Annotated in this window: 44 protein-coding genes and 12 pseudogenes (2 of these 56 cut by a window edge); 33 read left to right on the top strand and 23 right to left on the bottom strand. The window is 58.4% G+C overall.

The window, feature by feature from the left end; all coding sequences use genetic code 11:
* From AC07W0_RS10645 to AC07W0_RS10630, 4 genes are all read right to left on the bottom strand, one after another.
* Positions 1-134, bottom strand: the beginning of a protein-coding gene (locus AC07W0_RS10645) for a polyamine ABC transporter substrate-binding protein (protein WP_102617404.1). The gene continues 970 nt to the left of window position 1, outside the view; only the first 134 of its 1,104 coding nucleotides appear in the window; the start codon lies at positions 132-134; its stop codon lies beyond the left edge, outside the window.
* A gap of 40 nt (positions 135-174) precedes the next feature.
* Entirely contained in the window at positions 175-1,512 is a 1,338-nt protein-coding gene (locus tag AC07W0_RS10640) for an alginate export family protein (RefSeq protein WP_046383971.1), read from the bottom strand.
* A 116-nt stretch (positions 1,513-1,628) separates the two neighbouring features.
* Positions 1,629-2,891 carry a serine hydrolase domain-containing protein gene (locus tag AC07W0_RS10635; RefSeq protein ID WP_102617405.1) on the bottom strand — a complete coding sequence of 421 codons (1,263 nt, stop codon included), beginning with the start codon at positions 2,889-2,891 and terminating at the stop codon, positions 1,629-1,631.
* A 183-nt stretch (positions 2,892-3,074) separates the two neighbouring features.
* A complete protein-coding gene (locus AC07W0_RS10630; RefSeq protein WP_102617406.1) occupies positions 3,075-5,285 on the bottom strand; it encodes a TonB-dependent receptor in 2,211 nt (736 codons plus the stop codon).
* Between the two features lie 116 nt (positions 5,286-5,401).
* Here AC07W0_RS10630 and AC07W0_RS10625 point away from each other — a divergent pair, with 116 nt between their 5' ends.
* From AC07W0_RS10625 to AC07W0_RS10595, 7 genes are all read left to right on the top strand, one after another.
* Positions 5,402-6,646, top strand: a complete 1,245-nt coding sequence (locus tag AC07W0_RS10625) for an MFS transporter (protein ID WP_102617407.1) — start codon at positions 5,402-5,404, stop codon at positions 6,644-6,646.
* A 135-nt stretch (positions 6,647-6,781) separates the two neighbouring features.
* The gene (locus AC07W0_RS10620) at positions 6,782-7,297 is read left to right on the top strand and encodes a sigma-70 family RNA polymerase sigma factor (RefSeq protein WP_079445008.1); all 516 of its coding nucleotides are present in this window, start codon (positions 6,782-6,784) and stop codon (positions 7,295-7,297) included.
* Positions 7,298-8,275, top strand: coding sequence for a FecR domain-containing protein (locus AC07W0_RS10615; protein WP_102617408.1), 978 nt, complete (start codon positions 7,298-7,300; stop codon positions 8,273-8,275). It begins immediately after the preceding gene.
* 114 nt (positions 8,276-8,389) lie between these two features.
* Positions 8,390-10,765 carry a TonB-dependent receptor gene (locus AC07W0_RS10610; RefSeq protein WP_102617409.1) on the top strand — a complete coding sequence of 792 codons (2,376 nt, stop codon included), beginning with the start codon at positions 8,390-8,392 and terminating at the stop codon, positions 10,763-10,765.
* A gap of 20 nt (positions 10,766-10,785) precedes the next feature.
* Positions 10,786-11,955 (top strand): ABC transporter substrate-binding protein, encoded by a 1,170-nt coding sequence (locus AC07W0_RS10605; protein WP_102617410.1) that lies wholly within the window; start codon positions 10,786-10,788, stop codon positions 11,953-11,955.
* Entirely contained in the window at positions 11,952-13,013 is a 1,062-nt protein-coding gene (locus AC07W0_RS10600) for a FecCD family ABC transporter permease (RefSeq protein ID WP_046383977.1), read from the top strand. Before AC07W0_RS10605 ends, AC07W0_RS10600 begins: the two co-directional genes overlap by 4 nt.
* A complete protein-coding gene (locus AC07W0_RS10595) occupies positions 13,007-13,762 on the top strand; it encodes an ABC transporter ATP-binding protein (protein WP_017847952.1) in 756 nt (251 codons plus the stop codon). The genes AC07W0_RS10600 and AC07W0_RS10595 overlap by 7 nt, the downstream gene beginning before the upstream one ends.
* A 123-nt stretch (positions 13,763-13,885) precedes the next feature.
* Here the strand turns inward: AC07W0_RS10595 and AC07W0_RS10590 are convergent, their stop codons facing one another.
* Positions 13,886-14,587 carry an MlaA family lipoprotein gene (locus AC07W0_RS10590; RefSeq protein WP_104904560.1) on the bottom strand — a complete coding sequence of 234 codons (702 nt, stop codon included), beginning with the start codon at positions 14,585-14,587 and terminating at the stop codon, positions 13,886-13,888.
* Between the two features lie 84 nt (positions 14,588-14,671).
* Positions 14,672-14,836 (bottom strand): annotated as a pseudogene (locus AC07W0_RS10585) (TolC family protein); the annotation flags it as partial.
* Between AC07W0_RS10585 and AC07W0_RS10580 the strand changes: the two are divergent.
* Positions 14,829-15,167, top strand: a pseudogene (locus AC07W0_RS10580) (winged helix-turn-helix domain-containing protein); the annotation flags it as partial. The pseudogenes AC07W0_RS10585 and AC07W0_RS10580 sit on opposite strands and share 8 nt — an antisense overlap.
* A gap of 86 nt (positions 15,168-15,253) precedes the next feature.
* Here the strand turns inward: AC07W0_RS10580 and AC07W0_RS10575 are convergent.
* From AC07W0_RS10575 to adhP, 4 genes and pseudogenes are all read right to left on the bottom strand, one after another.
* A pseudogene (locus AC07W0_RS10575) lies at positions 15,254-15,492 on the bottom strand (short-chain dehydrogenase); the annotation flags it as partial.
* A 145-nt stretch (positions 15,493-15,637) separates the two neighbouring features.
* Positions 15,638-15,817: pseudogene (locus AC07W0_RS10570) on the bottom strand (transposase); the annotation flags it as partial.
* Positions 15,818-15,865: 48 nt separating this feature from the next.
* Positions 15,866-16,483, bottom strand: a complete 618-nt coding sequence (locus tag AC07W0_RS10565) for a LysE family transporter (RefSeq protein ID WP_046383985.1) — start codon at positions 16,481-16,483, stop codon at positions 15,866-15,868.
* 178 nt (positions 16,484-16,661) lie between these two features.
* On the bottom strand, positions 16,662-17,672 hold the full coding sequence (gene adhP / locus AC07W0_RS10560; RefSeq protein ID WP_017847956.1) for an alcohol dehydrogenase AdhP: 1,011 nt from the start codon (positions 17,670-17,672) through the stop codon (positions 16,662-16,664).
* A 489-nt stretch (positions 17,673-18,161) separates the two neighbouring features.
* Between adhP and AC07W0_RS10555 the strand changes: the two genes are divergently transcribed.
* The 3 genes and pseudogenes from AC07W0_RS10555 to AC07W0_RS10545 form a co-directional block, all read left to right on the top strand.
* Entirely contained in the window at positions 18,162-19,553 is a 1,392-nt protein-coding gene (locus AC07W0_RS10555; protein WP_102617412.1) for an NAD-dependent succinate-semialdehyde dehydrogenase, read from the top strand.
* Between the two features lie 52 nt (positions 19,554-19,605).
* Positions 19,606-20,058, top strand: a complete 453-nt coding sequence (locus AC07W0_RS10550) for a VOC family protein (RefSeq protein WP_017847958.1) — start codon at positions 19,606-19,608, stop codon at positions 20,056-20,058.
* Positions 20,059-20,271: 213 nt separating this feature from the next.
* Positions 20,272-20,424 (top strand): annotated as a pseudogene (locus tag AC07W0_RS10545) (erythromycin esterase family protein); the annotation flags it as partial.
* A gap of 17 nt (positions 20,425-20,441) precedes the next feature.
* On the opposite strand, the gene AC07W0_RS10540 reads toward AC07W0_RS10545, so the two are convergent.
* From AC07W0_RS10540 to AC07W0_RS10530, 3 genes and pseudogenes are all read right to left on the bottom strand, one after another.
* Positions 20,442-21,101 (bottom strand): dienelactone hydrolase family protein, encoded by a 660-nt coding sequence (locus AC07W0_RS10540; RefSeq protein ID WP_102617413.1) that lies wholly within the window; start codon positions 21,099-21,101, stop codon positions 20,442-20,444.
* Positions 21,102-21,147: 46 nt separating this feature from the next.
* Positions 21,148-21,444, bottom strand: a pseudogene (locus tag AC07W0_RS10535) (phosphoribosyltransferase); the annotation flags it as partial.
* Positions 21,445-21,500: 56 nt separating this feature from the next.
* Positions 21,501-22,397, bottom strand: coding sequence for a universal stress protein (locus tag AC07W0_RS10530; protein ID WP_046483798.1), 897 nt, complete (start codon positions 22,395-22,397; stop codon positions 21,501-21,503).
* Positions 22,398-22,813: 416 nt separating this feature from the next.
* Here AC07W0_RS10530 and AC07W0_RS10525 point away from each other — a divergent pair, with 416 nt between their 5' ends.
* The 10 genes and pseudogenes from AC07W0_RS10525 (at position 22,814) to AC07W0_RS10480 (ending at position 36,267) form a co-directional block, all read left to right on the top strand.
* Complete coding sequence (locus tag AC07W0_RS10525) at positions 22,814-23,380, top strand: phosphoribosyltransferase family protein (protein WP_102617414.1); 567 nt, start codon at positions 22,814-22,816, stop codon at positions 23,378-23,380.
* Between the two features lie 583 nt (positions 23,381-23,963).
* Positions 23,964-24,782 (top strand): type IVB secretion system protein IcmH/DotU, encoded by an 819-nt coding sequence (gene icmH / locus AC07W0_RS10520; protein WP_046483801.1) that lies wholly within the window; start codon positions 23,964-23,966, stop codon positions 24,780-24,782.
* A 29-nt stretch (positions 24,783-24,811) separates the two neighbouring features.
* Complete coding sequence (locus AC07W0_RS10515) at positions 24,812-25,069, top strand: PAAR domain-containing protein (protein ID WP_026140151.1); 258 nt, start codon at positions 24,812-24,814, stop codon at positions 25,067-25,069.
* 25 nt (positions 25,070-25,094) lie between these two features.
* Positions 25,095-27,461 carry a type VI secretion system Vgr family protein gene (locus AC07W0_RS10510; protein ID WP_102617415.1) on the top strand — a complete coding sequence of 789 codons (2,367 nt, stop codon included), beginning with the start codon at positions 25,095-25,097 and terminating at the stop codon, positions 27,459-27,461.
* Positions 27,461-28,342: a VRR-NUC domain-containing protein gene (locus tag AC07W0_RS10505; protein ID WP_046483807.1), complete on the top strand. Its 882-nt coding sequence runs from the start codon at positions 27,461-27,463 to the stop codon at positions 28,340-28,342. Before AC07W0_RS10510 ends, AC07W0_RS10505 begins: the two co-directional genes overlap by 1 nt.
* Before the next feature lie 2 nt (positions 28,343-28,344).
* Entirely contained in the window at positions 28,345-29,910 is a 1,566-nt protein-coding gene (locus AC07W0_RS10500) for a type VI immunity family protein (protein WP_046483809.1), read from the top strand.
* Between the two features lie 820 nt (positions 29,911-30,730).
* A pseudogene (locus tag AC07W0_RS10495) lies at positions 30,731-31,469 on the top strand (phage integrase N-terminal domain-containing protein); the annotation flags it as partial.
* Between the two features lie 666 nt (positions 31,470-32,135).
* A complete protein-coding gene (locus AC07W0_RS10490; protein WP_102617416.1) occupies positions 32,136-33,410 on the top strand; it encodes a glycoside hydrolase family 68 protein in 1,275 nt (424 codons plus the stop codon).
* Between the two features lie 934 nt (positions 33,411-34,344).
* Positions 34,345-35,412, top strand: a pseudogene (locus AC07W0_RS10485) (methyl-accepting chemotaxis protein); the annotation flags it as partial.
* Complete coding sequence (locus AC07W0_RS10480) at positions 35,404-36,267, top strand: methyl-accepting chemotaxis protein (RefSeq protein WP_371918415.1); 864 nt, start codon at positions 35,404-35,406, stop codon at positions 36,265-36,267. The pseudogene AC07W0_RS10485 and the gene AC07W0_RS10480, both read left to right, overlap by 9 nt.
* 549 nt (positions 36,268-36,816) lie before the next feature.
* On the opposite strand, the gene AC07W0_RS10475 is transcribed toward AC07W0_RS10480, so the two are convergent.
* On the bottom strand, positions 36,817-38,121 hold the full coding sequence (locus AC07W0_RS10475) for a hypothetical protein (RefSeq protein ID WP_256580801.1): 1,305 nt from the start codon (positions 38,119-38,121) through the stop codon (positions 36,817-36,819).
* Positions 38,122-38,202: 81 nt separating this feature from the next.
* On the bottom strand, positions 38,203-38,583 hold the full coding sequence (locus AC07W0_RS10470) for a type VI secretion IcmF C-terminal domain-containing protein (RefSeq protein WP_102617418.1): 381 nt from the start codon (positions 38,581-38,583) through the stop codon (positions 38,203-38,205).
* Between AC07W0_RS10470 and AC07W0_RS10465 the strand changes: the two genes are divergently transcribed.
* Positions 38,582-39,946, top strand: a complete 1,365-nt coding sequence (locus AC07W0_RS10465) for a type VI secretion protein IcmF/TssM N-terminal domain-containing protein (protein WP_102617419.1) — start codon at positions 38,582-38,584, stop codon at positions 39,944-39,946. The genes AC07W0_RS10470 and AC07W0_RS10465 overlap by 2 nt on opposite strands.
* Before the next feature lie 270 nt (positions 39,947-40,216).
* Here AC07W0_RS10465 and AC07W0_RS10460 read toward each other — a convergent pair.
* A pseudogene (locus AC07W0_RS10460) lies at positions 40,217-40,555 on the bottom strand (KH domain-containing protein); the annotation flags it as partial.
* Here AC07W0_RS10460 and AC07W0_RS10455 point away from each other — a divergent pair.
* The 10 genes from AC07W0_RS10455 to AC07W0_RS10410 all read left to right on the top strand — a co-directional run bounded on the left by AC07W0_RS10455 (position 40,469) and on the right by AC07W0_RS10410 (position 49,615).
* A complete protein-coding gene (locus AC07W0_RS10455; RefSeq protein WP_368665943.1) occupies positions 40,469-41,074 on the top strand; it encodes a hypothetical protein in 606 nt (201 codons plus the stop codon). The pseudogene AC07W0_RS10460 and the gene AC07W0_RS10455 sit on opposite strands and share 87 nt — an antisense overlap.
* A 13-nt stretch (positions 41,075-41,087) precedes the next feature.
* The gene (gene tssJ, locus AC07W0_RS10450) at positions 41,088-41,555 is read left to right on the top strand and encodes a type VI secretion system lipoprotein TssJ (RefSeq protein ID WP_256580802.1); all 468 of its coding nucleotides are present in this window, start codon (positions 41,088-41,090) and stop codon (positions 41,553-41,555) included.
* Between the two features lie 37 nt (positions 41,556-41,592).
* Positions 41,593-42,939 (top strand): type VI secretion system baseplate subunit TssK, encoded by a 1,347-nt coding sequence (gene tssK, locus AC07W0_RS10445; RefSeq protein WP_102617420.1) that lies wholly within the window; start codon positions 41,593-41,595, stop codon positions 42,937-42,939.
* Positions 42,932-43,738, top strand: a complete 807-nt coding sequence (gene icmH, locus AC07W0_RS10440) for a type IVB secretion system protein IcmH/DotU (protein WP_046483834.1) — start codon at positions 42,932-42,934, stop codon at positions 43,736-43,738. The genes tssK and icmH (AC07W0_RS10440) overlap by 8 nt, the downstream gene beginning before the upstream one ends.
* Positions 43,739-43,843: 105 nt before the next feature.
* Positions 43,844-44,365, top strand: a complete 522-nt coding sequence (locus tag AC07W0_RS10435; protein WP_017847989.1) for an Hcp family type VI secretion system effector — start codon at positions 43,844-43,846, stop codon at positions 44,363-44,365.
* Positions 44,366-44,438: 73 nt separating this feature from the next.
* Entirely contained in the window at positions 44,439-44,696 is a 258-nt protein-coding gene (locus AC07W0_RS10430; RefSeq protein ID WP_046483836.1) for a PAAR domain-containing protein, read from the top strand.
* Between the two features lie 27 nt (positions 44,697-44,723).
* Complete coding sequence (locus AC07W0_RS10425; RefSeq protein WP_102617421.1) at positions 44,724-46,754, top strand: type VI secretion system Vgr family protein; 2,031 nt, start codon at positions 44,724-44,726, stop codon at positions 46,752-46,754.
* Entirely contained in the window at positions 46,751-47,689 is a 939-nt protein-coding gene (locus AC07W0_RS10420) for a hypothetical protein (RefSeq protein ID WP_126587299.1), read from the top strand. Before AC07W0_RS10425 ends, AC07W0_RS10420 begins: the two co-directional genes overlap by 4 nt.
* Complete coding sequence (locus tag AC07W0_RS10415) at positions 47,686-48,750, top strand: T6SS effector BTH_I2691 family protein (protein ID WP_102617422.1); 1,065 nt, start codon at positions 47,686-47,688, stop codon at positions 48,748-48,750. Before AC07W0_RS10420 ends, AC07W0_RS10415 begins: the two co-directional genes overlap by 4 nt.
* On the top strand, positions 48,722-49,615 hold the full coding sequence (locus tag AC07W0_RS10410; RefSeq protein ID WP_102617423.1) for a hypothetical protein: 894 nt from the start codon (positions 48,722-48,724) through the stop codon (positions 49,613-49,615). Before AC07W0_RS10415 ends, AC07W0_RS10410 begins: the two co-directional genes overlap by 29 nt.
* A gap of 36 nt (positions 49,616-49,651) precedes the next feature.
* On the opposite strand, the gene AC07W0_RS10405 is transcribed toward AC07W0_RS10410, so the two are convergent.
* From AC07W0_RS10405 to norV, 7 genes and pseudogenes are all read right to left on the bottom strand, one after another.
* Positions 49,652-50,275, bottom strand: a complete 624-nt coding sequence (locus AC07W0_RS10405; protein ID WP_102617424.1) for an AMP-binding protein — start codon at positions 50,273-50,275, stop codon at positions 49,652-49,654.
* Between the two features lie 5 nt (positions 50,276-50,280).
* Positions 50,281-51,064, bottom strand: a pseudogene (locus tag AC07W0_RS10400) (IS3 family transposase); the annotation flags it as partial.
* Positions 51,065-51,304: 240 nt separating this feature from the next.
* Positions 51,305-52,060, bottom strand: coding sequence for an IS21-like element ISPsy14 family helper ATPase IstB (gene istB / locus AC07W0_RS10395; protein WP_102617425.1), 756 nt, complete (start codon positions 52,058-52,060; stop codon positions 51,305-51,307).
* 20 nt (positions 52,061-52,080) lie between these two features.
* Positions 52,081-52,479, bottom strand: a pseudogene (locus AC07W0_RS10390) (IS21 family transposase); the annotation flags it as partial.
* A gap of 434 nt (positions 52,480-52,913) precedes the next feature.
* Positions 52,914-53,438 (bottom strand): annotated as a pseudogene (locus AC07W0_RS10385) (tyrosine-type recombinase/integrase); the annotation flags it as partial.
* A 972-nt stretch (positions 53,439-54,410) separates the two neighbouring features.
* Positions 54,411-55,544 carry an NADH:flavorubredoxin reductase NorW gene (gene norW, locus AC07W0_RS10380; protein ID WP_025214355.1) on the bottom strand — a complete coding sequence of 378 codons (1,134 nt, stop codon included), beginning with the start codon at positions 55,542-55,544 and terminating at the stop codon, positions 54,411-54,413.
* On the bottom strand, positions 55,541-56,983 hold the full coding sequence (norV, locus tag AC07W0_RS10375) for an anaerobic nitric oxide reductase flavorubredoxin (RefSeq protein WP_095021390.1): 1,443 nt from the start codon (positions 56,981-56,983) through the stop codon (positions 55,541-55,543). Before norV ends, norW begins: the two co-directional genes overlap by 4 nt.
* A gap of 156 nt (positions 56,984-57,139) precedes the next feature.
* On the opposite strand from norV, the gene norR reads away from it, so the two are divergent.
* Positions 57,140-57,671, top strand: partial view of a nitric oxide reductase transcriptional regulator NorR gene (norR, locus tag AC07W0_RS10370; RefSeq protein WP_102617426.1) — the 5' portion only. It continues 992 nt past the right edge of the window; only the first 532 of its 1,524 coding nucleotides appear in the window; its start codon is at positions 57,140-57,142; its stop codon lies beyond the right edge, outside the window.

Genomic DNA, 57,671 nt, shown 5'->3' with positions numbered 1-57,671 from the left:
CTCTTGAGCACTTCCGGCGGCAGGTATTCGATCCAGTTGTAGATCCTTACGGTTCGTTCTTCGGCCAGGCAAAAACCGCTGATCAACAACGAAGCAACAGTGCCCAACACGGTATTACGCAAAAAACTGTTCATGATAAAAACACTCCAGCGCGGCCGCAAAGGCTCGCGGCACTTAATAGCGATAGGTGAAATACAGTTCCAACGCACTGAAGGTCTGGTCGTCACCGAACACCTGCTTGGCGGCGGCCAGTGGCTTGACCCAGTTATAGGACAGCGACGTATAGAACGACGGCGTGGGCGTCCAGTCGAGGAATATCACGCTCTCATCGGCAAAGCGCCGATCGCGGACCGCCGCGCCCATGTAGTTTTTCTCATCGAGCCAGAACTGGTAGTGAATGGCGCCGAGGGTCAGGGTCTCGTTGAGGTGGGTCTTGAGCGAGAACTGTTGGACATTTTCGTTGCTGTTGAACAGCAGGTAGTTGCCGACCACGTCGCCGACGAGCCACGTACTCCAGTCGACGAAGCCCTTGCTCAACGGGTCCCAGGCTTTCTGGCGGTTATCGCTGAGGTTGTCATCACCGGAAAAGCTCGCGTAGCGATAACCGATGACGGGCGTCAACGGCAACGTGCTGAAGGCATAGTCGGCCTGGCCGTACCAGGCGTTGGCATCGTAATCGACCCCCTCGCCGCTACCGCGCTCCAACGCGTACTCCGCATTCAGGGTCAGCGCCGGTACGCCGGGCACCTTGGCATTGAGCGCCCGCAGGTTGTACACCTGCATGCCGTCGCGACGACGAGGCAGCGTGCTGCCTTTGGGCCCCAGGGCGTTGACCCGCATGGCCATGGCACCCAGGGTCACTTGGTCGTCGAGGTTGTAATCGAGGTTGACGCCGGTCATGCGGAAATCACCCAGGTCATCGTCGGTGCGCAGGGTGAATGCCTGAGACTTCAAGGCGCCATGTTCCCAGGCCAGGATCGCCGAATCCTTGAAGGCGGTTCGAGGGCCCAGCCAGTAGGCGCCGTCCTTGAGCTGGTCCAGGTTGCCGTCCATGACGATGAACCCCGTACCGACCATGTAGTTCTGGCGGCCAGCCGTGAACTTCCACTCACCGGCGCGGAACCCGCCGTACAGTTCTTCAGCGGCAACCTTGCCGTCGGAACTGCGGGTAAAACCGCCCGCGTCGCCGTCGCCGAACGTGCTTGCCGCGACCAGGGAACCGCCGGCCAGCAAGCTGAAATCGGGTTGCAACGCATACTCGAGTTTGACCCCGGGTTTTACGTAGAACTCTTGCCAGTCGATCTTGGTGCCGCCATTTTTACCGTTGCGCGCATCGACCCGGCCGCTGCCGAAGTTGACGCCGCGGGTTGATAGCGTCGCGCCCCCCGCGGTGAGGTTGACTTCGCCCTTGAGATCGCCGTCCTCAAAGGTGTAGCCCGCCAACGCGACGTGGGTGGTCAAGGGTAAGCCGACCGCTATGAGCGCTCGAGAGAAACGCTTGATGAAAACCATAAGAAGCTCCTGTGTGATTATTGTTGTTACAGGGCAGTCAATGGCGACGCAAAGCGCCGCCAACACATGGCAAAGCCAGGTGAATAGAACGCAAGACTCTTATTTTTCGGGGTGTGTCAGTGACTCAGGTGAGCGCTGATAGCGCGCAGCATTCGCACGCTATCGGCATCGAACGGGCCGACCGCATCGGTCAGCGACGATTGCTTGACGATCACGACGCCGGAGGGCTTGTCGATGAACAGGTACTGGCCGTGGATGCCACCGGCCATCAGGGCCTGGCTGTGATCGTTGAACACGTACCACTGGCTTCGATAGGACGCACCCGGTGTCCAGCCGGAGAACTCGGCATTTTGCGCGTAGATCGCCGGATCCCCGCCGCCGGCGATACGTGCCACGGTCTCGGGCGACAGCAGCTCAACCCCCTCGTGACAGCCATCGTTGGCCAGCAGACGACCGAAGCGCGCCATGTCTCTTAACGTCGCACTGAAACCCGCCCCGGCGACGTTACGTCCCCAGGGATCAGCCATGAAATAGCCGTCGCGATCACAGCCCAGCCGGCTCCAGATTTCTGCCAACAACTGACTGCAGGCCTTGCCCGAGGCGCGCTCCATGACCCAAGCCAAAGCTTCGGTGGTCGCGGTCACGTAATGGAAAAAGCCACCGTGGCTGGCGCGCTTTTTGAGGGATGGCAGGTACTGGTACAACGACTCGAATTGGGCGTATTGCGCCGGTGCCGGTTGAAACCCGCAGGCGTAACCGTACTGCGAACTCTCCGAGTTGGGATCGTCGTACACCTCGCTGTAGTCGATGCCCACCGCCATATCGAACAACTGGCGCACCGTCGCATCGCCAAACGCGCTGCCCACCAGTTCGGGCACGTAGTACGCGACGGGTAACTCGGGCTCGAGCACGCCACTGGAAACCAGCTGTTCGCCAAGGGTGCCGATCAGCGACTTGGTCACCGAAAACATGATGTGCCGGTCGCAGGCCTGCTGACCGTTGAAGTAGCGCTCGAACAATACCGTGTCGCCCTGCATCACCAAAAAGGCGTCGGTCTGGCTGGCCTCGAGGTGGTCGATAACGCTGATGCTCAGCCCACACTCACTGTCGAAACACAGCTGGTCCAGCGCATTGGGAGCCTGCTTGAGCGTACCGACCGGCCCTGGGCCCGCCGGTACGTCAATAGTGGGGCGCAAGCGCGCCAGGTTGCGGAACCCCCACTGGCTGAAGGGCGGACGCATCCAGTTGTGCCACGTGACTCGGTGTTCCGGCTCGGCGGGAAAGCCATGCATCAGCAAAGGGGCCGCGCAAGTGGCCGACGACGATTCAGTGGCCTCGACGTAAAGCGTCGCAAGAAAAGACGGGTTTTTATGACTCATCGGGAGATGACCCTGGAGATGACTCTGCATGAGAGCAGATGCGCAGAAATCATTACCCGATATTTATTTTTAGTCAATAAAACTTTTTACTCGATAACACTCGTTCTGCTATCGCTGCATCGAGCCGGTCGCCGGCGGTGAGCCGCACATTGGCCGTCATGAAAAGCACACTCCACACCGACCTCAGAAATCAACCGTGGCCGACAACTGCAAGGTGCGCGGAGATCCCGGGGAAAATGCGCCGTAGGAGGCGACGCCCGACCAGTACTCACGGTCGAATACGTTCTGCACGGTGGCGCGGAACGTCGTAGGTCGCCCTTCTATCTTCGTGGCATAACGCGCGCCCGCATCGATGCGAGTCCAGGCGTCCAGTTCCTGGGTGTTGGCCTGGTTGACGTATTGGCTGTCGGTGTAGATCGCGCCGCCGGTCAAGGTAAAGCCTTCCAGCCATGGGGTATCCCATTCGGCCCAGAGGTTGGCCTGGATGTCGGGTACGCCGACCGGTTTGTTGCCCCGGTTGGCTGCGGTGGCGGACTTCGTCAACTCGCCGTCGAGGAACGTCACGCCCCCCATCAAGCGCGTGCCCGGCGCGACTTCCCCGTACAGGCTCACCTCCACGCCACGGTTGCGTTGCTCCGATTGCACGGAATACACATTGTTGGCACCCAGCTCGCCGCTGGGTTTTTCGATCTGGAACAACGCCACGGTCGTGATGAACGTGTGGTGTTCATACTTCACGCCGAGCTCGTGCTGTTTGGACACATAAGGGGCGAATGTCTGGCCGCCGTTGTTCGCGGTGCCTGGGGCGGTATCGCCCTTGCTCAAGCCCTCGACATAGTTGTAATACAAGGACACGTCATCCCAGGGCTTGACCACGACGCCCAGCAACGGCGTCGTGGCAGTGTCTTTGTTGCGGGAGCTGACAGCCCCGGCGGCATTGTAGTTACGCGACTCGATCGCTTGCCGGCGCAGGCCGAGGGTCAGTTGGAGGCGGTCGTCCAGCATGCCCAGGGTGTCCGTCAGTGCGACGCCGGACAGTTCCGTTTCCGAAATGCGCAGCACCTTGGGGGCGTCGAGGTATTGCTTGGGCGTATCCACCGGGTGATAGATGTTGGAGCGGATCTCCTTACCATTGGTGATGCCTCGGGACAGTTCGTCCCGGTAACGGGTCGCCATCAGCGTGGTCATGTGCGTCACCGGCCCGGTGGCGAACAGCCCGCGAAGGCCCACATCGGCGGTCGAACGGTCGACGTTGAACTTGTAGTAACCCGGGATATTGCTGGTATCGCCGGCGTCGTTGAGGATCCTGGGCACCTGGTCGGACAGGCGCTTCACATCCGACTTGCCCCCGCCGGCATGGGCGAACACGGTCAGCGCATCGCTCAAGTCATACTCGCCGCCGAGCAGTGTCGACTGTTCCTTGGTGTCCGACCACCCCCATTTTTGCGGCAGGCTGGTGCGGCCATTGGCGGCAGATGGCACGTCGATGCCCGTTGCGACGGTGAAGGGGCGCGAGGCGCCGTCAAAGTTTTCTTTCTGGCTGATGTAGTCAAGGTTCAGGCGCAACCGCTCGCCGCGATAATCCAAGGCAATGGCCCCGATATCCACCTCGCGCTTCTGATTATCGACGGCGGTGTCGCCGCCCTGGAGGCTGCCGTTGAAGCGCAGGCCAAACTGGTTTTCTTCACCAAAGCGCCGGCTGATGTCCAAGTGGCCGCCCACTTGAGAGTCCGATGCGTAACTGCCGGTAAAGCGCGTCAGGTCTTCATCCAGCGCCCGCTTCGGCACGATGTTGATGACGCCGCCAACGCCGCTGTTCGGCGAGACACCGTACATCAGCGCACCGGGCCCTTTGAGCACCTCGATGCGTTCGGCGTAGTCGGTGAACGTCCGGTAGTTCGGCGCCACACCGTACACGCCGTCATAGGCCAACTCGCCAAGGTTGCCTTCGCCGATGGCAAACCCACGGATGAAAAACGAATCGACGATACCGCCCGTCTGCCCCGTGGACCGCACCGAAGGATCGCGTTCCAGGGCGTCGGCCGCCGTCACTGTTTGCAGGTCGGCCAGGGTTTTGGCGGTGTAGCTGGTCACACTGAACGGGGCGTCCATCACATCCTTGTTGCCCATCATCCCCAGGCGCGCGCCACGGGCGACCTGCCCGCCGGCCAGTACCGGCGGCAATGCCGTGGGGCCAGCCTCGCGGGCGTCGATGGTGGTGGTGTCGAGGATCAGGCTCTGCGCGCTGTCAGGCGTTGACGCGTCGCCCGCTGCGGGCTGTGGCGTAGCCGCCGAGGCATTGGCGCTGCATGCGACCAAGACGACATTCAGCATGGCGCTCCGAATCGCGAGGGTTAACACACGTTCACCATAGGGACGACAGATAACGGGCATGACGAGAGGATCCTTTCAACGTAGGAAAATGGGAATCACTCCTAATGCCAGCCGACTTGCGAAAAAGTATCATCCCTCCCTGTTTTTTTACCGGGTTCATCCGCCGAGGCCGTCCCATGTCCCATGCAGGTGTCATTCAGGGTTCAAGTGTCAGAACCCTTGTTTATCTTTTGTTCGCGATCCAACTGGTCTCCATGGGCGCGATGGAAATGAGCGGGCCGTTCTGGCCCGTACACCTGCGCGGGCTGGCCTCTTCGGAGGCGCTTTTCAGTTTCGCCAGCATCGCTGTGTACGTGGGACCGATGCTGGGCATCATGCTGACCAGTGCGTTCTGGGGCCGTATCGGCGATCGATACGGGCACAAGTTGATGATGATCCGCGCGCTCGCCGGGTTGTCCTTGACCCAGCTCGGCCTGGCGTTTTTCAGCGACATCTGGGCGATCCTGGCCCTGCGTTTCCTGCAGGGTGCCTTCGCGGGCTACATTGCCCCGGCGCAGGCCTACGGCGTGAGTATCGAAAGCCCGTCGCGCCGGGCCCGGCTGTTCGCGATTCTGCAGATCTCGACCAACGTCGGCTCGTTGCTGGGCGCCGTGCTCGGCGGCCTGATTCTCGATTACGCGACGTTTTTCTGGATCAATATCGTGGCCTCGGTGTTATGTGCCGCCTGCACGGTGATCGCCGCCATGACACTGCCGGACGTCCCCCCCGTGAAAAAAACCGCGCCGGTAAACACCTGCGCCCCCGCCCAGGCCAGCGCTGCCGGCTGGCGCGGCTCGCCCCTGCTGTCGCTGTTGGGCATCATGGGGATTCTGCTGTTGGCGCGAATGCTGCCCCAGACTTCGTTCTCGCTTTACGTCAGCTCCACATTCGATGTCAGCCACTCAGTGGTCGGCCTGTGCTACGGGCTATTGGCCCTGGGCTTCATTCTTTCGGCGACGGCATGGTCGCGCTACTTCGAGCAGCGCTCTCTACGCCAGACGCTGCAGCGCATCACTTACGTGGTGATCGGTTGCATCGCGCTGACCGCCGTGGCGGGCATTACCCGCAACCCCGTGGTGTTTATCCTGGCCTACTTCGTCTGGGGAGTACTGCTGGGTGCCACGACGCCAGTGCTGATGGCCCTGATCTCGACCACCGCCGACAGCGCCCGACAGGGCTATGTACTGGGTATCGCGCAAAGCACCGCGCAGTTTGCCTCGATTGCCGGTATCTGCATCGGCGGCTTGCTCAGCCAAGCGTATGGCCTGCCCTACACGTATCTGTTCGTTTGCCTGGCGTATGCGCTGGCGCTGGTGCTGATCGTCGCCCTGCGTTATTGGCCCGCGGGCAAGCAACCCCACCGAGTCGCGGGTCGGGATTGAACCAGGTGCCTGGCGATGAAGGACACGCCAGCACAGGGGATCGCACCGATCGCGGGGCACTGATCCCCCCTTGCTTTTCAAGCATCTTGTCAACTAGCATTGGGAATACTTCTCAATTAGATGCACGCCCGCGCCATGAGCCAAACCCACTCCGCGAACAACCCGAGCCACCTGCGCGCGATTGAGGCCCTGTACAGCGGGCATCACAGCTGGCTGTACGCGACGCTGAAAAGAAAACTGGGCAACGCCATGGATGCGGCGGATCTGGCGCAGGACACCTTCACCCGCATCCTGGCTTCACAGGTCACGGTAATCGAGCAGCCTCGCGCCTACTTGAGCTGCGTGGCCAAGGGCATCCTGATCAACTGGTACCAGCGCAAGGCGCTGGAGCGCGCCTACCTGGAGGCACTCGCCAATGCGCCCGCGCAGGATGTGCCGTCGCCTGAATCGCACTTCATGGTGCTGGAAACCCTGCACGAAATCGACGCCATGCTCGATGCCCTGCCGCCGCTGGTGAAGCGGGCGTTCCTGCTGTCGCAGATCAACGGGCTGAAATACGACGACATCGCCAAGCAACTGGACGTCTCGCTGATCACCGTCAAACGCTACATGAAACAAGCGTTCCTGCACTGCATGATGATGGTCGAATAGATGCGCTCGCTGCGCAGAGAGCCACCGCTGAATCCCGACGTGCTTGAAGAAGCCGCCGAATGGCTGATGCGTTTGAGCGACAACGGGCTGAGCGACAACGAACGTGCCGAGTGGGAGCGCTGGAAGGTCAGCAGCCCCGAGCGCGATCGCGCGTGGTCGCGGGCGCAATTGCTGCAAAGCAAGCTGGGCGGCTTGCCATCTTCCCTGGCGATGTCGGCGCTGGATCGGCCAAGCAATCCGGAGCGGCGTGCGGCCCTGGGTAAATTGGCCCTGCTGCTGGCGGTGATACCGGCGGGTTGGGGCAGCTGGAAGCTGGTGGAGTCAGGCCGATGGTCGTCCGACTACCGCACTGCCGTGGGCCAACGACGCGAATTGACCCTGGCCGATGGCTCACGCATCACGTTGAATACCGACACCGCCATGGATGTGCTGTTTGATGGCCAACAGCGGCTCATCCATCTGCGCGAAGGCGAAATACTGGTGCAGACCGCACCGGATACCGCTTCCGTCCCCCGCCCCTTCCTCGTCATCACCCGACAGGGCCGCATGCAGGCCCTGGGCACGCGCTTTACCGTGCGTGAACTGGGCCCGCGTACCCAGCTCGCCGTACTGGAAGGCGCAGTGAAAGTGGAACTGGCCGAAAACCGCCAAACGGAGCCGCTGATCGTCAACGCCGGGCAGCGCACCGACTTTTCCTCACAGACCTTTGGAGCGCTGACTGCCGCCGGTCGCTACGTCGGTGCCTGGGCCCAGGGCATGCTGATGGCGGACAAGATGCGCCTGGCGGATTTCGTTGCCGAGCTGGCGCGTTATCGTCGTGGTTTTGTGCGCTGTGATCCGGCCATTGCCGACCTGCGCGTCTCCGGTGCCTTCCCGATCAGCGATACCCAACGCACCTTGAACATGCTGGTGCAAACCTACCCGGTGCTCGCCACCGGCCATTTGAACGGGTATTGGGTCACGCTGTCGCCCGCCTGACGCCGCGAAGGCAAACCTCGCAAAAAAATAAAGCGTTGCCAGGCTGATACTTTTTTTGATCTCAACTGGCAATGAAGGAACAGCCACTTCCTCTCGCCACAGGGCCCCCCATTGATGCCGGTCATTCGCAGCGCGTTGCTCAGCCTGACCCTGATCGGTGCGGCCTGCCCTTTGGCCCGGGCGGACGCGCCGGTGCAGCTGGATTCAGTGACCGTGCGCGCGTACAACCTTGCCCCCGGACCGCTCGGCGCAACCTTGTCGAGCTTTGCCGTGGAGGCCGGCATTGCCTTGTCCTTCGAGCCGTCGATCACTGAAGGGTTGATCAGCCCAAGGCTTTCTGGAAATTACTCGACCCAGGCGGCAGTCGCGCATTTGCTGGCCGGCAGTGGCCTGGACATGCTGCTGCGCAACGACGGCAGCTACACCTTGGCGCTCCGCAGGGTCACCCTGGCGCAGACCACGATCAGTGGCCACGACCAGCCGGCCGAGACCTTGCCCCCGGTGTATCCGGGGGGCCAGGTGGCCGCGGGAGGACGCCTGGGCATGCTGGGTAATACCGATGTAATGGACGCCCCCTTCAGCGTCAGCACTTACACCTCGTCGCTGATCAAGGACCAACAGGCAACGACCGTGGGCGACGTGCTGGAGCGCGATTCGTCGGTCCGCGCCACCGGGCAGACCGGCGGGATTGTCGATTCTTTTTTTATCCGTGGGTTTCCGGTCGGCGAAGGCAACCTCGGTGAGCTGGCCTTCGACGGTGTCTATGGCGTGGCCTCCAACTATCGGGTGTTCACCGAATACGCCGAACGCATCGAGGTCGTCAAAGGCCCGAGCGCACTGCTCTACGGCATGTCGCCCAACAGTGCCGTCGGCGGGGTGATCAATGTGGTGCCCAAGCGCTCCCTGGATGAAGACTTGACGCGGTTCACCGCCAGTTACGCCCAGGATGCGCAACTGGGGAACCATATCGACATCAGCCGGCGCTTTGGCGAGGAACGCCGATGGGGGGTGCGGGTCAACGCCAGTGTCCAGCAAGGCAACACCGTGATCGACGACCAATCGCGCGCCGTCGGGCTCGGTGCCGTGTCCCTGGACTACCGGTCCGATCGCCTGCGAGGCAGCCTGGACCTGATCTCCCAGCAAGAAAAGTTCGACGCGGCATCTCGACCGTTCCTGATCGACACGGGCGTGGAGATGCCTTCCGCCGCCAATGGGCGGACCAATGTGAGCCAAGACTGGGGCTGGTCCGAAACCCGTGATAAATCCGCGTTGCTCAGCGGTGAATACGACCTCACCGACGCCTTGACCGTCTTCGCCCATGCCGGTGGCGGCAGGTCGGCTGTCGCGCGCATGTCCGACCAGACCCCAACCCTCCTCAACGCCGCCGGCGACACCGCCTCGACACCCGGCTATTACAAGTTCAACGTGCAGCGCTACACCGTCGATGCGGGCACGCGCCTACGCTTCGACACCGGGCCGGTCGGCCACGTCACGGCCCTGCAAGTCTCGCGTTATCGCGACGAGTTGTCCCGTGGCATCACATCCGGCGCGGTCATCCTGTCGAACATCTACCACCCGATCGATCAGCCCAAGCCTTCGATTGCCGAGCCGGATACGCCAAAGGTCTCCGCGACGCAATTATCCGGCATCGCCATCGCCGACACCCTGTCGGTGCTCGAGCAACGCCTGCAGGTCACCTTCGGCCTGCGCAGACAGCATATTGAGTCGAGCAACTACAACGCCTCCGGTACGCTGAGCACGTCGTATGACGGAGGCAAGACCACGCCGCTGTTCGGGGTGGTGGTCAAACCCTGGGACCATGTGTCGCTCTACTACAACTACCTTGAGGGCCTGAGCAAGGGCGACGTCGCCCCGGCCAACGCCGCCAATGCAGGCCAGATCTTCGCCCCTTACGTTTCCCGGCAGCAGGAGATCGGGGTCAAGCTCGACTACGGCACGTTCATGTCGACCCTGGCGCTGTTCCAGATCAAGAAGCCCAGCGGCGAGTTGTCGGGCGGGACGTTTTCGGTGCAAGGCGAACAGCGCAATCGGGGCATCGAGCTGAACCTGTTTGGCGAGGTCGCCCCAGGCGCGCGCCTGCTCGGGGGGGTGACGTTGCTGGATGCGCAGTTGACCAAAACCGGCATTGCCGCCAACCGAGGCAACACCCCGGTCGGCGTGCCGGATGTACAAGCCAACCTCTGGGCCGAATGGGACATCCCCTGGGTCGAGGGGCTGACGTTCACCAGTGGCGCGATCTATACCGCCCGCCAGTACGTCAACCAGGCCAACAGCCAACAACTGGATCCCTGGACTCGCATCGACCTCGGCGCACGTTACACCACGCGTATCGCACAGCGGCCGACAACGTTCCGCGCCACGGTGCAAAACCTGTTCGATCGCGAGTACTGGTCGGGTGTCGCCTCTTATGGAGCGTTTTCCCAGGGCTCGCCACGCACGCTTTTACTCTCGGCCACGGTCGACTTCTGACACCTGCAAAGGCTTTAACCATGGTTACCATCGTTCGACGCAGCCACGCCTTCGCGGCGCTGTTAGTGGCTGGCTTGCTCGGGGCTTCACTGCCCGCCCCCGCCGCCGAGGCGGATACCGCGCGCCGTACCGTCACCGACCTGCTTGGCCGCGAGGTCAAGGTCCATCTGCCGGTCAGGCGGATGATTCTCGGGGAGGGTCGCCAGTTGTACCTGGTCGCCGCCCTGGATACGCAAAACCCCATCGAACGCATCGTCGGCTGGCGCAAGGATCTGATCCAGTCGGACCCGGACACCTACGGAGCCTACCTGCGCAAATTTCCCGCCATTGCCAGGATTCCCACCTTTGGCGGTTTTGAAGACGGGACCTTCGACATCGAACAAGCGATCGCCCAGCACCCCGACGTGATCATCCTCAACATCGAGGCACAGCATGCCACCGAGGATGCGCGCTATATCGAGAAGCTCGATGCCCTGGGCATACCGGTGGTGTACGTCGACTTTCGCAATCAACCGATGCAGAACACCGAGCCGACCATGCGCCTGTTCGGCCGACTGTTGGGCAAAGAAGCGCGTGCCGAGGCTTTCATTGATTTTCGCAACCGGCAGATCCACCGGGTGACCGACGTGATCGCGGCGCAGCAGCCTGTGCGCCCCGCGGTGTTTATCGAACGCATCGGCGGTTACACGGACGATTGCTGCCTGAGCTTCGGCAACGAAAACTTCGGGCTTTTTGTCGACATGGCCGGTGGCAACAATATCGCCAGAGGCATTATCCCCAGCACCTTCGGCCAGTTGAATCCCGAACAGGTCATCGTCGCCAACCCGGCGCAGGTGGTAGTCACCAGCGCCAACTGGGAGGCGTTCGCCCCTGGCGGCCATTGGGTCGGCGTCGGCCCCGGCGCCGACATGACGCAAGCCCGGCACAAACTGGCCTGGTACACCCAACGGCCAGCCTACGCAGGGATCAAGGCGCAGGACAACCAGGCCTTTCATGCAATCTGGCATCAGTTCTACAACAGCCCTTACCAGTTCGTGGCCATCCAGCAATTGGCCAAATGGTTTCATCCCACGCTGTTTGCCGACCTGGACCCCGAGGCCTCCTTTCGCGAGCTGCACGAGCGGTTTCTGCCGGTACCTTACGAGCCGGGCTATTTCGTCAGTTTGCGCACCCCCGAGGTCAAGCCATGAGCGCACCGAGCGACACCCTGGTGGTGCAGCGCGAGACCTACCGCCGCCTGGTGCTGCGCAAGCGGCTGATCCTCGCCGGGCTGATGACGCTGCTGCTCTGCAGTGTCCTGCTTGACCTGGCCCTGGGCCCGGCGAGTTACAGCCTGCGCGAAGTACTCGGCGCACTGTTTTCACCGGACGACGCTTCGGCGCAGGTGCGCGTGGTGATGTGGGATATCCGCCTGCCTGTCGCCCTGATGGCGGTTGCCGTGGGCGCGGCATTATCACTGGCGGGTGCGCAGATGCAGACCATCCTCAACAACCCTCTGGCCAGCCCCTTCACCCTGGGCATTTCTGCCGCCGCCAGCTTCGGCGCGGCCATGGGCCTGGCGTTTGGCGTGGCCCTGTTCCCATTGGCGGCACAGTACATGGTGCCGGTGAACGCGTTCGTCATGGCCATGCTCTCTGCCTTGCTGATCCACTTCCTGAGCATGCGCCGCGGCGTCACCGCTGAAACCATCGTGCTGCTCGGCATTGCCCTGGTGTTCACGTTCAACGCGTTGTTGGCCCTGGTGCAGTTTTTTGCCACCGAACAAGCCGTGGCGGCCGTGGTGTTCTGGACCATGGGCAGCCTGACCAAAGCCACCTGGCCCAAACTCGGTGTGATCTGCCTGGTGATCGTGGTCACCCTGCCGATTTTCGCCAGGCGCGCCTGGGCCCTCACAGCCCTGAGGCTGGGCGATGACAAGGCCGCCAGTTTCGGTATCAACGTGCGCAGCCTGCGCTTTCAGACGTTGATCATGGTCAGCCTGCTCGCCGCGTTTCCCGTGGCCTTCGTCGGCACCATCGGCTTTATCGGGCTGGTCGGCCCGCACATTGCGCGGATGTTGATTGGTGAAGACCAGCGGTTCTTCCTGCCGGCGTCGCTGCTGACCGGCGCACTGATTCTGTCCGTCAGTTCGGTGGTCAGTAAGACCCTGATTCCGGGCGCGATCTTTCCGATCGGCGTGGTCACATCATTGATCGGCGTGCCGTTCTTCATATCTCTGATTCTCAGCGGGAAGAAAAACTCATGGTGACGATCCAACTGGAGAACCTTGGTGCCCGCTACGGTCAGCGCACGATCATCAGCGGTGTCACGACCGGCGCATTTATGGGTGGCCAAGTGGTCGCGGTGGTCGGCCCCAATGCCGCCGGCAAGTCCACCCTGTTCAAGCGCATGGCAGGCTTGATCGACGGCCCCGGCCGGGTGATTCTGCAGGGCTCGAAAAAGGGCGTGCGGGGCATCAGCTACATGCCGCAGGGCTTGAACGGCAGCGCTCGATTGACGGTGTACGAATCGGTGCTTCTGGCACGTAAACAACTGTCGCCCGGCTGGGTCGTCCACGATGATGAGCTGACGCTGGTCGACGAGATATTGCAGGCGCTGGGGATCACCGGCCTGTCCTTTCGCAACCTCGGCGAACTCAGCGGCGGGCAGCAACAGCTCGTGTCCATCGCGCAGACCTTGGTGCGCGAGCCGGAGATCCTGTTGATGGACGAACCCACCAGCGCCCTCGACATGCACCGCCAGGTCCAGGTGTTGGACTTCATGCAGGCATTGGCCCGCCGGCGTCGGGTCATTGTGTTCATCGCCATCCATGACCTGAACCAGGCGTTACGTTTTGCCGATCAGGTGCTGGTGATTGCGGACGGTACCGCACAAGGCAGTGGCGCGAGCCGTGAGGTCATTACAGAACAGATGCTGCGCACTGTGTACAAGGTCCAGGCGCGCATTGAACAGTGCAGTCGCGGGCAGCCTCATATCCTGATCGACGATATTGTTTGAGGGCGGCGAGCACTCCAGCCTGCTATTCCACGGCCGCGCCGGCCATCAGTGCCTGGGCTTCGATGGGCGGCGCATCCGGACAGTGTCAACGGGTAACTTGATCCCGAGGTCGAACCGCGCTGATCAAAAGTCGTCCTTTACGTTTCCATCATTGATCTTGAACTCCCGGTGTTGCAGATAAACGCTTCGAATGAAGTTGTATTTATCCCCGGTGATGAGCTTTTCAGATTTCATGTATTGAGCGCGTCCGTCGATCATGCCCAGGCCGTACAGGCTATTACGCGTCGGAACGTCGCCGATGTAACGAACCGGGTTGGCGTAGATATCGGGAAAGATGGCCGGCGCATCGCGAAGTGTGCTGGGCCCCAAGAGCGGCAGCACAAGATAAGGACCACTACCTACCCCCCAGTAACCGAGGGTTTGACCGAAATCTTCGTCATTGCGCTGCAGCCCCATGGGCGTCGCGACATCGACCAATCCTGCCAGGCCAATGGTGCTGTTGAGTAAGAAGCGGCTCGTATCAACCCCGGCGTTATAGAACTTGGCTTGAAGTAAGTTGTTCGCCAGGTTCTTGACCTCCCCCAGATTGTTGAAAAAATTATGCACGCCGTCTTGCGCAATGCGCGGGGTAACAAATTGATAACCCTGGGCAAGGGGTTTCAGTGCGTAGGTATCCAGCGTGTCATTGAATGAGAAAATGGGTCGGTTGATACGCTCCCACGGGTCCTTGTCGGAATCCGCCTGGCAAAGGGCTGAAAGCGTTATGAAACTGGCGCAGGTCAGTACCTGAGCGCAACGGCTTAAAGTGGAACGAGATGCACGCATGTTGATTTCCCATTGAATGAAGTCAGCCGATTTGACGCGCGCCAGCGCGTCGGCCACTTCGCGGAACGCGGTCTGCAGGGTCTGCTGATAAGTCTGTATCTGGATGTCACGCTCGACCTTGGCCGAATCCAGGGTCGCGCGGTTACTCCCGGCGTCGAAAATCGGCACGCTGATGCTCGGGGCAAAGGTCCAGGCACCGCTGCCGGATTTGAACAGGCCGGCCAATGCCGAGCTGGACGAGAAGGCCATCCTGCGTCGCGGGCCCCAACTGCTGGTCAGCTCGGCGCCGCGCCTGCTGATCGACGAAGCGCAGTATCGCGCCTCGATAGACGGCATCGCCCTGGACCTCACCCCCCTGGAACTGCGACTGCTCAGCACCTTTGCACGTTCCGCCGGGCGGGTATTTTCCCGTGACCAACTGCTCGACAAGATCTACTCCGACCACCGCGTGGTCACCGACCGCACGGTGGACAGCCATATCCGCAACCTGCGGCGCAAGCTGGAGCAGGCGTGCCCAGGGGAAACGCCCATCGAATCGTTGTATGGGGTCGGTTATCGGTTTCAGCTTTCCGAGGCCTGATACCTCGGAATAATACACATCGGCACCGTCAACGAGGCGCAAGCGGAACGCCTGCATCCATCTCCAGATACCGGAGCACGCTAAACCTAGGTCAGATTCAACCCGCCGTCTGAGAGGAGTATCTCGCCGGTCAAGTCGTCCGACTCGACCAGCATTACAACTACCGCATAGGGAATAGATGCGCCCTTAGGACGGATACCGGCATGCGAACTGATGTTTACGACGCAACCTGCTCGACGGTAACGGGCGGCATCGCGCAATGCCGACTCGGCAACGCGACTAGGTGGAACGGCGCCACGACATTAACCTCGTTAAGTTCGTGCCACCACTAACGGGTCCGCAGCTTCCCCTCGGTCAAGTTTTTTGACGGGGACTAAGCCTCCAAAAAGCCAGCGACCACTGTCCAGTAAGATCAGTGTAGAACGCAGTATTTCTAATCCAATGAGCCGCGGAGCGCCGGGGAGGCAGTTTTTTAGTATGGATTTTTCTCGCTCAAGCCAGGCGATCCGAGCTTCCAGCTCCTGAATGTTCTGCTGCTCTGGGGTCAGCGTCTTGCTCTGCGGCGTGACGCCTTGGCGCCCTTTCTGAACCTGGTCAACCCAGCGGCGCAGCGCTGACTCACCAATGCCGAGTGAGCGGCTGGCTTCGATAAGACAATGGTTTTCAGGTTGCTGACAGGGTAAACCAACGGCTCGTATTCAGCGCATGGCGACCAGCTTGACGCCGAACCCCAGCAGGCAAACGCCGGCCAAGCGCTCCAGCAGATTGGCGATGCGCGGGTTGGCCCGCATGCGCTGAGCGAGCTTGTGGGTCAATAGGACGGCTATCAAACCATAGAGGAACGTCACCACCGCTACGGTCGCGGCCATGAACGCGAATGTCACTATGCCCTGATGCTTCACCGGATCGACAAACAACGGGAAAAAGGCCATGTAGAAGATGATCGCCTTGGGGTTGAGCAACGTGATCATCATGGTCTGACGCAGGAAGTGGCCGTTATCCATCCGGCTCTTGCGCGGCGCGGCCCCAGCCTGACTAAACAACATTCGCAGGCCCAGCCACGCCAAGTACGACGCACCCAACCATTGAATGAGATGGAACGCTGCCGGATACGCGGCCAGCAGGGTTGCGACGCCAGCGACCGCCAGCCATAAGAGCACCTGGTCACCGAGTATCACTCCGCATGTCGCAGCCAAACCCGCTTTTATCCCGCCTTTGCCGGTCGCCGTGATGAGGGCAAAATTGCCGGGGCCAGGAATGGCCAGGACGATGATGAAGGCGATGATGAAAGCGCCATAGTCGGTCACGCCAAACATCGGTTATCTCCCGCGCAGGATGGTTTGGGACGCAAAACCTATCATCAACCTCGCCTCAATATCTAGCGATGCAGGTGAGAAAACCATCCAGAAACTATCGGCAAAAGCGATCAACTGCGCTTCTCGTCGTGAGGAGCCAACGGTATTGGCAGCCGCCCGAGCGACTGCCAATGGCCCGTCAATGACTCAAATCAATCACCATGCGGCCTTTGATTTTCCCTTGCTGCATTTCATCGAAGATCTCATTGATATCTTCGATCGGACGCAGTGTCACCTTCGGCACCACCTTGCCTTGCGCGGCAAACTCGAAGGCTTCTACGAGGTCTTGTCGAGTACCGACCAGCGAGCCGACCACCTCGATCCCGTCAAGCACCAACCGAGGAATATCGAGGCTCATGGCTTCAGGCGGAAGCCCAACTGCGACCAGGCGTCCACCGGCACGCAGGGCATCCACCGCAGAGTTGAACGCGACCTTGGCGACGGCCGTCACGACAGCCGCGTGAGCTCCGCCGACCTTCTCCTGGATAACTTTTGCGGCATCCTCGTTGCGGGAGTTGATGACCAGGTCAGCGCCCATTTCCCTGGCGAATTGCAGTTGATCATCGTTGATGTCCACGGCGATCACTCGGGCGTTGAATACATTTTTTGCGTACTGCAACGCCAGATTCCCCAGGCCGCCCAGCCCGTAGATCGCAATCCATTGCCCAGGGCGGATATTGGAAACCTTCACGGCTTTATAGGTCGTTACGCCAGCACAGGTCACGCTGCTCGCCGCCGCAGAATCAAGCCCATCAGGCACTTTCACCGAGTAGTCGGCGACGACAATGCACTCTTCGGCCATTGCACCATCCACGGTGTAGCCGGAGTTTTTTACGTTGCGGCAGAGTGTCTCGTTGCCGCTGTTGCAGTATTCACAGTGCCCACAGCCCTGGAAGAACCAGGCTACGCTGGCCCGGTCACCGGGCTTCAGAGAGGTGACGCCTGGTCCTACCTGCTGCACGATACCGATGCCTTCATGGCCTAGGATCACTCCGGTTTTATCACCGAAATCGCCGTTCTTGACGTGCAGGTCGGTATGGCAGACCCCGCAGCACTGCATTTTAAGGAGAGCCTCACCATGTTTCAGAGGCCGTAATGTTTTTTCGATCACATTCACGCGTTGCCCTTGGGCAACAACAGCAGCTTTCATGCTTATCTCCTTGTATCCGTGAGTGAGCTTGCGTTACAGCGGGCCCAACAAATGCCAAAGCAGTACAGCACCACCCTTCCAGCGCTCCGAAGTCTGGCGCAATGCCCGCCACCCGGCCCCAGGGTCGGGGAGTCAATGGATGCTATTGCTGCGCCATCGGGTCGCCAACGCTACCGGTCTTATGGCACAAGTCGCGCAAAAGGGGGATGCCTATTAGTCAGGCAACCCGCGCAAGGACGCCTCTTCTTTGCCTTTCTATGACAAAGATCAACAGGAGACGCTGATCGGCAGATCATCGTGACCGCTTTCAGTGACCGTCGCCGCCGCCCTGAACGTCAAGTGAGCTCCCCGATCTCTCGGGTCTGGGTGGGCCTGCGACCTTTGGCTCCATGTTTGAAACCTGTTCCTCGTGTACCTTCGGCAGGCCCGGCATATGCACTCAGCGGCGGGTTGGCCATTTAGTCGAAACGGTTCTGGAGTAGCTTTTACATGGCATACGCAACAATCAATCCCTATACGGGCGAGACACTGCAAACCTTTCCCGATGCGACCGATGCAGAAGTCACCGCGGCCATCGGCAAGGCCCATGAGGCTTTCCTGGCGTGGAAGGACACCTCTTTCGCCGAACGTGCGCGCATCCTGCAGAATGCGGCCGATATCCTGCGCAAGGACAGCGACGCCTTTGCCAGGGTACTGACGCTGGAGATGGGCAAGCTGTTTGCCGAGGCGAAAGCCGAGGTCGAGCTGTCGGCAAAAATCTTCGAATACTATGTGCGCAATGCCGAAACCTTGCTCAAGCCGGAGAAACTCCCGGTCCTCGACCCTGCCGAGGGCGAGGCGGTTCTCGTCTGCGAACCGCTCGGCGTGCTGCTGGCGATCGAGCCGTGGAACTTCCCTTATTACCAGATCGCCCGCATTCTGGCGCCGCAGCTTTCTGCCGGTAATACCGTGCTTCTCAAACACGCAGCGAATGTGCCGCAAAGCGCCGCTGGCTTTCAAAAGTTGATGAAGGATGCCGGCCTGCCTGACGGCGCCTTCCGTAATCTGTACGCCACGCGTTCGCAGATCGAGTTGATCATCAACGATGCCCGCGTGCAGGGCGTTGCCTTGACCGGCTCGGAAGGCGCCGGTGCGGTGGTTGCGTCGCAAGCGGGCAAAGCGCTGAAAAAATCCACCCTGGAACTCGGCGGCGCCGACGCCTTCGTCGTGCTGGTCGACGCGGACCTGGCGAAAACGAGCAAATGGGCGGTGTTCGGCCGGCATTGGAATGCCGGGCAGGTCTGCGTGTCCTCCAAGCGCATGATCGTGGTCGATGCGGTCTATGACGACTTCCTCGCGCTCTATCGCAAGGGCGTCGCGGAGTTGGTGGCCGGCGATCCCTTCGATGCGAAGACGACCCTGGCACCGCTCTCCTCGCAAAGCGCGGCCAATGAGGTCAAGCAAAAGATCCTCGAAGCCGTGAAGCTTGGCGCCAAGGCCGAAGAAGTCGGGCCGCCCGTGCCTGTCGATGGGGCATTCGTGCAGCCGACGATCCTGACCGATGTCGCCGAAGACAACCCCGCTCGCTACTGGGAGTTCTTTGGCCCGGTGTCCATGCTGTTCCGCGCCAAGGATGAAGACGATGCAGTACGTATCGCCAACGACTCGCCGTTCGGCCTCGGCGGTTCGGTATTCACCTCGGACACGGCGCATGGCGCAGAAGTCGCGAAGAAAATCTCCACCGGCATGGTGTTCGTCAACCATCCGACCAAGGTCGAAGCCGACCTGCCTTTCGGTGGCGTGCGCCGCTCGGGGTACGGCCGCGAGTTGATCGGTCTCGGGCTCAAGGAGTTCGTCAACCACAAACTCATTGTCGTGGTCGATATCGACGCCCCGTTCTGAGTTCAACAGCGCTCTTTGTCCCAAGAAACCGAAATCGAGGAGACCTGACAGGATGAACGTCATCGGGATAGACCACTTGGCTATTCGTGTCAGCGATCTGGACCGCTCCAGGGCGTTCTACGATCAGGTACTCGGTTTCTTGGGATTCACCATAGAGTGGGAGTTCGACCGGGTTATTGGTTGGACCAATGGCGAAACCCTGTTCTGGATCACCGAAGCCGATGCCCAGGGGCGCAAACACAAGCACCGGACCGGCGATGTGGGCTATCACCACTATGCATTCGAGGTTGCCGCGCGCGAGGACGTCGATGCGCTCTACGCGTTCCTGCTGGATCAGGCGGTTACGATTGTCGACGCGCCCGCTGACTATCCGGATTATGGCGAGGGCTACTATGCGGTTTATTTCCTCGACCCCGATAATCTGAAGCTCGAAGTGATGTTCTTCCTGGAAAAACAAAAGCGGCGCTTGCTTGGAAAATCGCGAGGAAGTGATCGCCGGGAATAAAATTTCTTCATCGGCATACACGCTTGAAGATATTGATAAAACGAGCGTGCCAGGCCAGTACCCGCGCAACGATATTGTCTATGGCTGACATAGTCCTTGATCGCGTTCTGTTCGCCTTGCCCCGGCACCGCGCAAGAATGGCTTCAGCTCAGGTAGCAAACGAGTATTGAGCGCGTCATGGGGCTCCAGCCAGGCTCGACGGGCCTGAGCGACCCCGAAACCGAGCGTTTCAGTCACTACTTCGAGTCCGTGCCAGCAGATCAATTCGATGCCATGATCTGGATTGAGCACACCAAGCCGGTTGCCGCGCTGCCGTGGCCGAAAACCCAACACCTGGAACCAGAAACCTATCCGTTTGGTGTGTGATGCTGAATGCAGCCCTCTCAGGGGTGCGGGGACTGCAGGTATTTTTCAAACCATTCGCCAGCGAGTCGGGCGACTGTCTCCAGGGCGCCAAGCTCTTCGAATAGATGCGTGGCGCCCTCCACGACTTCCAGTCGTTGCTCGCACCGCAGGGCCCGGCTGCTTTGGCAATTCAAGTCGAACACCACCGGGTCCTGTGCGCCGACAATCTGCAAGGTCGGTGCCTTCACCCGGGCCAGCGCCGGTCCCGCCAGGTCGGTCCGCCCACCCCGGCTGACCACCGCCCCGACCACCTGCGCACGCTCGGCCGCCGCCACCAGTGCCGCGCCAGCGCCGGTGCTCGCGCCGAACAGTCCAATCCGCAGCAAGCGTAATTGGGGGTCCCGAGCGGCCCAGTCGATGACATCGATCAAGCGCCTGGCCAACAGCGGAATATCGAAACGCAGCTCCCCGGTCAAGTTATCCAGGCGCTGCTCCTTTTCCGTGAGCAGGTCAAACAACAGCGAACCCAAGCCCCGATGGGCCAGTACATCGGCCACATATTGATTACGCGGGCTCAAACGGCCACTACCGCTGCCGTGTACGAAAACGACCAAGGCGCGGGTGTTGGTCGGCAAACGCAAATCGGCGTCCAGTTCAACGCCCGGCAGGTCCATGGATCGTGATATTGGTTTAAACATCAAGATGCTCCGTCCGCGAGCCTGGCAGCGGCAATCCTCGACCGGCTCGATCGATCGACTGCACCCGCATCGCGTCGTCATTAAGGATTTGTATACCTCCGCTGGCAATGGCGCCCATGGCATATTCCGGGTGTGAAGGCACGCCGAGCTTGCGTACCAGCACCAGGTCCAGGCGAACCTTCCGGGCTGTGGCGACTTCATAAGCCACCGGAACACCGCCTCGGGGCAACGCGAGAATGATGACGTCAGACCTGTTGGCGTATTTGAGCAAGGGTTCCACCAGTCGTCGACCGGCCTCGACGCGGTTTGGCAAGAGGGTTTGCAATGAGGGACTAAGGATCACGAGGACCTCCTCCGACGATAACGCCTGTGATTTCGGAATAGGCGGCCCTCGCCGCGCTAGATAGCCAGAATGCTGCAGGACACCTGATACAGGAGATGTTCGGTGGTGCTGCCCAGCAGCTTGTCCAGTCCGTGGGACTGGACCTTGCCCATCACAATCACATCCATATGCTGCTCATCGGTGAACGCATTGAGCACCGCGACAGGCTGCCCTTCGATGAAATGCCGCCGGTCGGCAGGCACGCCATAACGGTCGGCCAGTTCGAGGAATGACTTTTCATGACCTTTGCGCAATTGCCTGCCAAGGTCTGAAATTGTCAGGCCCCCGCCGCCCATATCGCCCAGGTACACCATGGAAATGTCGCAGGCATACAGCAAGTGCAACTCGGCCTGACACTGGATGGCGAGACTGGAAGCCTGCTGGATGATCCGTTCATTGAGCTCGTTGTCCTGGGCAAGGGTATTGGAGGCGTCGACCGCCGCCACGATCTTGCGCGGCAAGGGCAGGTCGTCTTCGCTGAGCAGATAGACCGGTATCGGGCAGTGACGCAGTAAACGCCAATCCAGCGGGGTGATGAATGCACGCTTGAGTGCCGGTTCGCGCTGCACCTGTTTGATCAGCAGGTCTGGCTGCATTTCTGCGACGTAATCGAGAATCTCCTGCTGAAGGTCGTCGGCCCACTTCGCTTCAGCCGTCACTTCGATACCTTTATGACTATCACGCAGATGAGCCGCCTGGTATTTGAGCCAATCGCGATGATCTTGCAGATAATTTTCGCGAGCTTTTGCCCGGTCACCCTCTTCGAGCAGCGACAACAGGTTCCAAGTAGGGATCAAGGCAGCAATGTGCAGGCTCGCACCGCTGACCTTGGCCAGAGCGGCAGCATGGTTCATGGCTTGAGACCGGCGCAGCGCCGGGTTGATGATCAGCAATAACCGTTGATACTGGCTCATGATCGGACTCCATGGGCTTGCACGTTTGTCATTGCCCGCAATGGCGGACAACTGTCGTGTTCACCGCCGAACCGAGCACCTTCTTTATAGACTCAGAATCCTCCGTCGATGCGGCCTTGGAGTTGATTTATATCAAGTGCCCGGGCAAGCAATACATTCACTCGCGGCAGCTTGTGCCCACACCTCTGGCGCTACCGCAGATTCGCGTCGGTTGAAAGGATCGGGCTTTGGATTGATCGCGATTGATCAATATCAATCCTGCCAGGGTCAGCCGGTCTACATTGACCCAACATGCACTCGCAAGGGTGCGGCGCCTCAGGAGTTCAGACTCGCCGATTGCACACGTATCTCATGGCATACGCCTGCTGCCGTAGCCGGCACCGCATGACCCCATGTTTCCCGAGCAGGAGAAAGCAATGACGATCCTAGTGGCAAGTCAACGGTTGCGCCTGTATGACAGTGATGAGCTGGATGTTGTGTTGCAGACGATGGCGCGCAAGGCCGCCACCCTTCTGCCACCGACGCATGCGGCACTGATAGGCATCGAGCGCAGGGGCCAGCCCCTGGCTCAACGGTTGCGCGAGTATATTGCGCGTCAGACCGGCCGGCCGGAACTCCCTGTTTACCCGCTGCAGGTCAAGCGCTACGCCGACGACCTGCAAGTGCTGCATACCTACACGCAATTGACCGAAAACCCGGCCCTGGGCAGGTTGGATCTGGCCAATACCACGTTTCTGGTGGTCGATGATGTGCTCTTCGAAGGCCATTCCCTCCTGCGCACTTGTGCATATCTGGCACAACTGGGGGCTCGTCGGGTCCATACGGCGGTACTGGTCGACCGGCATGTCCGTCAGCAGCCGATCCGGGCCGACATTGTCGGTATACACCTGCAAGTCGCCGCCACTGATATTGTCGAATGCAACGTACCGCCCTACGAACAGGCCTTTTGTATAGAAGTGGTACGACACGGCGCCGCCCGCTGACGGTGGAAGCGTTCAGGGCTTCGCCGAGTCACCGGGCTTGAGCGCTGGAGAACGCTCGGCGCCAACAATTCAGGACTTAAAAGCACTGGACGGTGCTGGATGTCAGTGATTCCCGCCGGAACGAAAAAAGGACCCGAAGGTCCTTGTTTCGATCGCTGACAGAATTCCACTGAATTCTGTAGCGCTATGTTTGGAGCGGGAAACGAGACACTCGTTTCCCGCGCAATTCGTTGATTCCAAATAGGTTTTAGGTACGCCTCGTTGGTTGACGGGCTACGTTGTGTACTACTTCGGCAAAGCTGGCAACCCCTACCTGAAAGGCCGATAGCCAGCAGTGCAGAGATGTCCGTGGAACGCTGCACGGAGTATGCCCAACCCACTCGCAAGACCTCTAACCACATCCACCGCCGAAAGACGCCCGCCAAAGACAGTCAAAACTGACAGATTATTACACCAGCAGTTGTAGGACGTCTCTTGATCGTCCACGCCCTATTGAAGCGCCAAATCTTGTCTGCCTAGAGTGGCGACAGCTGTAGGACTGGCGTTGCAGCTCTCAACCAATATAGATAGAAGAGTGCATGCGATGAGTGGCGCCATTTCGAACAGAGCCACCCACACAGAACCAACACCTATCGCCTCGCCCGAAAACACCCTTGAATCGACGCCTACTGGCACCAAACCTGAACCGCTGCTTGCAGATCCCGAATTCGACCTGCGCGGCGTGGCCTGGAACCCGCTGTGCGATGCCGCCACGCCGCTGATCGGCCTAGTAATTCGCCTGCGTCGTTTAGACCGGCACGACGATGTATCCGCACTGTACCAAAGCGTCAGCAACCAGATCACCACGATCATGGAAGAAGTCAACCAGCTCGACTACGACGCCGGCATGCTCAAGGCCTACTCCTACAGCCTGTGCCTGCTGTTGGATGAGGTAGTCATGAGCACTACCTGGGGCAAGTCCTCCACTTGGAGTGCACGCTCACTGCTCAGTCAGTTTCATGAGGAAACATGGGGCGGCGAAAAATTCTTTACCGTCATGAACAACATGATCCCCGAAGCGGCCAGGTACCAGCATGTGCTGGAGTTCATGTACCAGTGCCTGATCTCCGGTCTCAAAGGCAAATATGGCGCCCACGCCAAGGGCGATGACGAAATACAAAAAATCATCGACCAGCTGCACGGTCTGTTGCGCCCCCTGCGCGGCGAAACACCCAAGCGCCTGACCGACCCGTTGACCAACGTTGTGCCACGTAACTACCGGATCAAACGTACGTGGCCATTGTGGACGCCATGGGCACTGGCCGCCGCCGTACTAGTCACGGCTTACACGATCTATACCCTACGACTGAACGCCATCACCCAAGAAGTCCTTGCCTCACTGGACAAAATTCTCAAGCTCTAACTCCCATGTGAAAGCCATAAGGAGGCTCTATGCCTACCGTCGTTTTGGTCGGTCACGACCATGCTTGTCCAACGTGTGGCCCAGTCACTGTCGCCAGTGGATCAGGGAGCTTCACTGTCAATGGCCGGGCTGTTGCCCGCGCTGGCGACACACTCAGTTGCGGTGCCGTGATCATCAGCGGCTCGCCGTCAATGATCATCAACGGCAAAGCCGTGGCCCGCGTCGGTGACACCACCGACCACGAAGGCGTGCTGGAAAACGGCGACGACAGCTGGTTGATCAACTGACCCACACTCACCACAAGGAGGTTTCATGCCCCGTCAAAGCGACCTGCGTTACACCTTCCAACCGCTGCGGGGCGATCCCTTCGAAGTGGTCTCGTTCACCCTTGAAGAAGGCCTCTCCCAACCCTTCAAACTTGAGCTGGAGCTGGTCAGTCATCACCCCGCCATCGACTTCTACCGCATGCTCGACCTGGCCGCCGTGTTCACCATTTGGCGCGACGACACCCCGGTGCGCTACGTGCATGGTTTGGTCAGCCTGTTTCAGCAGGGCGACACCGGCTTTCGCCGCACCCGCTACACCGCCGTGGTCGAACCGACTCTGAAGCGTTTCGATCTACGCTCCGACTGGCGCATCTTCCAGGCCCAGACCGTGCCCGACATCATCACCAGCATGCTGGCCGAGCAGAAACTGACCGACATCCGCAGCGAAATCTGCTTCGAACACCAACCCCGTGAATACTGTGTACAGGCCGGCGAAACCGACCTCGATTTCATCGCTCGCCTCGCCGCCGAAGAAGGCCTGCTCTACACCTTCGAACACCGCGCCGACGGCCACATCCTCGTTCTTACCGACCGCGTCGGCGGCCTGGGCACCATCGGCACGCACACCGATTGCCCGGTGATCTACCAGCCCATGAGTGGCGGCGACGCCCTGGAACCGGCATTGACCCGCTTCCACTACACCGAACAAGTGCGCACCGCGCGCCAGGTGCAGCGCGACTACACCTTCACCCACCCGCGCTACAACCAGCAGCACACCGCCACCGGCGACCAGGACCTGAACAACCAGCACAAGGACTACGAACGCTACGACTATCCGGGACGCTACAAACGCGACATTGCCGGCAAGCCCTTCACCAAGACGCGCCTGGCCGCACTGCGCAACGACGCCAAGCTGGCCCATGTGGAAGGCGACGATGAGCGCCTGCAACCGGGATTGGCCTTCGACCTCAACGATCATCCCCGTGAGGACTTCAATGATCGCTGGCGCACCATTGCCATCAGGCATGAGGGCAAACAGCACACCAGCCTGCAGGAAGAATCCTTTGGTAGCGGCCTCGGTACGTCTTACTCGTTGAAGGCCAGCGCCATCCGTTGGACCTCCGATTGGAAGGCTCCGCTGCGTCCCAAACCCTGCATCGACGGCCCACAGATCGCCACGGTGGTTGGGCCTCCGGGGGAAGAGATCTATTGCGATGAATGGGGCCGGGTCAAGGTGCAGTTCCCGTGGGATCGCTCGGACAAAAACAACGACCACAGCTCCTGCTGGATCCGCGTCACCCAAGGCTGGGCCGGGGCGACCTGGGGCTCCATGGCGATCCCGCGTGTGGGTCAGGAGTTAGTGATCAGCTACCTGGACGGAGATCCTGATCAGCCGATCGCCACTGGGACCGCCTACAGACAGACCAACCTGCCGCCCTACCAACTGCCGAAACACAAGACGCGGATGACCATCAAGAGCCGAACCCATAAAGGTGAAGGTTTCAATGAGCTGCGCTTTGAGGATGAGCTGGGGCAGGAAGAAGTTTATATCCATGCTGAAAAAGACAAGAACGTCCACATCAAGCACAACAACACCACCTACGTGGGTAACGACCGAAGCGAGAAGGTCGAACACGACGAGCAGGTAGACATCGGCCATAACCGCAACGAGCGAGTAGGTAACGATGAGCACATTGCTATTGTGCAGGATCAGCATTTGGAACTGGGCCGTGATCGAATTCAGACGCTGGAGCGTAATCATCACACCAGCATCGGCGGGGACCGAGTCGAAGAAATTGCCAACAACCGGCATGATAAAATTGCCGCTGACCATAACATCCAGATCGGAGGCAGTGCTGAGCAATCAGTCCGGAACCGCTACTACCTGTCCGCAGGGCAATGCATTGAGCAAAAAACGACAGTGTTCGATGTCACATCGGGCGAACGCATTGTTCTGAGAGCCCCCGGTGGCAGCATCACGATTGATAGCGATGGCATTACCCTTGATGGGCTGACCATCAAGATCAAAGGCCCCGTCACCACAGACGCAATCGGTACGGGCAATCCGCTTGGCAGTCCACAATCGCCTCCCGCACCGCTTGGAGCATTCCTGGGACGTTACACGTTGCTGAAGAACGATCAACGTGCTTTCGCGGGCTATCGATATCGCATCACCGATGGAGCCACCCTACTCACCGAAGGCCTGACCTGCCCCCAAGGGGGAACTGACTGGACTGTTACCGAGGCATCCAAATCCGTGCAAGCTCATAAGGCAATCATGCGCGACGATCAGCGAATCACCGAAACCTGGCAGCCCTATCTGATGGCTTTCGACGATGAAGCCCCACCCGTAGAGACCAAGGCCATTTTTCCTGATGACTTTCTTGCTCAGCACAGTGGAGACCTCGACTGATGCCAGTAGCCCCCATTGCCCGTACTCTCGCTCACGTTATCGATAGAGCCTATCGGGCCTACCGAGCAAACCAGGCTTATGAAAACGCCAAAACCGCCGCCGAGTTAGCCCAACTCGCAGTAGAGATTAACGAGCGAAGAAACCAGATTAAAAAAATGCTTCGAGCAACTATTGAAGCAATGACGCGTGAAATCGACGTCAAAAGCTCCACGTTTGCCGCAGTGGACCGGGGTGGCAATAGCACGGTTTCTCGAAGAGGCAAGGAGAACTTGAATTTCAAGGAATACATTGAACGTAAAGTGCCTTTTCGCCCAGCCATTAGCCAAGTCTGCACAGTTGCTTTGCAACTGCCGATCAAAGTGCCACGCCGTATCAGCAAGAAAATTGCCGGCGATAAAATTGAGACCACTATTGAAGTCGCCCTAAAGCAGTTCACGGCTTCTCTGTTTTTTGAAGCCGTAGATGAGGCGCTGCAATGGCGAAGTTCACTCAAGGCCGAGCCCAATTACAACGGCACCAGCAAGAAAGCCTTACTGGGGATCCCTGCAACTCGTCCCAAACGGTTCGGCAGCGATATTCAGCCGTTTTGGCCACGGCCTGGAGGATTGCTAGCGCCTGATCTAGTCGTTGTTGAGTACCGACAAGAGCCATTCGAATCGGAAAATGTGTTTGCGGCAGTTGAGATCAAGTTTCCAGGGGATTGGGTAAAACAAAAACAGATCGACCAGTACGCTGAGCTTATGGAGCCGAGAACTGGCGTCAACCGAGAAAAAATTGGTCGGGAGAAAGTGGCCTTGCTACGCGTTCCGGAGGATTGCACTGGCTCTGAAACGGATAACAAACAGCCCCCGACATCCAAAGGCACCAAAAACAGGAGGTGAACGTGAGTACAACCCATGGTTTGTTTGATGAAGATGAGCGTGCTGAATTCATCGCAGAGCTCAAGGAGTGGCCAAACACTGATTGGGGTACGGATGATGCTCGACACAGTGTGAGCCCTTTCATCAACTTCTATTTCCCCCCTGCCCCAGACAAACACCAAGAAGAAGCGCTGCTGATGGTGGATATCCACGAAGCCTTTGAACAGCTCCTTGGCAAGCCTTACACCGTTGGCACCCATCCAATTTCGGAGCGCCCACACCCATATGGCTCGAAACGCCTGCCAAATCTGCGTGAGCAGGCCAGGAAAAGTTTCGACGACGAATCCTTTGTTTTTAATTTTACCGACGAAAAAAATCATGCCTCGTCACCGACGACAGCAGGGTATTTCTGGCGCACATGGTTCAAAAAATACGAAGGAAGAAGAACCGCGTACTCCTCAATCACGTTTTATTACCGCTGGCAATGGTGGCTGGACAACCGCGAAGCGTGGCGCTGCTTTGTGCTCAAAACCATTGACCTGCTCAAGGCGCATCAGGTCTACAGTGGCTTCGCCATGGCCAACCCACTCGAATTTGGTACGCGATCAGCCGTTACCACTTGGGAGCGAGCACTAGCCCCCAACTTTCACGGCCTGGATATTGACTACGCCTTTAACATGCGCGGCGAACTGCTCAACGGCATTCGCCCCCCCACCTGGGCCTTCCTGCTTGCCGACCACTGGCGCGAAAAGCTTGACCTGACCCGCGAACAAGTGCATACGGCGCTGTCTCACCCACACATCAGCATCACCGAATTACAGAGCGGCCAATGGATTGAGCTGGGCGAACAGCCAGAATTGTATCCGGTCGAGCAAGGCGTGCCCGAACTGCCCATGCTCCTGAACAAACTGCTCAAGCCCATCCGCTACGACGATTTGGGATTGCTGGGCTTCGGCCAATGGGACGGCGACCCCAACGAACGTTTCACTGACGCTGACAGTCGTCGCTGGATGTCCCGCTTTGACGCCGACAGCGATTGGCCCACGCCAGCAATGCGCTTCATTGCTCCATCGCCCATGCCTTCCGCCCAAACCTCTACGCCAATGCCTCTTCGTATGGTAGCTGGAACAGCTTGTATTCAAGCCGGATGGTGGCTGGTTCCAGGGCAAGCGGAAACCCGGCGAGCCTTCAAACAGGGCGAGATCATGCCAGACCTCAATGCGGCGTCCACAGATGATTTGGTGACATGGCAGCGTGACTTTGATCAAACACCACCAGAGCCTGCCCGCCATGCCAATACCCATGATCCGGCTCCTCGCGCAGGGCGCTGGGAAGTTGAAAACGACCGCTTCATCGCACGCGATGTTCAGTTGAGCGAACCGCTACCCGCCCACGAAGGCCGAGTCGTGCGCTGGCACTGGACGGTCAGCGGCATGCGTGCGAACAGCGGTCAACCCTGTCCGTATCCGGGTGCCTGGGTGTGTGAGTATAAGCCGGGGAGTAAGCAAGTCATCGAGCATGGCGTTCTGATGCCGACAGTGGGTGGTGAGAGAGTCGTCTGGCTTTGGATGGGACTGGAGCCATCGTGATAGTGACGGACAGCGGCCCAATAAGACAATCCTCCAGCATCTAAGCCCCCCTTCACCAGCCAGTGGCAAGTGAACCGCAACGCGGTTCGCGCGCCAGTGGCCGACAAGGCCGTCAGGCCGCGTCAGCCTGAATTGGGTCATCTGTGCCAAAGAGTGATCGCGAGTAAGGGCCGTCACTGCCGCCGCAGTGACGACCCCCAGCAGCCCCGCAACAATGCGGCATCGCGCAGTTCCTATTTACGTTGGCACTGCATGACGATGCCCTGCACACTGAGCCTGCAACGACCTGCCGGTGGGTCTCATCACCGGAACCCCTGGCGCGGGCAGTAAGCGTCACACCGTGCGATTGACTCGCCGATGCCGTACCCATCCGGTTGCCCAGAGCACAGGTTCCTGAAAGTGCTATCCCATCTCGGGAGGAACCATCCCAGATGCGCCCAGGTTCCACGCTGCGCATCGCCCCCTACCCACGGGGTGGAACCCTGTTCATCCATAGCAAGCACCTTGCCTTCCTCCCTCTTCCGTGCCCTGGGCACGTGTTCGTCTGCGGCAACGTATTCAGGCGCAATGTCTGTCGCCTGCCTTCCACTCTCTCACTCCACAGGAGGTGTTTATCACGGCAACCAAACGTGTCGTTTCTTGGCAACATCCCGCCTCGCGCTTCCCACAGGAAGCACGGCGGACGCCTCATCGAGGCAACAGGTGATCTGAGCACCTGGCCCTTGCCCCTCGGGGATCTCGCCTTGGCGAGTTGGCACCAACACTCACCGAATGCAACTCAGAACAACACAGAACACCGCAGCCCCCCATGGAGCGCACTATGGACGATCTCACCTATACCTTGCGTCAACTGTGCCAGCGCAACCGCGATGGAAGCCACACGACACAAGCCGACCGCCAGCGCAGTCTCACCCTGATCGCTCGCCAATTGCGCGAAGCCGGTTTTCGGCAGATGCGGGCCACTTCGCTCAAAGGCAAGCATATCGAAACGCTGATTGAACGCTGGCAGGCCGAAGGGTTGTCTTCAGGCACCCTCAAGAACCGTTTGGCCCATCTGCGCTGGTGGGCCGAGAAGATCGGCAAAGCAGGACTGATTCCTGCCGACAACACCCGATTGGGTGTTTCTGCGCGCCACGCCCCATACCAACAAAGCACAGGCGCTGGGTGACGGCCTGGATCGCGTGAGCGATCCCCATGTGCGCATGAGCCTGGCCTTGCAAGCCGCATTTGGTTTGCGGCGCGAGGAGTCCATCAAATTCCAGCCACGCTTCGCTGATCACGGCGATCACATCACCCTCAAGGGGTCATGGACCAAGGGCGGGCGTGAGCGCGTCGTGCCGGTCACGACGCCAGGGCAACGAGCACTGCTTGAGCAAGTCCATCAGTTCGCCGGAGTCGGCTCTCTGATTCCGGCGCACAAGACCTACATCCAGCAACGCCATGTCTATGATGGGCAGTGCAAAGCGGCGGGACTGAGCCATATGCACGGTCTGCGCCATCGCTACGCGCAGGAACGTTACGAAGCGTTGACAGGGTGGAAGGCGCCCGCCGCTGGCGGGCACACGGACCGGCCGACCAGCTCCGCTTTGGTAGCTTTCACAGACCTAGGCCTGGGATGAGATCGCCATCAGTTCATCCAAGTTTTCGTCCGTACCTCCGGTGAGTCGACTTTGTATCGGTACTAACCCCTTGGGGTGATGTACCCGATCCCAGACAACCTGATCAGCTTGATTGGCTCGGTAGCATCGTTGCTGTCGGCTTTCGAAACAGCTGCGAAATTAATTCGACTGACTTAACCCACAATCCGCAGACCCTAACTTGCAAGTATTAATGCCGGTTGAGCCTCTCGGTGACGTGCCCGCGCATCGATTGCACCGTTCATTGCCTGACTCCTCTACTGATAGTGATGCAGGCGTTGAAGACGCAGGGCTACGTCCACGCCATCGCACCAAAACTCTTTGCAAGGTTCGACAGCGTTGATCGATTTGACCACCTGCGTCTACCCAGCATCATGCAGGTAACGTCGCTGATCGGTCCGAGAACAAACCTCTAGAAACATCACAAGCTGAAACGTATCAGCTTCAACAAAAAACTCAATTATGCATAAATGCATTTTTTCCCTTGACCCGAAGGGAGGAGTCTTTTACAGTTAAATGACTGTATATAAATACAGTATTTTTTGATCAATATTTATTTGAATCCATTCATGGACGAGGTTTTTCCCTATGAAAAGCAACACTGAGAAATTTGGCAAAACACCCCATCAACCCAGCCTGTGGACCCGAGCCGATGCGCTGAAAGTCCGCGCGGACGACCCCACTACCACCCAGCCACTGGTCAGTGCGAACTTCCCGGTACTGAGCGACGAGGTGTTTATCTGGGACACCATGCCGCTGCGTGATATCGACGGCAACATCACCTCTGTCGATGGCTGGTCAGTGATCTTCACCCTGACTGCGGATCGTCACCCGAACGACCCGCAATACCTCGACCAGAACGGTAACTACGACATCACCCGCGACTGGAACGATCGCCATGGCCGGGCAAAGATGTACTACTGGTTCTCCCGCACCGGCAAGGACTGGGAACTCGGCGGCCGAGTGATGGCTGAAGGGGTTTCGCCGACCGTTCGCGAATGGGCCGGCACGCCGATTCTGTTGAACGAGCAAGGCGAAGTGGACCTGTACTACACCGCGGTCACGCCGGGCGCGACCATCGTCAAGGTGCGTGGCCGTGTGGTGACCACCGAGCATGGCGTCAGCCTGGTCGGCTTCGAGAAGGTCAAGCCGCTGTTCGAGGCCGACGGCAAGATGTACCAGACCGAAGCGCAAAACGCCTTCTGGGGCTTCCGTGATCCATGGCCGTTCCGCGACCCGAAGGATAGCAAGCTGTACATGCTGTTCGAGGGCAACGTGGCCGGCGAGCGCGGCTCGCACAAGGTCGGTGAAGCAGAAGTCGGTGATGTGCCGCCGGGTTACGAAGACGTCGGCAACTCGCGCTTCCAGACGGCCTGTGTCGGTATCGCCGTAGCCCGTGACGAAGACGGCGACGACTGGGAAATGCTGCCGCCGCTGCTGACCGCGGTAGGCGTCAACGATCAGACCGAACGCCCGCACTTCGTGTTCCAGGACGGCAAGTACTACCTGTTCACCATCAGCCACACCTTTACCTATGCCGATGGGGTGACCGGGCCGGACGGTGTGTACGGCTTTGTCGCAGATTCGCTGTTCGGTCCGTACGTACCCTTGAACGGTTCCGGCCTGGTACTGGGAAATCCGTCTTCCCAGCCGTTCCAGACCTACTCGCACTGCGTGATGCCCAACGGCCTGGTGACCTCATTTATCGACAGCGTACCGACCGACGAAACCGGCACGCAGATTCGTATCGGCGGCACCGAAGCACCGACGGTGGGGATCAAGATCAAAGGGCAGCAGACGTTCGTAGTTGCCGAGTACGACTACGGTTACATCCCGCCGATGCTCGACGTCACGCTCAAGTAATCGCTACCCAGGGCTTTCAGGCAGCGGGTTTGAGCTCGATGAAAAACTCGTTGCGGATAGGATCGAGATATCCCACCTAACTTACTGCGACTTTGCTCGGGAACCCTCTTGAACAATACGTAGTAACAACCCTTTGTTACTGGCTGCAAGGAGGCAGCCAGTAATGGGTATCCCCCCTGACAACAACTACATCCGCGCGCTCGTTTATCTCGTCTGCTAAACAGCATGTGAAGATTCTCAAGATTTGCGAGAGTGTGCTCTGGCGCCCCTCCTTCAGGCTCAGCCTGCGGAACTCCACCCATAGATTGAACACGGCCTCGAAGGCCTGCTCTGCCGCAAAACGAACAGCACGACGCTGCTGTTTACGGTGCTCATAGGGTCGGCAAAATTTGTCTGGATATCTAAGCGCGCATAACTGTGCATGAGAAGACCTTAAGGTTCGCCATGTGATTAGCTCTTCACGGCTTGCAAGGTTCGTCATTCAGACCTCAATGTTGGAAAAACCTACCCACAATAGTTGCCTCTCACTGTTCATGACGGCGTATGCAACCTCTGCAACCGTCCTGTCTTGAAAGCAATGCGCTAACCGGACTTTCTCCTGAGTGCGGCAGATGTCAAAACCACCTAGAGAGGCTTCAGGGTGGAGCGTAAGGATTGCATGCCGACTTGCATAGGCCGGCCACCACCCTTGTACGTAATCGAGAACCTTGTATAACTTTTTGCAAGGTGCCTAGAGAATCCTGGGCGATTCATTTTTCTAGCTGTCGCCATTCTGACACGTATCGTCGAAATCATTAAAAGCTTGTGATGGCACTACGCCATCACTGTGCTATATTCATCCAATCATCCATATCAATATTGATTATACCTGCCCCCCCTTCTCAGATGACCGCGCCAGTTTTCATCGGTCACGGCTGATTACCAAAGGAACGCTATGAACTCTTGGTTCGCGAATATCAGCGTCATGCTCAAGCTGGCCTTGGGCTTTGCTGTTGTACTCCTTCTAACCGCCATCCTTGCCGCGACCAGTTGGTTCAGCTTGGGAAAAATGATTGACCGTAGTAATCGAATGGCCAGCATCACCGAACTCGGCAACCGTCTTGATCATCTACGGAGGGCCCGTTTTCAGTATCAGGTGGACAAGGGTGACGAGCAGCAAGGTGCATTGATCCAGGATGCGCTGGAACTGTTTGTCGCCAAGCAAAAAAGCCTCGCAAAAGAACTGCAGCAACCTGAAAACTTGCAAAGTCTTGCGCTGATCAACCAAGCCACCACTCAGTATCAAATGGCAATTAATACGATGCGCGAGGCCTATCGCAATAGTGCGGCCACCCGTAAGGAAATGGCCACCAATGCGGTCAAAGGCGCCGCGCTGATTGCCAAGCTCATCAATGACGTAGAAGCAATGCCAGTCTCTGATCAGCGCCGTTATGAGTTATACAAAGTCATCCTCAAGGCCAAAGAGGATGTCGCGCTGGTGCGTTATGAAGTTCGTGGCTACACCGGCAATCCCAACAGCACTACGGAACAAGCCGCCGCCCGCCAGCTTGATAGTGCGCTCAAGGGCATTGAAACCCTCAACAACACCTTTGGTGCTGCCTATGCCGATCCTATCAGGCAACTGGAAACCGCTCTGATGGCTTACCGCCGCTCAGTGCAGGATTTTACAGCCAGTAATGGGGCTATCGACCACTCCGTACAGGACACTGTCAATTTCGGAGGGGCCATCACCCGTCTGACTGATGAAATGTATGCCAGACAGCTGGCCGCCCTTGAAACAGATAGTGCTCAGGCCCGCACGCTGCAGTTGAGTTGCACTGCTCTGGCAATGTTATTGGGGCTTCTTGCAGCTCTGATAATCACCCGCCAGATTACTCGCCCATTGCAGGAAACTCTGGCTGTGGTCGATTGCATTGCAGCGGGCGATCTCACGCAAAACATGGTCGTAACCCGTAGAGACGAACTGGGTGTGCTGCAACAAGGTATTCAGCGCATGGGTCGTACCTTGCGCGATCTGATCGGTGGTATCCGCGATGGAGTCACCCAGATCGCCAGTGCAGCGGAAGAGCTTTCAGCTGTCACTGAGCAGACCAGCGCTGGGGTCAATAGCCAGAAAACCGAGACCGACCAAGTGGCTACTGCGATGCACGAAATGTCGGCCACTGTGCATGAAGTTGCGCGGAATGCGGAACAAGCTTCCGTTGCCGCATCAGAGGCCGATGCTCAGGCGCGCGCTGGTGACAAAGTAGTCGCGGAAGCCATCGCCCAGATTGAGCGTTTGTCCAGCGAAGTCGGGCGTTCAGCGGAAGCTATGAATGAGCTTGAACAAGAAAGTGGGCGCATCGTTAAGATCATGGACGTGATCAAGGCGGTGGCTGAGCAAACTAATTTATTGGCCCTTAACGCGGCCATTGAGGCTGCTCGCGCAGGTGAGGCAGGGCGCGGTTTTGCAGTGGTCGCTGACGAAGTACGAGGACTGGCTCAGCGTACTCAGCAGTCCACTGAGGAAATAGAAAGCTTGGTGGCAGGCTTGCAAGGTGGAACACGTCAGGTGTCCAGTATTATGCAGAGCAGCCGCGAACTAACCGATAGCACTGTGGCGTTGGCAGGTAAAGCAGGCGCATCTTTAGCTAGCATCACTCAGACGGTTTCCGGGATTCAAGCCATGAACCGACAGATTGCTGCCGCCGCAGTACAACAAAGTTCGGTGGCGGAGGAAATAAGCCGCAGCATTTTGAGTGTACGCGACGTGTCTGAGCAGACCGCCTCAGCTAGTGAGGAGACAGCGGCCTCCAGTATCGAACTCGCGCGCCTGGGGGTACAGTTACAGCAACTTGTCAGTCACTTCAAGGTTTGACCGATGAGCCGTTCCCTCGACCTTGCTTCATCTTTCAAGCTCGGCGCATTAGGACGCCTGGATTCGACAGCGAGGTCGATCTGGTCAAGCGAGTACGCAGTATTCTGTCGATAGTCATCGTTTTACCTCGTCTCGGAATGGAGTGAACATTGTTGAGGACTTCATCAAACCAGTGCTCGAGCAGCAGGTTTCTTCCGGCTGAATCGCCACGGACTCTCTAGACACTTTGCAAGCTCATTGCGTAACGCTGATTGGCGCGCCATTCATGGACGATGACGTGTCCAACAGCAGTATGCAGGGGCATCGTTGCTCCGGATTCTCTGCAAACTCGGCGTCCGCAAAAGGTTGCTGCTCAAAATCGGTCATCTTGTCCCCTTTCAGTCCCTGACGAAGCTGTCATACGTGATGGCACGATAACATCGCGGATCATAGAACGCACAAAATGATAGGGACAGCCTTCCGCAGCAGCGTCTCTCCCACCCCGCCCAGACGCCGTGATGGACAGGCTTGCTACCCGCATCTTCTTCCTCTGAAGTTGCCCCGCCACCTTTACGACCGAAGCGTCTCACCAATTTCCTCAATGGCAAAACCAACGTCATGGCCGGCACGAATCAACTCCGCAAACCGCAGCATCACTGAGGAACTGACATCGTGGGCCAACGCTATGGTCATCAATTCCCGTATCGGTTCGTCAAGCTCTGCTCCGACACTAGGTGAACCCCCCTGCCCGGTGAGCCAGGTAACAAGGGAAGAGACCATGTGCCCTGAGGTATTTTCGTCAACACTCAGAATTTCACCCAGCACCATGCCCAATGTTCCGGCGGGATGCTGGTCCGGGCGGCTCCATGACTTGAGTTCAATCGACTCGCGCCGCACCTTCTCCAGGTTCCGCCGAATCTTCCCGGGAATGGTCGCAGCCGCTTTTGGACGGTTGTAGTACTCGCGATTAGCTAAACTTGCGGCATCTCTGACAACCTTCCAGACCACCGACCAGAGCTGCGAGACACTATAGGTTTCCAGTGCTGATCGCAGGGTACTTTTAATTTCTTCCAGCTCTTGTTCAGTGAGTTCATGGTTATAGAGTTCGCATTGGATACCCAGATAGCGCATAACATCAGCAACTGAGTAATCAAGCCACAGATTGAAGATCCCTTCCGCGTCTGTGTACACCCTATCCGACAGACTCCGGATAACCTCGTCTGCACTTCGTGATTCAGCATCGGGTGCCAAACGGTAAACCACTTGGTCCCTCACCATCCAAATCTCATCGCCCTCCCAGTAGTAGGTGCCCGGCCTGGCCTTGCTGGGATCATCAAGGACCAGCCCCGCCTCGCGCAACTGCAGCACAAAGTCACCGATATATAGTGGTGCGAGTCCTCGGCAATCACCTATTGTGAAACCGCCATTGGCCAGTCTCGGTGTAATGGCCCTGTCTAACGCCAACAGCATCAGCACATGAGCATCCGGAATCGCTGAGTAGTCCACCGTTCGGGTTGACTGATTGCGGCAGAATTCTGCCAACTGCCGCTCAAGCTCCGCAGCTTTCGACCTTTTAGCTTCCAGCGCAATGTCATCCTGGTCTTTCTGACACAACGTACAGAGCTTGATGGCTGGCTGGGGGAGCTTCTTAGCCTGTGAGCGATTCTTTATTTCGATCAATTCTGCGCATTTGGGGCAGACCTGATTTTCATCGAACGCGTTGCAACGCTGCCGTATGAAACTGGTCAGCGTAACGCCCTGAGCCATTTCAATGAGACCCGCTAGGGCGCTCACTTTTTCGAGGTATTGCCCAAACTCATCGACGGCCCAATAACGCTCGATCAACTCAATTTCTTTAGGGTCTTCGGTCAACATTTGTAGCCTGATTGTCATGTAAAGGTCCTATTCCACTCGTCGTTCATTCATCTCAGCACTGGCTGTTTTTCGCGGTATTGCTCAGCGTCGCGTAACGTCGACGGCGATCTTTTTGCTCCATCGTTCTTCCAGCAGCGTTCTCGGCAACACAAACCCTTCAAAACTGCGCTGAGTAACCGGGTTATTTGCCTTCTCTGCCCCAATCCGATAACGCATCAACCCATCAGCGACTGAAAAGGTCAGGTCCACGCTGGTGTCGGTCCTGCCATTGAGGTGCCCACGACTGAGCAGCCGGAACAACGACCACGGCCCGCGATAGCTCATGCTGGCGGTGTTGCCGGTGCTGTGTACCAGGGTCAGTTGGCTGCCATTGGTGTTGCCCAGGCTGTTGGGCCACACCAGCCCCGTGCGTTGCGGCGCGCCATGCTGGTAAGGGATCAGTTGGCCGTCGACGCTGAGCATGCTGCTCAGGCGGGTGCGCAATCGTTACCAGCGTCTGCAGGTTGAACGTCAGCATGAGGCGGCGGTGCAGGCCGATCCTTGTCTGCCTTATATCGAGGCGCAGGAGCGTGCGCTGGACCGCAGCCTGGGCAATTTGCTGAACAACATGGAGCGTCGCCGCTCGCTCTATCAGCTGCCGTGGTACCTGGTGCTGGGTGAGGAAAATGCCGGCAAGACCAGCCTGATCACCCGCTCCAACCAGAGCTTTGCCTTGTCCCATGTGACCAAAGCAGGGGTCAGGGCGCATCAGGAAGAGCAATTGGCCTATCCGGTGGATTGGTGGATTGGCGACGAAGCAGTTTTAATCGACCCGCCGGGTGAGTTCCTCAGTCACTCGGATTCACCGGCTGAAGACATCGAGCAGCAGGGCAAGGTCAAACCGGTATTGCCCGCCGGCACCCACCCGCGCCTATGGCGACACTTGCTCGACTGGCTAACGCGCAACCGCAGCCGTCGCGCATTGAACGGCGTGGTGCTGGTGATCGATGTGCAGGCCTTGCTGGCGCAACGTCCTGAACAACGCAAGGCCCACGCCAACCTGCTGCGCACCCGGCTGTTTGAGCTGACGCGGCAATTGGGCACGCGCTTGCCGGTGTACGTCACGCTGAGCAAGTTCGACCTGCTGGAAGGCTTTGAAGAATTCTTCGCCCGGTTATCGCGCAGCGGGCGCGAGGACCTGCTGGGCTTCACTTTCAGCCTGGACGCGGTGGATGATTTTGATGCCTGGCTGGCGGAACTGACGCGCCAATACCAAACCTTTGTCGCCTGCCTGACCGAGCAGGTTTTCAACAGCACCAGGGAGTCGCGTACATTGGATGAGCGTGATCGCTTGCAGGCGCTGATGCATCAGATGGCGGGCTTGCGCCCGGCATTGTTCGGCTTCCTCAGCGAAATGCTCGGCAGCGACCGTTTCACTACCCCGGCGTTGGTGCGCGGACTGTATTTCTCTTCGGTGTTGCAGCAGGGCACCCTGAGCAACGCTTTCGTCAAAGAAGCGGGGCAAGCCTATCAACTGCCGCCACCGCCACCCGAAGTCAAACCAGCCGGTGGCACGGTGATCTACTTTGCCCAGCAACTGTTCCAGCGGGTGATCTATCCCGAAGCGGGCCTGGCGGGCGACAACATCAAGGTGGCCCGCAGCAAGCGGCGGTTGCTGATCGCTGGGTTCAGCGTCGCATCCCTGGGCTGTTTGGTCGTCATCGGCACCTGGCAGTTTTATTTCAATATCAACCGTGACAAGGCGGCCAACGTCTTGGCCAAGAGCCAGGAGTTCAGTGAGCGGGATATCGACGCCAAGGTCGACCTGATGCATCTGCAGATTTGAAACCGTGTAGCTATCGGGGCGTGAACCGTGAAGGCCATTGACAGTGGCCCCGCGAGTCATTTTCCAGGTGATGGACTCGAAGCTGGGGTGTTTGTCTTCACTGCCGTAGTAGACGTAGGTTTGAGGGTGGTAGGAGCCAGCGATTTTCTGATGAAACTCTTTCGCTTCGGATATGTTGTCCGCAAATATCTCCCACGTGATCGAATCGCCATCCTTCGGCGCCAACCATTCTTCACGCAGCAATCCCCACCAACGGTCACGGCGTAGATAGATCTCTTCATAAGGATCTTTTACCGGCTGACGCGGCATTGCCGAAAGGCCTTGGTCGTCGACCAGCCTCAGCCAGCCAGGCGTGTAATCCTGGTTCGGCAACAATTGCAAGGCACCGGGTGCCTGGGCGAAGACCGCCGTAACTTCTTGACCGGTCGGACCAATCACTGCACCGGCAATAGGGTCTTCATCTTTCATGCCGACCTTGCAACGGCGATAGGCGACTGGCGCGCCGGTTGCCGGCATGACGCCATGCACGACACCGGCAATTTTGTCGGCCATGCCGGGCAGTTGTGCGCACCGCCTTGCCACCAGCCCGCCCATGGAGTGCGTGACCAAAATTACCTGCTGACAATTGCGACCGTACTGGCGCATCAGTTCGTCAATGCGCTCAGCCAAACGACTTGCGGCGACTTTGTTGGAATCCAACCAGTTATACCCACACGCATGCACCGGCATCCGATAACCACCGCGCGCCACCAGCTCATCCGACACAATCGGCGGCAACTGACTGGCCAGGGTGGCACCCAGCCCTGGCATGCCGATGTTTATAGCGGGCTTGAGACGGGTGATGTGAGTCGGCCCCGGTTCGACGGCGACGGTATGCAGGTGCTCCGGCCGAATATCGAATTGAGGCCACCGCTGGGGCAGGAACTCGCTATTCAGGGTCTCTTCCAGCCAAAGAAGAAACGCGTGATAGCTGGTTTCGCTGACTTCGCCCCAGCCGCGCTCCTGATAGCGTTTAGTCAGGGCAAGCATTGTGCTTTTTTTGTCCGGCCCAGGCGTCGTCAAGACGGTGCCTACCGGCCGTTCGGGCACCGCGCCTTCTCTATCGACTTCCACCCTTTGCGGGTGTAACAGGCGCTGGCGTATGCCTGCCTTTTTGTTGATCCAGTTCACGGCCAGCCACACATTTTTGCCTATCGAAGACGCGCTGCTGGGCGACTACGACGCTCAAGGCGTGAGCCTGACCACGCCCTGGGGCAACCCGGCATTGCAGCACGTCGCCACGCCCATCGCCTTCAAGGTCTTGCAGTTGACTGACGACTCGCTGCTGGTCAACGCCAGTCCCCAAGCCATGGCCGACGACCTGAAAAAGACCCTGGGCAGCACCTACATCCGCGCCGACGACTACCTGCTCAACCCCGGCCAATTCAAGTTCATCGACCTGCGCGCCCTGGATGAAGACACCCGCTTTATCGCAGTGATCGCCAACTACCACAGCACTGATGTCGGCCGGTGGAAACAGCGCCTGCGCGTCGAGCCCAAGGGCCGCCAATACGCCGTGCTGGTGCAGTTGGACGCCGCCCAGGTCAGCCTCAAAGGAGAAACCCGATGACGCCTTTTTCAGTCGCTTTTGCCCCGAGTAATCACCGATGAGTTCACGCAACCCCGTCATCTGGCATGAAGGTTTGTTCGTCAAACCCCAGCACTTCCAGCAACAGGCCCGCGCCGCCGAAGCCGCCATGCACCAGCGCCTGCACAGCCTCAACGACGCGCTCTATGGCTTCAGCGAGCTGGCGTTGAACGACGAATACCTGAGCTTCGGCAAAATCGCCATTACCCGGGCACGCGGGATCATGCCCGACGGCAGCGTCTTCGACATTCCCCACGACCTGGCACCGCCCTCCCCGCTGGAGATCGCTGACAGCAGCGCGGTCGGCCAGATCGTCTACCTGGCACTGCCGTTGCGCTCCAACGGAGCCCTCGAAGTGCGCTGGCCCGACCAGTACGGCAACAGCCGCTACATCGCCCGCCGCGAGGAAATCCGCGACACCCACAGCGATGACGGCGATCAAGTCGGCATGGACCTGGCCGTGCCCAACCTGCAACTGATGCTCGAACGCAGCGACCGCAGTGCCTTTACCGGCATCGCCCTGGGCAAAATCAAGGACAAACGTCCGGACGGCAGCCTGGTGATGGACGAGCACTTCTACCCCACCAGCCTGTCCCTGCAAGCGGTGCCGGCGTTGCACCGCTACCTGGGTGAAGTGGCCGGGTTGATGCGTGAACGCGCCAAGAACCTGGCCCAGCGGATCGGCTCACCGGGGCAATCGGGGGTGGCCGATGTCACCGACTTCAACCTGCTGCAAACCCTCAATCGTTTGTTCCCGCTGTTCCAGCACCTGGCCCGGCAACGCCAGGTTCACCCGGAGCGGCTGTACATCGCGCTGGCGCAAGCCTGCGGCGAACTGGTGACCTTTACCGACGAGGGCCACCTGCCCCAGGAATACCCGGCCTACCAGCACGACAACCTGCGCGAATCCTTCCAGATGCTGGAGCACACCCTGCGCCGCGCCCTGGGCACAGTACTGCAACCACGCGCGGTGTCGCTGCCGATTGTCGAGCAGCAGTACGGCGTGCGCAGCGCCGCCTTGAACGACAAGCGCCTGCTGGACAACGCCGAATTCATCCTCGCCGTGCGCGCTGAACTGCCCGCGGAAACCCTGCGTCAGCAACTGCCGAGGCAGATCAAGATCACCTCCACCGAAGGGCTGGAGCAATTGGTCAGCCTGCAACTGCCGGGCATCCCATTGCGGCCGCTGCCGGTGGCGCCGCGCCACCTGCCGTTCCATGCCGGCTTCAGCTACTTCGAACTCGACCGCCATCACCCTGCCTGGCAAAGCCTGAGCAGCGGCAGCGGGTTCGGTTTCCATATTGCCGGTGAATTCCCGGAGCTGGAGTTGCAGTTCTGGGCGATCAGGAGTGAGAGAGATGACTAAGACCACACCAAATTCATGGCACCACGAGGAAGTCTCCGGCGCCATCGACTTTGCCGGCGAAACGATCACTGCCAACAGCCAAAGACAATTGGCCGACCCTGAATTCGACTTGCGCGGCGTAGCCTGGAACCCGCTGTGCGATGCCGCCACGCCACTGATCGGCCTGGTGATCCGCCTGCGCCGCCTGGACCAGCACGATGACGTACCTGCGCTGTACCTGAGCGTCAGCAACCAGATCACTACGATCATGGAAGAAGTCAGCCAGCTCGACTACGACGCCGGCATGCTCAAGGCCTACTCCTACAGCCTGTGCCTGTTGCTCGACGAAGTGGTCATGAGTACCACCTGGGGCCGGCTCTCCAGTTGGAGCGCACGCTCATTGCTCAGCCAGTTCCATGGCGAAACCCAGGGTGGCGAAAAATTCTTCACCGTCATGAACAACATGATCCCCGAAGCCGCCCGGTATCAGCATGTGCTGGAGTTCATGTACCAGTGTCTGATCTCCGGACTGAAGGGCAAATACGGCGCCCATATCAAGGGCGATGACGAGATACAGAAGATCATCGACCAACTGCATGGCCTGTTGCGCCCCCTGCGCGGCGAGACACCCAAGCGCCTGACCGACCCGCTGAAAAACGTCGCGCCGCGCAACTACCGGATCAAACGCGCATGGCCGCTGTGGACGCCTTGGGCCATGGCCGCCGTCATGCTGACGGTCGCCTACACAATCTACTCAATCCGCCTGAACACCATCACCCAGCAGGTGCTGGTGTCGCTGGAGCGGGTGCTGCACCTGTAACCGATTTTCAGCGTGCTCATCCCGAGCGCCTGCAAAGCCATGGCCGTATAGGCCATAACCCGCGACCCCATGGGTCGTTCACTTGATCGCGACAAGGAGCATGTCATGCCAACACCCGCGTACATCAGCATCCACGGCAAAAACCAGGGCCACATCACTAAAGGTGCCTTCACCGCTGATTCGGTGGGCAACGTCTTTGTGGAAGGCCACGAGGACGAAATCCTCGCCCAGGAAATAGACCATCAAATCGGTGCCCCAACCGACCCGCAAAGCGGCCAACCCACCGGACAGCGCGTGCATAAACCGCTGACCTTCACCAGCGCGCTGAACAAAGCCTCGCCGCTGCTTTACCAGGCCTTGGCCACTGGCGAAATGCTGCCGACCGTTGAGGTCAGGTGGTTCCGCACCTCCACCGACGGTAAACAGGAGCACTTCTTCACCACCAAACTGGAAGAGGCCACCGTCGTCGACATCCACACCGTGTTGCCTCACGCCCAGGACAGCGAGAACGAAAACTATACCCAACTGATCAAGACCAGCCTGGCTTACCGCAAGGTCAGCTGGAGTCATGTGGTGGCCGGCACCGAAGCCTCGGACGACTGGCGCAAACCGGCTGCAGCGGGTTAAGCGCGCCCATTCCGCCGCTGCGGTTCGCGCAGCGGCAGAACCTTCACTGACTCAACCCATTTAAGGAGGCTCTATGCCTGCCGTCGTTCTGGTCGGTCACGACCATGATTGCCCTCTGTGTGGCCCCACCACTATCAACAGCGGTACGCGCAATGTCACCGTCAACGGTCGCGCCGTCGCCCGTGTCGGCGACGCCCTGGGTTGCGGTGCCGTGATCACCAGCGGCTCGCCCTCGATGACCGTCAACGGAAAAGCCGTGGCCCGTGTCGGCGATACCACCGACCACGATGGCGAACTCGAAAACGGTGATAGCAGTTGGTTGATCGACTGACACTCACATACTTGAAATGGAGGCCCCATGCCCCGCCAAAGCGACCTGCGTTTTACCTTTGAGCCCTTGAAGGGCGATTCATTCGAGGTGGTCTCGTTCACCCTTAACGAAGGCTTGTCCCAGCCCTTCAAACTCGAACTGGAACTGGCCAGCCACAACGCCGCTGTCGACTTCAATCGGGTGCTCGATCTGGCGGGGCTGTTCACGATCTGGCGTGGAGAAACGCCGGTACGTTACGTTCACGGCCTGGTCAGCCTGTTCACCCAGGGCGACACCGGCTTTCGTCGCACCCGCTATACCGCCGTGGTCGAGCCAACCCTGAAGCGTTTTGATCTGCGCTCCAACTGGCGCATCTTCCAGGCCCAGACCGTGCCCGACATCATCACCAGCATGCTGGCCGAGCAGAAACTGACCGACATCCGCAGCGAAATCTGCTTCGAACACCAACCCCGTGAATACTGCGTACAGGCCGGCGAAACCGACCTCGACTTCATCACCCGCCTCGCCGCCGAGGAAGGCCTGCTCTACACCTTCGAACACCACGCCGACGGCCACACCCTCGTCCTCACCGACCGCGTCGGTGGCCTGGGCACCATCGGCACGCACACCGACTGCCCGGTGATCTACCAGCCCATGGGTGGCGGCGATGCTACGGAACCGGCGTTGACCCGCTTCCACTACACCGAACAAGTGCGCACCGCACGCCAGGTGCAGCGCGACTACACCTTCACCCACCCGCGCTACAACCAGCAGCACACCGCCACCGGCGACCAGGACCTGAACAACCAGCACAAGGACTACGAACGCTACGACTATCCGGGACGCTACAAACGCGACATCGCCGGCAAGCCTTTCACCAAGACCCGCCTGACCGCCCTGCGCAACGACGCCAAGCTTGCGCATGTGGCCGGTGACGATGCGCGCCTGCAACCGGGGTTGGCGTTCGACCTCAACGAGCATCCCCGTGAGGATTTCAATGATCGCTGGCGCACCATTGCTGTTACCCACGAAGGCAAACAGCACAGCAGTCTGGAGGAGGAAGCATTCGGCAGCGACAGCGGCACTTCCTACAAAATGAAGGCCAGCGCGATCCACTGGATGTCCGACTGGAAAGCGCCGCTGTGCGACAAACCCTGCATCGACGGCCCGCAGATCGCCACCGTAGTCGGCCCGCCAGGGGAAGAGATCTATTGCGACAAATGGGGGCGGGTCAAGGTGCAGTTCCCGTGGGACCGCACTGATAAAAACAACGATCAGAGCTCATGCTGGATTCGTGTGGCTCAGGGCTGGGCCGGCGCGACCTGGGGCGCCATGGCTGTACCGCGTGTAGGTCAGGAGCTGGTGATCAGCTACCTAAGTGGTGATCCTGACCAGCCCATCGCCACCGGCCGCACCTACCGCGAAACTAACCTGCCGCCGTATGAGCTGCCCAAGCACAAGACGCGGATGACCATCAAGAGCCGGACCCATAAGGGCGAAGGTTTCAACGAGCTGCGTTTTGAGGATGAGCTGGGGCAGGAAGAGGTGTACATCCATGCCGAAAAGGACAAAAACGTTCATGTCAAAAACGACAATGGTTTTTTTGTTGGAAATGACCGTAAGAAAGAGATTGGTAACGACGAGCATGTTTCGATCGGCAATGATCAAACTCACGCCATAGGCCAGAATCGCATTCTTGACGTCGGTCATGACTATAAGGTCTTCATTGGGCGCGACCGGTGGGATGGCGTTGGCAATGACCGATACGAGTCCACAACCGCCAACCACAGTGTCGAAGTTGGCGGTCATAGCGAGCACACGATCAAGGGGCAGCATAGCGTTACGGCAGGTCAGGGTTTCGAATGCATTACTACCGTTTATAGCTTGCAGACCAGTGAAAAAATCATCTTTCAGAGTCCAGGGGGCAGCATCACTCTCGATGCTCAAGGCATTCACATCAATGGCTTAGCCATCACGATCCAGGGGCCAGTGTCTGCAACAGCATCGGGCGGCGGGCAACCTTTCTCGCTGCAACTGGAACCCGAGGCGGGACACACCTGCGTGGAGAAAACAAAATGACTCCAGCTGTTGTCCAGACCTTCGCAACCGAGCAATACACCGCCAATGCGTCGTTGTATCTGCTGCTCGATCCACTAGCGGATTGCGCCGAAGACGACCCATTACATATAGACACTCTACGCCAATCGTTAGGCAACGATGCACTCACTGGACTGCGCCGCCCAGATTTGGTCCACACACCACAAGCGTGCCCGGTGCTGGTGACCCTCGCAACGGCTGGCGCCAAACCTTCAGAATATTTACTGTCGTTGTCGGCATTGCGTGCCAAAGAAGATGAACGCCGCTCAAGACGCTATGTATGTGGTTGGCTCAGTAGTACCGCAACAGCCACGACGGTCAGCAGTCACCTGATAGAACTCGGTCATTTGCCAACCTCGGTGGGGACAGCATTCTTTCCGGTGTATGAACCGTTGCGCCTGGAACTACTGGTCGCCACGTTGAAATTTGGGGAGACAGGAAGCTGGTGGCCAATCCATCAATGGCTATTTCCCACAAGCAGTGGCGGCAGCAGTTGCTTGATTGGCCAGCCGGGCACGAGCGTTGACTTCTCGCCATTTACCAGCGCAATACAACAGAATGCAGGACTGGTGTCCTCACTGCTCGGCGCGTGGCGTCACGCTGTCAGCCTTCCCCTTACTTACGCCCCCGCTCGCTGGCAAGGCGCTACTTTGCTACCTCCTCAAGCTGCTGCTCGGGCTTACGAGCAGATACGTGACGCACGTATTATGGGCCTGAAAAAACAACACGACATTGTGACCCTGGCACTACATCGTCTATTGCTGCATTCGAGCATTCATACACACACAGACATAGGCATATCAATAAAGCGGGCAATCGAGAATGGCACGTCGCTCGCAAAGCTTTTTTCCGAACTAAATGACCAATCCTGGCAAAGAATCGTGTCGGAATTGACCCTTGCAGGAGCACAACCATGACCCTAAGCTCGCAGCTTGGCAATGCCGTAGTAGAAACATGCCTTCCTTTGGACCAATGCAACGCCTGCACCCGCCAAGGATTACCAATCCTTCCGCTGCGAAAAGCTCTGGTTCCGCGCGCTGGCGAAGACACCGGTGCGATGTCCAATTCTCGCATGGGCCTGCGTACACTACGCGCAGGCTATTTGTACGTATTACTCGATCAGCAGACGTGGCAAGCCTATCAAGTGACACCCGATGGCTATCTACGTCAGTTCAATCCCGACGCGCCACCCGCTGCCAATGAGACCCCGTTGTGCGATGCGTGTACCTCGGCAGGCCACGACGCTCCAGCGTCCTTTCTCAACATCGATATCCGTAAATACACCCATGCATGGCTGGCTTTTGCCAGTGACCCCTGGCCTCGCAGCGTTCTCGACGCCTACAAAAACAGCGCTGCTCCAGGACGCTTCCGAAAACTCGACCTGCGAACTGCTCGGGACGCCCCCGACAGCATGGAGGACGCGTTGATGATGACAGCGACGGAGCCTCGTGTGGATCAGCAAGTGCATGAATATCAGCGTCATCAGGCTGTCGGAGACCTGGATAAGGTGCATGGGTTTCACAGCCGCGTAACACGGGTGGGAGCACTGAAGAATTACCTGCGCCAAACGATCGACCAGCAAGGGTTGCAACAAGGTGTGCTCGCTCTGGTGCTGGACGACACGGTGGGTCTGATTCAACAGTACAACTACTTGCGTAACGGCTGGGTTGAGGCTCGTCAGCGGTACATTGAAGACCCGATGAGGACCTACAAGCGCCAGACGTCAGATCTGCTCCTGGCTATTCGCGAAATGCACCCGATCTGGGCCGACCAGCAGACCGCCTCATTTGCCCCCATGACGGGCGATGCGGCACCGACCTTTGGCGATCCCGAGGTGGAGCGTCGGCGCGCCATCGAAGAAAAAGTCCGGAAATACAATGCGTCACTGGAAAAGCGCTACAGCGAAGGCTACATTTCGCGCCGGCCAGATACTTACCAGAACGGGAGCCATGATCGGAGCTGTGACCGGTTTGTTTGATGCGACGCAGGCGGGGATGGCGGCTATTCGAACGTCGAAAAGCGGTGATAGGGCCGCGACAAGATGGTACCTCGCGTCAGCGGTAGTAAGCGGGGCAGGCGCCGCTGCTGCCATTGGTGCTGGCATATATAGTGCTTCGGCTCTTATGGGACTAATGGGCCTTGCAATAGTACTGGGGATTACAGCGTATGCTTTTTTTCAATTGGCCAAGAGTAAAGAGTCCACGCCCCTTGAAAAATGGGCCAGACGCTGTGTCTTCGGTTACGCCGACGAAACTCCAAAGATTCATTGGAATCAGCCCAAACATGCCCCGGTTGCCATCGCCGAACTCAACGCCGCAACTTTCGGCGTCGAGGCCGACGTGCGCTTTCGTTTGCGTTTGATCGCCGGCCAGAGCCACCACAGGGGTGGTTCGACCGGCGGGGCCGGTACCCTAGCTCAGGAAAAGAGGCTGGAATATCGCTTGGTATTGCCATGCTTTCACCCGGAGCATTCGAACTATCAATGGACCCTACGCCTCTTGCGCGAGGGCGATAACCCAAACACCGAAGATGCCGGCGAAGTGGCCGCAAGTGGCAATCTGGTTGCTCCTCCCGTGCCACTAACGACCAACGAAGCAGCCAACCCCACCCGAAATGTGAATTATCAGGCGGAGCCCGGCACGCCGACCGTCAAGACTCGCGGCGCCATGTCACCCAACAACAGCGCTCTACAGATCCTAGACATTTCAGGCGCGCTCGTTTTCAAGCCTACTGAACGTCGCCACCGAGTCGAAGCGGCCATCCTGTCGTTGACCTACTGGCCTGATCGCAACATCTCCGAGGGCTATGCGGCCCTGACTCTCACAACGTACTCCAACCTTTAATCTCTCCGGAATTCACTGATGTTCTTCACCGAACCGTTACTCGATCGTATCCTTGGCTCTGTCTACAACAGTCAGATAGCCCTGGGAATCCATTCGGCCGATGTCGCCGGTGCGCAACCAGCCATCTTTGTCGATGGCCTGCGCCGTCGCCAGCGGCTGTCGCCAGTAACCGACCATCACCGCTGCAGACCGAACGACGATCTCACCGGTCTCGCCACACGGTAGAGGCTGCCCGTCGTTATCGATGATGCCGATTTCAACCCCCAGCATTGCGCGGCCCGCAGTTGTGATACGTCCAGGTTGACCCTGCTCGTGATCCTGAGGCGTCAAGGCCACCACGCCGCCGGATGCTTCGGTCATACCGTACATTTGCGTGAAGCCGCACTTGAGGCGAGCGATGGCCTGTTGCAGAACCCCCGCTTCGATGGGGGAACCGCCGTAAGTGATATAGCGCAACTGGGGAGCGCATGTCTCAGCGCTTACCGGTGACTCCAGCAGTATGCGCAGTGCGGTGGGAGCCAGCAGCATATGCGTGATGCCCCCCTGTCGAAGTTGTTGCCACACCTGGGTGGCATTGAACTCCTCGCAGATCACGAGCCGGCCACCGCTGTGCAGCCCGAACAAACCATAGGCCGTGCCGGCGATGTGTGCGACCGGCATGGCCACAAGTCGCTAGTCATTTGTGGCTTCATTGACCAGCCAACGACTTGGCGTGAAAACAGATCGAGCACCACGGCCAAGTACAGCCAGCCTTCATAGGTTCGGATGTAGGTGATGTCGGTGACCCAGACTTTGTTGGGCTCTCTGACATCGAACTGGCGCTTCAGTAAGTTTGGTGAGGCAACTGCTGGTTTACCGCCAGATTTTCCTGGTCGCCGCCGATACCGAGTCTGAGAACGCAAACCTTCAAAGCGCATTAACCTAGCCACCCGATGGCGGCCACAGCTCTCACCAACCTCGCGCAGGTCATCATGGATCTTGCGATAGCCATAAACACCACCGCTTTCCAGCCAGGAATGCTTGATCAAACCGAGCAGTCGTTGATCCTCCTTGGCGCGCGCAGATTTTGGTTCGGATAGCCACGCGTAGTAGCCGCTGGGATGAACCTTCAGCGTCAGGCAAAGCCGTCGAATGGAGTAGTCACCCGAGAGCTGCTTAATAAAGGCGTACTTCAGCCGCACTCCTTGGCAAAGTACGCGGCGGCCTTTTTAAGATGTCTCGCTCCTCCGTTACCCGCTTTAGCTCAGCACGTAGGCGGCGAAGCTCAGCACTCTGATCGTCCTCCTGAACCCGCTGCTCCTGGGGCTTGGTGTAGCGCTTAATCCAGGCATAGAGGCTGTGCACGGACACGCCCAATCGCGCAGCCACCTCTGAAACAGGAAGCTGTTTTTCGGTCACTTGGTTGACCGCCTGGATTTTGAATTCTTCGGGATAACGCTGGTTGCTCATGGCACCTCCTAATGGGCCTCATTTTAAGGCTTGGAGGTGTCTACGAAACTAGGGGCGATTCATCTACCTTTACTAGAGCATGTCGGAATAATTGGTTGAACCAAGTCCGACACTGCGGATTCCACGACACTTGGACACTCAGCCCACGATCATTTGGACACTCGTTCCACGCTCACTTGGACATCTGATCCACGTCCACTTGGACAGGCAGTCGGAGCGCAGCGACGCAGTTTTGCATTGTTAGTCTGAAGTCCCTGCCGTCGTCAATTTCATTGCGCGTCTGCGCATCGATTCGCCCTTCAGTTCGATCCGATAAGCGTTATGCACCAGCCGGTCGAGGATCGCATCGCCCAAGGTCGGATCGCCGATCAGCGCATGCCATTTGTCCACCGGCATCTGGCTGGTCACCAGCGTCGAGCGGTTGCCGTATCGGTCGTCCAGCAGTTCGAGCATGTCGCGGCGTTGCACAGCGGTAAACGGTGCCAGGCCCCAGTCGTCCAGGATCAGCAAGTCGGTCTTGGCATAACCCACCATCAGTTTGGCGAAGCGGCCATCGCCGTGGGCCAGGCCCAGTTCTTCCATCAAGCGCGGCAGCCGCAGATAGCGCACGCTGTAACCGTCGCGGCAGGCCTTGTGCGCCAGCGCGCAGGCGAGCCAGGTTTTGCCTACGCCCGTCGGCCCGCCGATGATCAGGTTCAGGCCATCGCGCAGCCACTGGCCGCTACCCAGTTGCAGGATCAGCGCCTTGTCCAGGCCACGAGGGCTGCGGTAATCGATGTCTTCCAGGCAGGCGTTATGGCGCAGTCGGGCGGCTTTGAGGCGAGTCGTCAGGCGGGCGTCTTCGCGCTCGGTCAGCTCGCGGTCGACCATCAGGCCGAGGCGTTCGTCGAAGCTGAGATCGTTGATGTCGGGCGTTGCGTGTTGCTCGCTGAGCGCTTTGATCATGCCGTGCAGGCGCAAGGTTTGCAGCTTGTCCAAGGTCGGGTTCGGTAGCATTTTTATCCTCCTTTTTCAGGTCAGTGGTAGTAGCCGGGGCCACGCAGGTTGATGTGCTCGTCGGGCAGCAGCGGCAGGTTTTGCTGAGCCAGCGGCAGGCGTTCCAGCCCTTGGCGCAGGATCGATTCCAGGCTCTTGTAACTGCATGCGCCCAGTGCCAGCGCACGCTGGCACGCGGCTTCCAGCCGCGCTTCGCCGTGCTGTTTGCTCAGGCGCAGGATCCCCAGGCAGGCGCGGAAGCCGTGTTGCGGATGGATTCGGCGTTCGAGGATGTAGGCGATAACGCCAGCCGTGTTCGGCCCGGTTTGCTCTGCCCAGCGGATCAGCCGTTGCGGTGTCCATTCGGCGTGCTCGCGGTGACTTTTGGGCATGTGCTCGGTGTGGGTAGTGTGGCGGCCTTTGTGCGGCGAGCGCAGGTGGCATCGGCCTTTGATCGCTGGGAACTGTTGGTGCTGGCGGAAACAGGCATCGCTCCAGCTCGGCGTCCGACAATGATGTCGGCCAAGTCAGCCCGCAAGCGTTGAAACGGTGCAGGTAATTGCCGGCACTGCCGCTGCTGATGCGCAGGCTGGCGGCGATCTTGCGCACGGACAGGCCGGCGTCGAACTTTAGGCGTAGTACCTCTCGGATTTTACGCATGGATATACGCTCCACGACGACCTCTTCGCTTCGATAAAAGAGGCCGATGGTAGTGAATAGTCCTGCGTTGCCGCCTGCCTGAGCGTGGGTCGGATCAGTGAGAAATCACTGTCCAAGTGCTCGTGGAGTCAGTGTCCAAGTGGCCGTGGAATGAGTGTCCAAGTCAGCGTGGAATCGCTGTCCAAGTGTTCGTGGAATGGGTGTCCAAATGCGCGTGGAATCCGCACCGACACTTTTCGGCAGTTGTTAATGCCTTGCGCTGTTCGACCCGACTCAGTACATCCAGCAGATCGTGGCGATTAATATCATAGATCGACCGCCCACCAAGGAATGGCAGGATATCTTTACTGAAGGTTCTTAAGATTTGCGAGAGTGTGCTCTGACGGCCTTCCTTCAGGCTCAGACTGCGGAATTCGACCCACTGATTGAACACCGCTTCGAAGGTATGCTCTGCCGCGCTACGAACAGCACGGCGTTGCTGTTTACGGTGCTCATAGGGATTGATGCCCTGGGCAACCAAGGCACGCGCTTCATCACGACGGGTACGCGCTTCTTTGAGGCTGATTTGCGGGTAACAACCTAAGGACATGCGCTTCTGCTTGCCCGTCCAGTAGTATCGGAAAAGCCAGACCTTTCCACCGCTAGCCGAAACATTGAGTGCGAGACCATCACTGTCACCGAGGGTGTAGTCATTACCGCTGATTCGGGCGTGTCGAACTGCCATTTCTGAGAGTGCCATCGCGAGCTCCTGAACAGAGTCAGGGCCAGATGCTCATCTCGATACGCTAACTGCTCCAGCAACAAACCGATTCCGTACGCGTCAGAATCCTGGACTTAATCCTGGACTTAAACGCACCGGATAGTGCTGGATTTCAGTGGTTCCCGCCGGAACGAAAAAAGGACCCGAAGGTCCTTGTTTCGATCGCTGACAGAATTCAGTGGAACTCTGTAGCGCTATGTTTGGAGCGGGAAACGAGACTCGTATCTGGCGTCCGACCCATTGAAATATAAGGGGTTTCTTTTCTTGCCGGAGCAGGAAAAGACTTAATTTTGGACTTGTTTTTAAAGTACTTCAACGGTCAAAAAGGGGTTTATTCCAAGCTGCGCTACTGGATTACATCCGTAGCCAATTGGACGAACGCGCGCCGCCGTTACGAACGGTGAGCCTACCAGAACGGTAAATAACATGATGCAACGCCTGACCGCGCCCAACCTCAATACATTCCCAAAACCAGTGGGCGCGGCTCGTGTTCGATGAGTACACAGAACTTTATGGCGCTGCGCTGGCTCAACGATTGAGGAATTGAGCGGCTAGGGTGATGATGAAACTCGGAACCCACCGAACCAAACAAGAACCTGCTGCTCCATCCGCGCCTTCTGCCACCCCCGGCACGAAACGCAACCCGTTCGGCCTAGCCTAGGCCTAGAACTGTGCTCTCCTGTTTTCGAAGGCTGACGAGGCCCACATCAAGCGGTACAGCTGCATTTTGCTCGGGAACTCTTGATAGTAAACCATGCCAACGCAGGTCAAGGCCGGTTGCATGATATACAAGTCGCGATCACACAAGTCCGGCTTTTGTTCGGCAAGACGGTCTAACGTCAATTACTCAAAGCCGATCTGGCGATTGCAGACTTGACGTCGATAATAAGTCTAGGAAGAACAAAACACTCAGCGCGATTGGTCGATCCGGGTGAGCCCTGCCAATTTTATTTACAACGAGAGTTGCCGTAGTAATGTAAAGGCCTGCTTCATTTGGTCTTCACTGACGACAAACGCCCGCAGCTGCCCTGCCATGTCCAGCCCTTTGGCTACCAGCCCCTGTGCCTCAAGGTTGATCTGCCATTGCAAGTCCTTCCGGTTGGTTTCTCCGGCCAGGTGCAGCGGCATTTCCGGGGTCTTGATCTTCACCAGCATCGCCGGGAACTTCACTTGCTCATCGCCACCCAGCACATTACTCGCCAGGGTCATGGCGCTTAACTGAATGGGTTGTAGAAACGGCAGCAGCTTGCCCTGGATTTGCGCGCAATCGCCAACGGCAAATATGTGTGGGTCAGAGGTGCACATGCGTTCATCAACTTCAATGCCACGATCAACCCGTAGGCCAGCCTGCGCCGCTAACGTCGTATCAGGTTTCAATCCGATTGAGGCAATGATCACATCGGTGGTGATTTGCCGGCCATTGGACAAAGTCGCCAACAGGCTATCGTCTCTCTTTTCAATGGATTCCAAAGCCTGGTTGAACACCATTTCCACCCCCATCTGGCATAACCGATGCTGCAAGCGGCTACTCACCTCAACAGGCAGCAACGATGCCAGCAGGCTGCAGGACTTATCCATCAGTACCACTTGCTTTCCGGCACGATTGACATCCATTGCCAGTTCACTGCCAATCAAGCCGGCTCCCAGAATCAGTACGCGCTCTGCCGCTCTCAGAGCGTGTTGTGCATGACGGTATTCTTGCTGACTATTCAAAGTCACCATCCACTCCCGTCCGGGAATTGGCGGAACGATGGCTTGCGCACCCGTGGCAAGAATCAGTTTGTCGTAGCTGAACGCCTCACTGCCGGCGCTGACACGCTTGTTTTCACGATCAATTGCAGTCAGCTGGCAACCAGCATTCAGGGTTAACCGATACATCTCGGCAAACTCCGCCGCAGACTGACGAGTCATGTCGTCCGCTGTCTGATTGAGACTGATGACGTGACTCAGGTCGGGCTTGTTGTACTCATCGCAACTGTCTGCAGCAATCAGCCGAATGGGCACCGCTGCATCGAGCCTGCGCAAGTTCTTGACCACCTGACGAGCAGCGAAGCCGGAGCCCACAATGACGATTTCCTTGTTCATTTCGCCTCCGAAGCAAGCTCATCGAATACCGATTTACCCAGTGAACATTCCGGGCACAGGAAGTAATCAGGCACATCACACCAGGCCGTATCGGCCTGCACATCCTGCATTGGTTCCCCGATCGCCGGGTCGTAAATCCATTGGCAGACACTGCACTGCATGCGCGGGCCGTTGTCCGCGATTGGTTCTGCCTGGGCAGTTGTGGCTGCGGCAGATCGTGCGACTTGTGCTTGCGTCGATGGTTGCAGCGCCCATTGCCGAGCGATTTCACGGCCATGAGCTCGGCAAACCTCAAGCGAGTCACCGTCTGGCCGCCACTTGGCTTTGAGCGTCAATGTGGTTTCAAAACCAGCGTCCATCAAGCGTGTCTGAATGCGGTCTACCGCCCCACCATTCCAGCCGTAACTGCCAAACGCCGAAGCCTTTTTGTTACGAAAACGCAGCCCGGTTATTTCCTCCAGCAGGGCGGCGACTTTCGGCATCATGACGTTGTTCATGGTGGACGAGCCCACCAGAACACCTTTTGAGCGGAACACGTTGGTCAGAATCTCATTCTTGTCGTGGCGCGAGACGTTGAAAATCTTCACCGCCACACCCGGATCAACTTCGTGAATGCCTTGTGCGATGGCATCGGCCATCATGCGGGTGTTATTCGACATGGTGTCGTAGAACAATGTGATGCGGTCCTCCTGATAGTCCGCCGCCCATTCCAGATAGCGGTGCACAATCTGCGTCGGATTATCACGCCACACCACGCCATGAGCGGTGGCAATCATATCGACCGGCAGATTGAAACCGAGGATCTCGGTAATCTTAGGAATGACCAGACGACTGAATGGCGTGAGGATATTGGCGTAGTAACGTTGGCACTGATCGAACAGTTCGTTTTGATCCACTTCATCATTAAACAGGTGTTCGTCGCAGTAATGTTGGCCAAAGGCGTCGTTACTGAACAGTACGGCATCGCCGGTTATGTACGTCATCATGCTGTCTGGCCAATGCAGCATCGGAGTTTCCACGAAAACCAGCTGTTTGCCATTGCCGACATTTAGGGTATCGCCGGTATGTACGACGTGGAAATCCCACTCTGGATGATGGTGATGACCGTTGATCGAGTCCACGCCATTGGCGGTGCAATAGATCGGCGTATTCGGGATCAGCGACATCAGTTCTGTCAGCGCCCCTGCATGGTCCTCTTCGGCATGATTGATGACGATATAGTCCAGCGTGTTCAGGTCGATTTCCATCGCCAGGTTCTGTATGAACTCCCGGCTGAACCTGTGATCAACCGTATCAATCAGCACGGTCTTTTCTTCACGGATCAGATAGCTGTTGTAACTGCTACCTTTGTGGCATTTGTATTCTGTGCCATGAAAGTCCCGCACTTCCCAATCGCGCTGACCGACCCAATGGATGTTGTTCTTGACGAGAATTGACATAACCTACCTCGGTAAAAAATGATTTCTACACCGAAGATGGCAATGTTCGTGCCAGATAATAAGACATTGATTTTAAACGACAAATAAAAAAATATTGTCAATATGACATTACCCGTTTACTGTCTTTATGACTAATCATTGTCAAAGTGACAAAACATGAGTCTGTCCGTTGAATCCTTGGCGCGCATCGCTATTCAGTTGCAAAGCGGCATTTCCCATCAGGATCGCTTTCAACGTCTAATCAATACCTTGCGCCAATTGCTGGGTTGCGACGCTTCTGCCTTGTTGCGTTATGAACAGCGACAGTTCCGTCCGCTGGCGATTGACGGCCTGGCACCGGATGTTCTGGGGCGTCGCTTCAGCCTTGATGCACATCCGCGACTGGAAGCCATCGCTCGCGCCGGTGACGTGGTGCGCTTTCCGGCAGAGAGTCATTTGCCTGATCCCTATGACGGACTGATACCGAACCGGCAGGACCTCAAAGTGCATGCCTGCATCGGATTGCCGTTGTTCGCGGACCAGACACTGATTGGTGCGTTGACGATCGATGGCATGGACCCGGCACAGTTTGATCACTTCAGCGACGAAGAGCTGCGACTTGTGGGAGCCCTCGCTTCTGCTGCCTTGGCCAATGCATTGCTGGTGGAGCAACTGGAAAGTCAGACAATTACGCCTCTCTCCATCAGCA

The organism is Pseudomonas sp. GW704-F2 (assembly GCF_059423025.1).
Note: the sequence above shows the minus strand (reverse complement) of the source record. Positions and strands in the feature narration are given on the sequence as shown.

Excerpts from the sequence above, each read along its gene's own strand:
- icmH (WP_046483801.1), top strand. The coding sequence starts at position 23,964 with ATGAGTGGCGCCATTTCGAACAGAGCCACCCACACAGAACCAACACCT.
- AC07W0_RS10530 (WP_046483798.1), bottom strand. The coding sequence starts at position 22,397 with ATGAGCCAGTATCAACGGTTATTGCTGATCATCAACCCGGCGCTGCGC.
- AC07W0_RS10480 (WP_371918415.1), top strand. The coding sequence starts at position 35,404 with ATGGGTCGTACCTTGCGCGATCTGATCGGTGGTATCCGCGATGGAGTC.
- AC07W0_RS10425 (WP_102617421.1), top strand. The coding sequence starts at position 44,724 with ATGCCCCGCCAAAGCGACCTGCGTTTTACCTTTGAGCCCTTGAAGGGC.
- AC07W0_RS10610 (WP_102617409.1), top strand. The coding sequence starts at position 8,390 with ATGCCGGTCATTCGCAGCGCGTTGCTCAGCCTGACCCTGATCGGTGCG.
- AC07W0_RS10490 (WP_102617416.1), top strand. The coding sequence starts at position 32,136 with ATGAAAAGCAACACTGAGAAATTTGGCAAAACACCCCATCAACCCAGC.
- AC07W0_RS10430 (WP_046483836.1), top strand. The coding sequence starts at position 44,439 with ATGCCTGCCGTCGTTCTGGTCGGTCACGACCATGATTGCCCTCTGTGT.
- AC07W0_RS10455 (WP_368665943.1), top strand. The coding sequence starts at position 40,469 with ATGCACGACACCGGCAATTTTGTCGGCCATGCCGGGCAGTTGTGCGCA.
- AC07W0_RS10505 (WP_046483807.1), top strand. The coding sequence starts at position 27,461 with ATGCCAGTAGCCCCCATTGCCCGTACTCTCGCTCACGTTATCGATAGA.
- AC07W0_RS10525 (WP_102617414.1), top strand. The coding sequence starts at position 22,814 with ATGACGATCCTAGTGGCAAGTCAACGGTTGCGCCTGTATGACAGTGAT.
- AC07W0_RS10625 (WP_102617407.1), top strand. The coding sequence starts at position 5,402 with ATGTCCCATGCAGGTGTCATTCAGGGTTCAAGTGTCAGAACCCTTGTT.
- AC07W0_RS10565 (WP_046383985.1), bottom strand. The coding sequence starts at position 16,483 with ATGTTTGGCGTGACCGACTATGGCGCTTTCATCATCGCCTTCATCATC.
- norW (WP_025214355.1), bottom strand. The coding sequence starts at position 55,544 with ATGAACAAGGAAATCGTCATTGTGGGCTCCGGCTTCGCTGCTCGTCAG.
- AC07W0_RS10630 (WP_102617406.1), bottom strand. The coding sequence starts at position 5,285 with ATGCCCGTTATCTGTCGTCCCTATGGTGAACGTGTGTTAACCCTCGCG.
- AC07W0_RS10605 (WP_102617410.1), top strand. The coding sequence starts at position 10,786 with ATGGTTACCATCGTTCGACGCAGCCACGCCTTCGCGGCGCTGTTAGTG.
- AC07W0_RS10515 (WP_026140151.1), top strand. The coding sequence starts at position 24,812 with ATGCCTACCGTCGTTTTGGTCGGTCACGACCATGCTTGTCCAACGTGT.
- AC07W0_RS10620 (WP_079445008.1), top strand. The coding sequence starts at position 6,782 with ATGAGCCAAACCCACTCCGCGAACAACCCGAGCCACCTGCGCGCGATT.
- norV (WP_095021390.1), bottom strand. The coding sequence starts at position 56,983 with ATGTCAATTCTCGTCAAGAACAACATCCATTGGGTCGGTCAGCGCGAT.
- AC07W0_RS10405 (WP_102617424.1), bottom strand. The coding sequence starts at position 50,275 with ATGCCGGTCGCACACATCGCCGGCACGGCCTATGGTTTGTTCGGGCTG.
- AC07W0_RS10410 (WP_102617423.1), top strand. The coding sequence starts at position 48,722 with ATGATCGGAGCTGTGACCGGTTTGTTTGATGCGACGCAGGCGGGGATG.
- AC07W0_RS10595 (WP_017847952.1), top strand. The coding sequence starts at position 13,007 with ATGGTGACGATCCAACTGGAGAACCTTGGTGCCCGCTACGGTCAGCGC.
- AC07W0_RS10435 (WP_017847989.1), top strand. The coding sequence starts at position 43,844 with ATGCCAACACCCGCGTACATCAGCATCCACGGCAAAAACCAGGGCCAC.
- AC07W0_RS10615 (WP_102617408.1), top strand. The coding sequence starts at position 7,298 with ATGCGCTCGCTGCGCAGAGAGCCACCGCTGAATCCCGACGTGCTTGAA.
- AC07W0_RS10600 (WP_046383977.1), top strand. The coding sequence starts at position 11,952 with ATGAGCGCACCGAGCGACACCCTGGTGGTGCAGCGCGAGACCTACCGC.
- AC07W0_RS10555 (WP_102617412.1), top strand. The coding sequence starts at position 18,162 with ATGGCATACGCAACAATCAATCCCTATACGGGCGAGACACTGCAAACC.
- AC07W0_RS10510 (WP_102617415.1), top strand. The coding sequence starts at position 25,095 with ATGCCCCGTCAAAGCGACCTGCGTTACACCTTCCAACCGCTGCGGGGC.
- tssK (WP_102617420.1), top strand. The coding sequence starts at position 41,593 with ATGAGTTCACGCAACCCCGTCATCTGGCATGAAGGTTTGTTCGTCAAA.
- AC07W0_RS10420 (WP_126587299.1), top strand. The coding sequence starts at position 46,751 with ATGACTCCAGCTGTTGTCCAGACCTTCGCAACCGAGCAATACACCGCC.
- AC07W0_RS10470 (WP_102617418.1), bottom strand. The coding sequence starts at position 38,583 with ATGCTCAGCGTCGACGGCCAACTGATCCCTTACCAGCATGGCGCGCCG.
- AC07W0_RS10550 (WP_017847958.1), top strand. The coding sequence starts at position 19,606 with ATGAACGTCATCGGGATAGACCACTTGGCTATTCGTGTCAGCGATCTG.
- istB (WP_102617425.1), bottom strand. The coding sequence starts at position 52,060 with ATGCTACCGAACCCGACCTTGGACAAGCTGCAAACCTTGCGCCTGCAC.
- AC07W0_RS10540 (WP_102617413.1), bottom strand. The coding sequence starts at position 21,101 with ATGTTTAAACCAATATCACGATCCATGGACCTGCCGGGCGTTGAACTG.
- adhP (WP_017847956.1), bottom strand. The coding sequence starts at position 17,672 with ATGAAAGCTGCTGTTGTTGCCCAAGGGCAACGCGTGAATGTGATCGAA.
- AC07W0_RS10465 (WP_102617419.1), top strand. The coding sequence starts at position 38,582 with ATGCTGCTCAGGCGGGTGCGCAATCGTTACCAGCGTCTGCAGGTTGAA.
- AC07W0_RS10415 (WP_102617422.1), top strand. The coding sequence starts at position 47,686 with ATGACCCTAAGCTCGCAGCTTGGCAATGCCGTAGTAGAAACATGCCTT.
- icmH (WP_046483834.1), top strand. The coding sequence starts at position 42,932 with ATGACTAAGACCACACCAAATTCATGGCACCACGAGGAAGTCTCCGGC.
- AC07W0_RS10635 (WP_102617405.1), bottom strand. The coding sequence starts at position 2,891 with ATGAGTCATAAAAACCCGTCTTTTCTTGCGACGCTTTACGTCGAGGCC.
- AC07W0_RS10590 (WP_104904560.1), bottom strand. The coding sequence starts at position 14,587 with ATGCGTGCATCTCGTTCCACTTTAAGCCGTTGCGCTCAGGTACTGACC.
- AC07W0_RS10640 (WP_046383971.1), bottom strand. The coding sequence starts at position 1,512 with ATGGTTTTCATCAAGCGTTTCTCTCGAGCGCTCATAGCGGTCGGCTTA.
- tssJ (WP_256580802.1), top strand. The coding sequence starts at position 41,088 with ATGCCTGCCTTTTTGTTGATCCAGTTCACGGCCAGCCACACATTTTTG.
- AC07W0_RS10475 (WP_256580801.1), bottom strand. The coding sequence starts at position 38,121 with ATGTTGACCGAAGACCCTAAAGAAATTGAGTTGATCGAGCGTTATTGG.